The sequence below is a fragment of the Bacillus sp. 105MF genome, assembly GCF_000374885.1.
In the GTDB taxonomy this organism is placed as follows: Bacteria; Bacillota; Bacilli; order Bacillales; family Bacillaceae_G; genus Bacillus_A; species Bacillus_A pseudomycoides.
This window is the reverse complement of the sequence record NZ_KB895566.1, coordinates 346028-403698: the sequence shown is the minus strand read 5'-3', so window position 1 is coordinate 403698 and position 57671 is coordinate 346028. Positions and strand designations below refer to the sequence as shown.

Here is a 57671-nt window from a genome sequence, read left to right as displayed (position 1 = left end):
GGCTGTTCTGATGAAAAATGGTACCCAGATGATTACAGTAATTCACGCCTTATCTTATATTGGGGCAGTAGCTGTACTTCTAAATACACGTCTTTCAAGAGAAGAGCTACTTTGGCAAATGGATGATGCTGAAGTTGTTTGCTTAGTAACGGACCAAGAATTTGAAACAGAACAGGTACTAGTATATGCATTTGAAGAGGTAGTGAACGGACCGAAGAAAACTGCAGTCGTTCAAGAGGAGTTTTCCTTAGAAGAATCGATGACAATTATTTATACGTCAGGAACAACAGGAAAACCGAAAGGGGTTATCTTAACATACGGTAATCACTGGGCGAGTGCTGTTGGATCATCACTTAACTTAGGGCTTCGCGATGATGATTGTTGGTTAGCGTGCATGCCAATGTTTCATGTAGGCGGATTATCTCTGTTAATGAAAAATATTATGTACGGTATGAGGATTTTACTCGTTCCGAAATATGATCCTGATTTCATTCATGAGGCAATAAAAACTCGGGGAATAACAATCATATCTGTCGTTTCTAAGATGTTAATGGACTTATTAGAAAGACTTGGGAAGGAAACATATCCGAGCTCTTTACGTTGCATGTTATTAGGCGGAGGACCAGCACCAAAGCCACTTTTAGAAACATGTGTAACAAAAGGAATCCCTGTGTACCAAACATATGGTATGACAGAAACATCCTCGCAAATTTGCACACTTTCAGCTGATTACATGTTAACGAAAGTTGGTTCAGCAGGAAAACCGCTTTTCTCATGCCAGCTTCGAATTGAGAAGGATGGAGAAGTAGTGCCACCGAATGTTGAAGGAGAGATTGTTGTAAAAGGACCGAATGTGACACATGGCTATTTTAAACGTGAAGACGCAACGCGTGAAACAATAATAGACGGTTGGCTTCATACTGGAGATCTTGGGTATTTAGATGAAGAAGGATTTTTATATGTATTAGATCGTCGTAGTGATCTCATTATTTCAGGCGGAGAAAATATTTATCCAGCGCAAATTGAAGAAGTACTGCTTGCAAATCCTAAAGTGGCGGAAGCTGGAGTTGTTGGGAAAGCAGACGAACAGTGGGGACAAGTGCCTGCTGCGTTTATTGTTAAGGCTGCCGATATAACAGAAGAAGAACTGATTAAATTTTGTGAAGAAAAATTAGCGCGATATAAAGTACCGAGAGAAGTGCATTTCTTACTTGAATTACCACGTAATGCTTCGAAAAAATTGTTAAGACGGGAACTAAGGCACCTGCTGGAGGAGATGTAAATGAGAATTAAAAAGGCGACGCTTTATGTAACAGAAATGCCTCTTGTGATTCCTTTTGCAGCAAGTTACGGAACGTATGAAACGCGGGAAAGTATTGTCATTGAACTTGAGGATACGGACGGATATATCGGGTTTGGGGAAGTTGTTGCGTTCTCAGAACCATGGTATACAGAAGAAACTGCAACAACGGCACTTCATATGCTTCAAGATTTTTTAATACCAGATGTATTGAAAGCTGAAATTACACATCCAAATGAAATTCCGAGTCTCTTTCAGCATATAAAGCGTAACCGTATGGCAAAAGCGGGAATAGAAGGCGCTGTATGGGATTTGTATGCGAAACACGAAAACAGGTCATTAGCGATTTTACTTGGAGGAACACAGTCAGAAATTGAAGTCGGTGTTGTGATTGGGTTAGATACGATTTCTAATATGTTAAAACGAATTGAAATGTATGCAGAAGAAGGATATCAACGTTTTAAGGTGAAAATCAAACCAGAATTTGATTATGAGCTAATAAAGGAAATACGAAGAGTCTTTCCAAAGGTTCCATTAATGGTCGATGCAAATTCAGCGTATACGTTAGGGGATATTGAGCGATTAAAACGATTGGATGAATTTCAGTTAATGATGATTGAACAGCCTTTAGCGGATAACGATTTTCTCGATCACGCTAAGCTCCAAAAACAAATAGAGACACCTATTTGTTTGGACGAGAGTATTCATAGCTTAGAAGATGCAAGAGTAGCGATTACACTTGGAAGCTGCCGCATTATAAATATTAAACCGGGACGAGTTGGCGGTTTAACAGAATCAATCCAAATTCATGATTATTGCAAGGAACATGGTATTCCTGTTTGGTGCGGCGGTATGGTTGAAATGGGGATTTCACGTGCGCAAAATATTGCGTTAGCATCACTCCCAAACTTTACGATTCCGGGTGATATTTCAGCTTCAAGTAGACACTGGGAGCGAGATATTATTTCACCAGAAGTAACATTGCAAGGCGGGAAAGTAATTGTTCCAAAAGAGCTTGGGTTTGGATATGGCGTAAACCGGGAAAGATTAGAAGAGATTACGAGAAAACGGATTGTATGTGAGAGGTGAATGTATGAGGCAGCAGGAAGATATATTGCGGGTTATACAAGCATATTTGTTAAAGGTGTCATTTGTAAAAGTTGCATATATTTTTGGGCCTCACGTAAGGAAAGAAGTAACAGATCAATGTAGTCATCACATTGCGATTGAAACGAAGAATGCTTCGCACAAACAATTTCAATGGTTATGTTTTGAGTTGACAGAAGAGCTGGAGGGAAGGGTGAAATTTGATGTGGTACATTTAAATACACTCTCTAATCAACAACTACAAAAGCGTATATTGCAAGAAGGAAAGTTGTTTGTACAGCGTATATAAAGTGAAACTTTAATCAGTGGGGAGCTTCATCCCTCACTGATTATTAGCCCTCACCAATCGGGCTTTTACGGGCAGTTCATCACCTGCTTAACTTCTTTGCTTTCACTGAATGAGGTGGGAGTGTTACTGCCCACAAATAGCGGGATAAAGAGCCTACGATGATTCAATTATCGTAGGTTCTTTTGTGATTCGCAGGCATTGCATTCTTTATTGATGGTTTATCAGTAAATCCAAGGTCTCGTTGTATCTTTTCGTAAAACAAGCCTGTTTTTGGGAAAAACAAGCTCCCGATTTCCCATGTAAACATAATATAAATTGAATCCGCTCATTTAGCACATGATAGGATCCCCTTGTTGTTACGAATGATACTAAAGGAGGAATAGAGTAATGAGTGATAAGTGCGATGACAGATGCGATGACAGACATGAACATCACCATAGACACATAAGACACGGCTGTGGAGGCGGTTTTGCGCTTCTAATCGTATTGTTTATTTTATTGATTATCATCGGTGCTAGCTGCTTCGGTGGTGGCTACGGTGGCGGTTGTGGATATGGCGGCGGCTATGGTGGCTTTGGTGGTGGTTACGGATACTGCTAACAAAAACTATTGAGAATAGCCTTGTGCGCATGCACAAGGCTATTTTATTCACAATTTAAGGCGTTGTGATAATTTATTCATGTAAAGGGAACGGATTAAAAAGAAGAAAATAATCTCGATCATCCCAAATAGGACTAATACGAATAATAATTCTTTTAATAATGAAAATGAGTATATAAATTGTAAAAATTTAATAGCGAATATCGTATGGATAACAGCAACAATATAAGGTACGAAGAATAGGATTGCCAGTTGAATTGTTGCCGAACGAGCCATTTCGTTTTCTGTTAATCCAATTTTCGTAATGGTAATATACTTCTGTTCTTCTCTTGTTAGGTCGTTATACATTCGAAAGTATAAAACGCTAGCTGCACCCATAAAGAAGATGACGCCGAGAAATGCACCGATAAAGAAACCAGAAACATTATTTTGTTTACTATATTGCAACTCATCACTAGCTGTAACTATTTGGAATGGAGCGACCTTTTCGATGCCATTTTTTTGTTCTTCTGGTTTAATAATATTGTCTCTATCCTCGTTCGTTACTTTTAAAATATTTGTTGTTGGTAAAAGGGCCTGTTCCCAGTTTTCTACTATATAATTATAAATTGTCATCGTTTCGATATGAGGAATCATAGTTTCCACTACATAATCTTGCATAACAATAATATAGGGAAGAGCAAACCTTGGCTCAATTGCTTGTTCAGAAAAGCCCTTTATACGAAATGTTTTTTTATTAGATTCGATCGTAATATTTTCTCGCTTTCCAAAAGGATGCATGATTAAACTTCCTGTAGCTTTTGAATACTCCGAAACAATATAGGTTTCGGATTCATTCAGCTGAATCGTGGATCTGTTTAATAGTGTAGAAAGCTGGTTATAATCACTTTCTTTCATAATGACAATATCAATATCCAAAACCTGATCCTTTAACACGGTGAATTTGTGTTTTTTATACTGAAATTCGTGATTTGTTAACTCTCTTTCGATTGTATCCGTATGCTTTTTTTCAAAAGAATTTTTATCATCAGATATATACGTGAAAGGAAACGGATAATCTGCTAGAATTACTGCTTTTGTGTAATTATTCATTGCAAAAAGTGATGTGATAATCGTGAATGTAAGCGCAGATAGCATAGTAACGATAAAAAGCATATTAATATTACCACGTGTACGTGTTGCTAAATCCGAGATCCAAAGCATATTAATTTTTTTCATATAAAAACGGCGTCTCTTTTTTAACAACCAAATGAAAAGAAAAAGTGTTTGTGAAAACAGTAAATAGGTTCCAATTGTTACAAGTGGAATGATAGATAATGGTGGAACAATGGCAAATCCGCTTCGAACCGTTTTCTCTGATACATAACTTTCTGGAACACCAGCGATATAATAGCACCCTATTAAACAAGCCACTCCAAAAAGAGAAATAAGAATAGAAGGGCGTCTCTCTTTTTTTTGTGGACCGTCATCTTTTATTAAACGCATTGTTTTGCGCGTGCGAATTAATATAGGTGTGAAAGTAGAAACAATCAAAAATAAAATGATAAATGTTATGGTCGTTATGATAATCGCTTTTGTTGGCCAATATAAATAAAGCCCTTTTACACCCGTTAATTTAGAAGTAACTAGTAGAAAAAAGTTAGAAAACACAAGGCCAACTTGAATACCGGAAAAAATTGCTAATATTCCAATCATCATATTTTCCATAAATACAAGCCGCTTTAATTGTTTCTTTGAAATGCCAAGAATGGTCAAAATACCGAATTGCTTTTTACGTACTTTTAAAAATGCTCCTATAGAATAAAGGAGAAAAAAGAACGAAAACATGATGATGACAAATTGGGCCATCCCAATTAAATTCATCAGTGGTCCTCGCTCTTGTAAGTCTTGTAAACGTGGGTGATACGAATACACAGTAAATGAAAAGAAAACCATAATTGAAAATACACTGCTTACAAAATAGGCAAAGTATGCTTTTGAATTACGAGAGACATTTTTAAATGCAAACTGCCAAAATGTCATCCGCGTCGTCCGCCTAGTAACGCTAATACATCTAATATTTCTTGATAGAACTTCTCTCTATAAAGCCCTCGGTGTAATTCGTTGTAAAGTTCACCGTCTTTAATAAAAATTACACGGTTGCAGTAACTAGCAGCGAATGGATCATGTGTCACCATTAAAATCGTTGCTTGTTCTTCTTTATTTAACTTTGTAAAAAGTTCCATTACGTCGATTGCTGCTTTTGAATCTAAATTTCCTGTAGGCTCATCAGCAAGCAAGAGTGATGGATTATGAATAACAGCGCGAGCTACTGCAGTGCGCTGAGCTTGTCCACCAGAAACTTCAAAAATCCGCTTGTCTAAAATGTGGTCAATCCCAAGTTTCTTTGAAACAATATCTAATCTCTTATCCATTTCTTTTAGCGGAACATTGTCTAACGTTAATGGTAATACGATATTTTCACCAATTGTTAACGTATCTAATAAGTTAAAGTTTTGAAAAACAAACCCTAGTTCTTGGCGGCGGAAAACAGCTAGTTTTTCCCTGCGGAATGTGTGCGGCTGTTTCCCATTAATAAAAACTTCGCCTGCAGTAGGAGAATCGATTGTTGAAATTACATTTAAGAAAGTAGATTTACCGCTTCCTGAAGGCCCCATAATTGCGACAAATTCTCCTTTATCTACATGTAAATTAATATTTTTTAAAGCGGTATAAGGGACTTTGCCCTCATACACTTTAGAGACATTTTTAATGTGTAAGACTTCTTCCATAAAGAATCACCTTTCTATTTTTTAAAGACTAATATGCCGAGATAGTTTTTGCATATATAAGGAACGAATTAACAAGAAAAAGATAATTTCAACCGTTCCAAATATCGTAAGAACAACTGTAATTTCAGCAAATAATGATAGATTTATGACTTCTTGTAGCATTTTTGTAGCAAACATTGTATGAATGGAAGCCATGATGTACGGAACGAAGAATAAGATCGCTAGCTGAATGGTAGCGGAACGCTTCATTTCAGATTCTGTTAACCCGATTTTTGTAATCGTAATATATTTTTCTTGTTCACTTGTTAAGTCCGTATACATACGGAAGTAAAGGACACTCCCGGCACCAATGAAGAAAATGACGCCAAGGAAAGTACCAATAAAGAAGAATGAAGCGGCGCCTAGTTTAATTTGGTATAGCGTATCACTCGCTTCCCACATGATATATAAAGGTTCTTTAGATGCGATACTTTTTCGATCTTTTTCCAATTTATTAATATATTCTTCAGCGATTATATATGTCTTTTCCCAGTCTTGTACTTGAAAGTTATACAGTGTCATATGTCTCATGTTATTCGATAAAGCATGTACTGTATCATCAGATAAAATTAGTAATTGTGGTGTCAGACCAGCTGGTGTTACGCTAAAATTCTCATAATCTTTTACATGTAATGTAAGTGAATTTTGCGAAAGTGTAATGTTTTTTTGTTTGAAATCTTCTTGCAGTGGACTCAATATGTTTTGATATCCATATCCAGGTAGGATATATGTTTCATTCTCTTTTACGAAAAGGTGCTTGAGGTGTAAAGCAGTCGCAAGTTTATTATAGTCACTTTCTTTTAATACATATGCTTCTCTTTCATAAGGAGTGGTTTTGTCCTTTTGTAATGAAACTGCATATAAGTCTGTTTTGAACTTTTTATAGGTAAATTGTTCTTCGCTAAGTCGTTTTTCTAACCAGTCCATATGCTGTGAAGCAAGTGGATTGGCATCGTATGAAATATAGGTGAACGGGAATGGATTATTTTTGGCAACATCCAACTTTATGAATTTCCCAAACCCATATATGAATGTAATCATTGTAAATGCGAGAGTAGATAGCATAGCTACAATAAAAAGCATATTAATATTTGTTCGAATACGGCTTGCCAAATCTGAAATCCACAGCATATTAATTCGCTTCATGTAAAATTTTCGTCTTTTTTTCAAAATCCGAATGAGCAGGAAGCAAATTTGTGAAAAGAAAAAGTATGTTCCAATTGCCACAAGTGACGGAATGACGAAAATGCTAGAAAACATGTAAATCGATCCTATCTTTGGATCTAAAGATAGAAAGAACATTGGATTTCCGGCTAGTATATATCCCGACAGCAAACATAGAGCACCAAATAAAGAAATAAGGATAGAAGGTTTTTGCTCTTTTTGCTTTACTTTTCCTTCTTTTAAAAGGCGTACTGCTTTTCTTGTTCGGATGAGCATAGGAGTAAAAGCAGAAACAACGATAAAGAGTCCAAGGAAGATTGTTGCAGTTAAAAGGATGGCCCCTGAAGGCCAATATAAATACAATCCTGGGACGTGTGTGATTTTTCCTGTTACTAACAAGAAAAATTGTGAGAATACGAGTCCAAGTTGAATGCCAACAAAGATGGACAATATCCCAATCAACATATTTTCCATAAAAACAAGACGTTTTAATTGCCTTCTCGATATTCCTAAAACGGTTAAAACTCCAAATTGTTTTTTACGAACTTTTAAGAAAGTACCGATGGAATAAAGCAGAAAGAAAAAGGAAAAGCACACAATGACCACTTCTGAAAATATCATTAACCCTGTAATTCCATCAACTGTACTAAAATTTTGTAGCCGAGGATGAAATAAATACACCGCAAATGAGAAGAAAATCGCAATGGAAAACGCACTGCTTAAAAAATAGGCAAAATAAGCACGGGAATTTCGCGTTACGTTTTTAAATGCAAACTGCCAAAAAGTCATGCTGTATACCTCCAAATCGAAGATATAGATGTAGTCATGTTGCAAAAAATGTATGAGAGTGAGTTCTCATACATTTCGCTGAAATTGTGTATGTTCATTCTTCAATCACCTTCCCCGAGCCGTCTGCTTGATGATTTAAAGCATTATGGAAGATGATCTTAATGCTAGTCCCTTTACCTACTTCAGAGTCTAACTTCACGGAATGACCTAAATAAGAGCAAATTTTACTGACAATATAAAGCCCCATACCAGTTGATTCTCCGAAAGTACGTCCATTTTTCCCTGTATAAAATGGTTCAAATACTCTTCGGACATCTTCCTGCGGGATACCAACCCCTTCATCACGAATTTCCAAAATAATATCTTTCCCATTTCGATAGCCAGATAAGAAGACTTTTTTGCCTCGCTCGCCAGAATAGCGAACCGCATTCGTCATTAACTGATAAATAATGAATTTCAGCCACTTTGCATCAGAAGCAACCATAAGATCAGAATGAACTTCTAGAACAGGGAATACACCGTTACGAATAAAGAGTTCTTTTAAGCCGTTAATATTTTTTGTTACGGCATCCTTTAGTGAAATCGTTTCTACATGGAAGTCTTCGTGGAAGTTATTGAGTCTCGCCATATATAACGCCATATCAAGTCCTTGATTTAATCTTTCTAGTTCTTTCTTAAACTTGGGAATGAGATGTTCATCTTCCATTTCTAGTACCATCAGCTGCATAATAGAAACTGGCGTTTTCATTTGATGTACCCAGTGATTAATAAACAATTGGTGTTCTTGTTGTTTGACTTCATATGATTGCAGTTCTTTTTGGAATAGACGATATTGAGTCCGAACAAGCTCATTTACGCCGTGTGGCATAGGTGCGGTCGCTCTTTCAATAAACGCATCTTCCATTTTTTCCGGTGGCTCACTTAATCTGTGATACATTCTGCGGTTGCGAACATAACGATAAGCAAGGAAGCAAATAAATAAATATAAACTTAATACGATGAAATAAAATTTATTGTTTTGAAATCCATCAACTGCATCATAGAGAATAAAAATGATACCGAAATTTAATGCATATAATAGAAAAAATACAAAATGATCACGCAAAAATAACTTCATGCTTATTCACTCCAAGTTGCGTTAAAACGATACCCTAATCCGCGTACTGTTTCAATTGCGTTTTCAATACCAAGCTCATTAAATTTCTTACGAAGACGTGTAATGTTTACGTTTAACGTGTTTTCTTCAACGAAGCTTTCATCATCCCAAAGCGCAGCTAATAGATCTTCGCGGTTTGCTGTACGAGGGTGTTTCGATAATAACATTTCAGCTAAGATAGCTTCTTTCTTTGTAAGAAGAACTTGCTCACTTCCAAAATGGATTTCTGGTCGTTCAGGGAATAATTTTAAACCTTCCACTTCAACAATACGCTCCGAAATATTTGGTGCATAGTCACCATAAATGCGACGTAATTGTCCTTTAATTTTCGCCATAACAACATCGTAGTGGAATGGTTTTGTAATATAATCATCTGCACCGCTTTCAATTGCCATAATTTGTTCCATCTCACCAGCGCGTGCAGAAATAAAAATAATCGGACAAGTAGATTCGTGACGAATTTGACGGCACCAGTAGAAACCATCGAATTTTGGTAAGTTTACATCAAGCAATACAAGATGTGGTTTCACTCTATTAAAAGAATCCATAATATCATCAAAGTTATCAGCAACAACAGCTTCATAACCGTATTTTTGAATGTGAGACTGAAGTAAAGATGAGATATTTGGATCGTCTTCAACGATTAAAATTTTATACATAGTTATTCCTCCTAAAAAACAATTGTAGCTATAGTGTACCATGTGTTTCTTGTCTTTTCATTATGTTGAAACGAGCGCTAGTAAACAGTATAGGGCAAAAGTGGAAAAAGCAAAAAGAAATGTGGATATAATTGACAATTTATAGTTTTTATTTTAACATTTAGATAAATATCTAAATGTCTAATTATTGAAAGGAAGAAAGGCATTGAACCAAGCATTTAAAGCATTAGCAGATCCAACAAGACGAAAAATATTAGATTTATTAAAAGAAGGCGATTTAACAGCTGGAGAAATCGCCGAGCACTTCAATATGACAAAGCCGAGTATTTCGCATCATTTAAATGCACTTAAAAACGCGGAACTCATTCAAGATGAAAAAAGAGGGCAATTTGTTGTGTATTCCTTAAACACAACCGTTTTTCAAGATTTATTAACTTGGGTGTTTACGTTTACGAATAAAGGGGGAGAGGGGAAATGAAAAAGCATCTTTTTGCAATTATATTAATTCTTACAACTTGCTTAATATGGGCAATTTCTTGGCCATACTTGCCAGATACAATCGCAACCCATTGGAGCGGCGGGACTGCTGATGGATTTTCATCGAAATTAACTGGAATGATGTCTATGGTTGGTATCATGATTGGTTGTTATGTATTTCTAAATGTTTTACAAAAAATTGATCCAAAGAAAGAAAACTATGAAAAGTTTTCTAAAGCTTTGATGATGATAAATAATAGCCTGCTAGTTGTCTTATTTATCGGAAACATAGATATCATTACAAATGGCTTAGGTTATAAATTATTTATTAATCGGGTCCCCGAATTACTTGTTGGAATTTTATTTTTAATTATTGGTAATTATTTACCGCAGTGTAAACCGAATTTCTTTGTGGGTATGCGTAACCCATGGACGTTAAGCAATGAAGAAGTATGGCGCAAAACACATCGCTTTAGCGGAAAAGTATTTGTAGCTTTAGGACTTATGATGATGGTAAGTATTGTTGTGCCAGCTGAATGGAGATCTTATATGATGCTTACAATGATATTAATTGCTGTGGTGTTGACGAATGGATATTCTTATATTTTATATAAAAAGGAACAATTATAAATAGTAGATACGATTCTGTAAGGACGTTTGCAAGTAATGATATGTGGTAAGGATGAAGTCTTATTGCGTATCATTTTAGTTATTTAGGTCTGAATATTCAGTCTTGGTATACGCGAGTTTAAATCGTTTGGGGGAGAGGGCATGTTAGAAATCATAAATTTTAGCAAAACCTACAAAGGTGGCAAAAAAGCAGTAGATGATTTGAGTTTAACTGTTCAAGCGGGAGATATTTTTGGATTTATAGGACATAACGGCGCTGGGAAAAGTACGACGATTAAGTCGCTAGTAGGTGTTATAGACTTTGAGGAGGGCGAAATTTTTGTTGATGGACATTCAGTAAAAAAGGACCCGATTACGTGTAAGAAGGTCATGGCATACATTCCTGATAATCCAGATTTATATGAACAACTAACAGGGATTCAATATTTGAACTTTGTGGCGGATGTTTTTGGGGTGTCTGTAAAGGACAGAGAAGAACGGATACAAACATATGGAGATGCTTTTGAGATTACACCATATTTGGGGGATTTAATATCCTCCTACTCACACGGTATGAAACAAAAAGTAGCGATTATATCAGCAGTTGTGCATCATCCCAAATTATTAGTTTTAGATGAGCCTTTTGTTGGTCTCGATCCAAAGGCGGCTCTTGTACTTAAGGGGATGATGAAGGAACTTTGTGAATCAGGCAGTGCGATTTTCTTTTCTACTCATGTATTAGATGTAGCAGAGAAGTTATGCAATAAGATAGCGATGATTCATAAAGGGAAACTAGCAATCTCGGGGGAAGTAAAGTCTTTAATCAAGGGGAATTCATTAGAAGAGCTCTTTATGAAGGTGCTTGCTAATGAAGAATAATACGCTAGCGCTTTTAAAAATCCGTCTGATAACGCAGCTTGGTCTAAATACTTTCAAGTATGAAAAAGATAAGAAAAAGAAGCAGAGTAAAATTTTAATTTCAGTATCAATCGCCTTGGTTGCTGCTCTTTTGATGCTATATTGTGGAGGCGCGGCATATGGATTAATCAAACTGGGGATAGGGGAAATCATTCCAGTTTATGCATTCGTTATTAGCAGTATATTAGTTTTGTTTTTCACTATGTTTAAGGCGAATGGTGAAATTTTTGCCTTTAAGGATTATGATTTTGTCATGTCTTTACCGATTCGTGTAGATACGATTATCGCTAGTAGATTTTTGTATTTGTACGTATTAAATACTGTCTTTTCAATGATCATCATGCTGCCGATGGGGATTATTTATTGTATATATGAGAATCCATCAATATCTTTCTATGTAATGTGGATCATAACTCTGTTTACAGTATCTTTAATTCCAACAACAATTGCGGCTGTTTTTGGTGCATGCATTACGGCGATAGCATCTAAGTTTAGACATGCGAATCGAGTCACTACTGTTTTAAGTTTTATGGCAATTATTATATTTGGCTACTTTATGTTCAAGCAGGGAAATGCGAAATATAGTTTTACTGACTTAGAAGGGATTGGAGCAATCGTTTCAGAGCAATTGACTAAAGTGTATCCGCTAGCTAACATTTTTCAAAAAGCAATTGTCGATGCGAATATAGGAGCTTTTATTCTTTTTGTCAGCATATCAGTTATTTGGTATTATCTTTTTGTAAAAATACTCTCTTTCAAATATAAGCAAATCAATACAGGAGTTTCTACGTACCATACGCGTTCCGATTACAAGATTGATCATATGAAGAAAGAAAAAGTGTTGATTGCATTATATAAAAAAGAACGGAAGCGTTTCTTTTCTTCTACAGTATATGTGATTAATATCGGTATGGGAGTTGTCATGGCAGTCATATTCTCACTTGCAGTCGTTATAGTAGGGCCAAGTCAATTTATTGGATATCCTGGAATCGAAACGCTTTTACAAAAGGTTGCTCCATTTGTTATTTCAGCAATGATTGCAATGACGTGTACAACGTGTGTGTCATTATCGCTCGAGGGGAAAAACGTATGGATTATCAAGTCATTGCCTCTTACACCGAAAATGATCTATGACAGTAAGATTCTCATGAATCTTTCACTCAGCATACCTACATCAATTATTAGCGCTATCCTTATGATTATAGGTTTAAAGCCAGGTATTTGGACTTCAATTTTAATCGTAATTACCCCAATCACATATTCTTTTTTTTCAGCAGTATGGGGTGTTTTTATTAATAACCGATTTGCTTATTATGATTGGGTATCAGAAACCCAAGTAGTGAAACAGAGTATGGGAGCTGTTCTTGGTATGCTTGGAGGCATGATTCTGGCAGTCATTCCTGCCTTTCTTATAGGTACTGCTGTGATATCAAACTATAGAATGTTTACTTTTGTAGTTGTTGTAATGATTTCGATTATGACTGCAGTGTTGTATAGCAATGAGTCTAAAAGAAGGATAAAGTGAAGCATTAGTCTAAAAAAGCTGTCTCCAAAAGGGTGTTAAAAATGACCTTTTGGGACAGCTTCTTTACTTTAATAATCAACTAGGAATATATTACCTTTTCACAACTGGTATCCATATTTCACTTTTAAAAGTAGATGAAGTCACATCTTTATTTTCATTCCATAGGATTTCCGGTCCTTCCATTTGTTCATAATTCGAAGATGGAAACCACTCGGAATAAATACGTCCCCATATATTTTGCAATGCATTAGGAAATGGCCCAATTGCTTCAAATATAGCCCATGTTGAGACAGGAACTTCAAGTTGCTTGAACTGCTCTGGACAAGTTTTCGTTGTTGCGACGCCAATATAGTGATCAAGTTCTCCTTTTTCCTCCATTCTCCCTTCAGAAAAATTGGTAGAAGCACTGATGAGTCCTGTAGGATCCACATTCGAAAGGGTCTTTAATGTGTGAATCGATTGACTGTCTAAGCTTTTCCACATAGAAGCAATTTCTTGATTTACACCACTAAAAATAATCGGTACTCGTTTCTTTATACCAACGATGCGAAACGTCTCTTTTTTTTCGATTCGATAGTTCATTTCATTTCCTCCTTTAATGGATAACTGGAAGGTCATTCGTGAGTAAGCCTTAAGGGTATGGCTGCTATTTCTAGCCTCTGACGGTGTTATCCCATGCAGATTTTGAAATGCACGTGAAAAGGAATCTGGCGAGTTGTATCCATATTTTATAGCGATATCAATGACTTTTACATTGCTAGCATTTAGCTCAAATGCTGCAAGAGTAAGGCGTCTACAACGAATATATTCTGAAAGCGACGTGCCTGAAAGGAAGGAAAACATTCTTTTAAAATGGTATTCCGAGCAGAAAGCTAGCCTAGCCACTTCTTTAAAGTCAATGTCATTCGTAAGATTGTCTTCAATATACTGTATTGCTGCATTCATATTTTTAAGCGAATCCATCATATGACCTCCTTTGTTAATAGAATAGCAGGAATGAAATAACCTCATCCGACATTTCGTGCACAATTATATAGGGTACCTTACAGAAATGTAATGTTTCTGTAAGGAGAATGAATGGATGGCTATTTATCCCAATGCTATAGTAGCAAAGTAGTTATTTCATGAAGTTAAATGTCCATGTCTTCTGCTAAGTAGCCTTACATAACTGTCATGTTTGTGTAAGAAACATCGATAGTGGCAAGAGTAGGAGTTAGATATAGTGAAAATAGAGAATAGAAGAAGTGAGGGATATAGAGATGAAAACAGTGTTAGAAGCGAAAAATATTAAAAAAGTATATGATACAGGTGGAAATAAATTTGAAGCGTTAAAAGGTATTAACTTACAAGTGCAAGAAGGTGAATTCGTTGGAATTATGGGACCTTCTGGATCTGGTAAAACGACTCTTTTAAATGTTCTTTCTACAATTGATAATGCAACGAGCGGTGAGATTTTAATTGATGGGAAAGACATTGTGAAAATGAATGATGATAAATTAGCATTGTTCCGCCGTGATCATTTAGGATTCATTTTCCAAGATTATAACTTATTAGATACGCTAACGGTGAAAGAGAACATTGCATTGCCACTTGCGTTATCAAAAGTGAAAGCGAATGAAATTGATCGCCGCGTTCTTGAGATTGCGAAGAAGTTCGGCATCGATCATATTTTAAGTCAATTTCCATACCAAGTATCTGGTGGACAGAAGCAGCGCTGCGCAGCATCACGTGCAATCGTTACAAATCCAAGTATGATTTTTGGGGATGAGCCAACAGGAGCACTTGATTCCAAATCAGCAACAGACTTATTAGAAAGTATGAAGTCATTAAATGAATATGATAATTCAACAATTTTAATGGTAACGCATGATGCGTTTGCGGCAAGTTATTGTAAACGTGTTATCTTCATTAAAGACGGTGAGTTATATAAAGAATTGCACCGCGGGGAATTAACTCGTAAACAATTCTTCCAACAAGTAGTAGACGTAATGTCCGCAATTTCCGGAGGTGCCATGGATGACGTTATCTAGCATTGCCCTCCGCAATATACAGCGGAACTTTAAGGATTATTTTTTATATTTTGCATCTATGATCTTTAGCATCGTCATTTATTTTACATTTAAAGCGCTGCAATATAATTCACAAATGGAAAAAGCAGCGGAAGGATCTAAGAAAATTAGCGGAGCATTCCAAGTTTCCAGTGTGATGCTGATTATTTTCGTAGCGGTATTTATTATATACTCTAACGGGTTCTTTACACGGAAACGTAAAAAAGAAGTTGGATTATATTCACTGCTTGGTATTCGAAAAAGACAAATCGGTAAAATGTTATTTTATGAAAATATGTTGATGGGCTTAATGTCATTAGTAATCGGGATTGCGATTGGTAGTGTACTGTCGAAGTTGTTCCTTGAATTGTTAGTAAGTATGATGGGACTGAATTTAAATGTTCATTTTGAAGTACCAATGTCTGCAATTATTGATACGGCAATTATCTTTTTTGTGATTATCCTTTATACATCACTTCAAGGATATCGTTTAATCTATCGCTTTAAATTAATTGAACTTTTCCGTGCAGAACGTGAAGGAGAAACGATGCCAAAAGGATCAATGAGTATGGCATTGATTTCAGTGTTCTTAATCGGTTCTGGCTATTTCTTATCACTGATGTATATTAAAGCAATTAAATATATAGACTTTATGACAGTTGCGCTTTATATTTTACTTGCAACAGTACTTGGTACGTACTTACTATTCATGTTCTTTACAGTATTTGTATTAAAACGAGCAAGACATAAGAAATCATCTTTCTATAACGGTATGAACATGGTAACGACGTCACAGTTACTGTACCGCATTAAAGGAAATGCAAAATCTCTAGCAACTATTGCAATATTAAGTGCGGTAACATTAACGGCAGTTGGTACGTCTGTTACGATGTATTACAACACGTTTAAACAAACGAAAGATTATGCGCCGCACAGTTATTCTTACGAGAAAAAGGATGCGGCACTTGATAATAAAGTAAATGCGATTTTGGGTGAAGAGAAACAGAAGCATCCTGTAACGAACCAATTCGAAATAGAAATGGTTCCTGTTAAAGGAAAGTTTGAAGGCGAAAAAGCAGATATGGGTATGAATACAAATTATTTAGTTACCGAGAAATATCAGCTTGTATCGCAATCAGCATTTAATAACATAGCAAAGAATATGGATATAGAGGCTGTAAGTTTGGCGGCTAACGAGGCATTCGTATTTGATGGTATGTATATTGAAGGGCATGAGTTCAGCACTGTATATAAAGGGAATAAAGCGGTATTCCCGATTGGTAATGAAGCGAAAACATTAACGATTAAAGGTGCTGAAGGACGTAATATAACGAACTTAGGAGAACTATTCGTTGTTGTACCAGATGAAGTATATAAGAGTGCGAAGGCAGTAGCTGACACACGTATCGTTAAAAATATCGATGTAAAAGATGAGAGGAATAGTAAAGTGCTAACAGAGAAATTAAAGAAAGTGATGCCAGCTGGAGAATCAGAAGTTGCGCGACCTTTCAATGATTTCTACACGGGTTTCCATGGTATGCTGGAAGCAACAGGATTAATGATGTTTATCGGTCTATTCTTAGGACTTGTCTTCTTACTAGCAACAGGCTCTATCATTTACTTCAAACAGCTAACAGAAGCAAGTGCAGACCGCGATCGTTACGTTGTACTACGTAAAGTCGGGGTTACAAAACAAGAAATGAAAAAGGCAATTGCGAAACAAGTAAGCTTTATCTTTGCAATTCCATTAGTAGTAGGGATTTGCCACAGCTTATTTGCATTAAAAGGATTATCAACGTTAATGCCATATGAAATTTTGATTCCGTTATTAATGAGTATTGGTGTGTATAGCGTCATTTATATTGGATATTACTTCTTAACAGTTCGTTCTTATTACAAGATCGTGAGCTCGAAGTAATGAAAGGAGCAGCTATCGCTAGAAGCGATAGCTGCTTTATTACATCTTCATAAAATCTTAAGAAATTCCCATGCTATTTTTTAAAAAATGATAGTTATACTGGGAGCTATATTAGACGATATTGAATGAACGGGAGAGGTTAGAGATGCAACTTATTACATTCTTAACCGAATTTGTGAAACATCCAAAGAATACTGGAGCAATTGCACCTAGTTCTAACATATTAGCCAAAAAGATGGTAGGCGCGATTAATTTCGAAGAAGCAAAGTATATTCTAGAATTGGGACCTGGAACAGGATCATTCACGAGAGAGATTATAAAGAGAAAAAAAGAACATACAATATTTATCTTGATTGAAATTAATGAAGTTTTTTTCAAAAAGTTACAGAAGCAGTTTAAGGACGATCCAAACGTTTTGGTTATACATGGATCAGCTGAGAACATAAAGAAATATATAAAGGAGTTACAAATAGAGAAGGTTGATTATGTATTATCAGGGTTACCTTTTACATCCTTACCAACGGAAGTATCATCTCGTATTTTATCCAGTGTAATGGAGTCATTAAGTGAGGATGGCGAGTTTATTACGTTTCAATATTCGCTTGCAAGGAAAGCATTTATCCAAACCTTTTTTCAGGAAATTTCACTAAAAAAGGTTTGGTTGAATCTTCCTCCATCACATGTTCTTAGTTGTAGAAAAAGGCAGCTATTTTAAGTAATAGCTGTCTTTTTCAATCATTTATTTCAAATTTATAATTAGGAAGTAAACTTGCACTGTAGATAAGGAGAAAGAGGATCTTCTCTTTATTTGATTTCTTAATTGGGGAATGTAGGGGAAATGGAACCAAATCTTTACAATTTTTGTAGTAGTCGTGTTCCGCTCTCCATATCTCCTTTACATAAGGGACATTTTGGTTCTTCTTCTAAAGAAAAGTTTTTACGCATCCATCCTAAACAGTCTTCTGCTTGGCATTCCCATACAGCGATTTCTTCTGGATCTTCGACAGGCTTATTATTTCTTTTCCAGTACATACAATCACTCCTCTAAAGTGAAAAATTTTTCTAAAAAATAAAAAGGTTGTTAACGTTTTTTGTTAACAACCTTTTATACTTTTAATTATAATGTTTATTTTATAAAAATGCGAACTTTACTATTTACCAAAGTATAACAAAGAATCTATTATACTAGTGCTGGATTATAAATCATCGTAAGATGACCTGACAATAATTCGATATGACACGGTGTATGAAGGGAACTTTCTCCATCTGTATCCACTTCGTTTGCAAACTCCCTGCAATACTTTGTTGCATCGCCTTGTTTTTTGTATGGAGAATACGTAAATCAGAAAAAGCTGCAGCTAGCGGTGGAACGATCTTGGATAGATTAGTATGTAAATCGCCGTGTCCTGCTTTTGGGTTTACGATGAGAAGAACTTTTTCGAAAGTTTTTTTGCCATTCTAATCTCTCCCTTTTCTTTTTACTAGTAGAACTTTATATAAATAAACTTCCATCAGAAAGCGATGGAAGTTATATACGATTTTATTTCTCTGTTACTACTGAAGCGATAAATGGTAAGTTACGATATTTTTCTGCACAGTCAATGCCATAGCCGACGATAAATTCATCTGGAATTTGGAAGCCTACATACTCGGCTGTCAAATCAACTTTACGACGCTCTGGTTTATCAAGTAATGTACAGAACTTTAATGCTTTTGGTTTATGCATAAAGAAGTGGTCTTTTAAGAAGTGAAGTGTTAAGCCAGAATCGATAATGTCTTCTACAACAATTACATTTTTGCCTGTAATGTTAACATCGATATCTTTTAACAATTTAACTTTTCCTGTTGTTTCCGTTTGGTTGCCGTAACTAGATGCAGAGATAAAGTCGATTGTTACTTCATTTTTAATGTGACGAATTAAATCAGCAGCAAAGACGAAAGAACCTTTTAGTACTGCGATCACAACGATTTCTTCTCCTTCAAAATCGCGTTCAATTTGCAGTGCTAGTTCTTTTACCTTTGTTTGTAATGCTTCTTCAGAGATTAAAGTATCTTTTATTTCAATTTTCATTAGGATCCTCCTGCGTTGTAAAACTTGTGAACATTTTGACTGTAAAGGATTGAAGGGGAAAAGTCAAAAAAGAGAAATACATATTGGCTAAAGGTTTATATTAGAAAAGCCAGAATAAAATAAAATGAAAGTTCGATTTGAAGTTTTCATGATCCGTTCATGCTAGAGAAATTGAGAGGAGAATGGAATGTTTAAAAAAATAATCTCAATAATTCTTCAACTATTTATTATGATTATGCTATTTGTAGTGATTGTAAGTCTTCCGATGTTATTTATAAATGGGAAGAAAGTTGGAATACATGTAGAGCATTTTTTTACACAATGTATACATGTTATCTCTGCACTTATACATCCAGAAGAGTTAAAGCTGAAAATGGCTACACAAGTAGCGACTGTTTCAAACAATGTACAAATATTTAAGATACAAGAAAGGGAATTTCCCTTATTTCCACTTATATTTAAGCCATATACATATTCACTCGTGCTTATACTTGGAGCGCTTATAGTTTCTATCTGTTCGTCTTTTTTATGTAGTATCATTGCGGCGGTTTCACCGAGGCGTGTACAGAGAGTGATAGAAGAAGCTGTATTTTTTCTTAAAACAATTCCAGATGTCTTCCTAATTTTTTTTCTTCAACTTTTCATGGTAAGTATATATAGGTATACCGGATTTTTACCATTACATCCATTTTCTACGATGCAAAATACATCTATTGTATTACCACTTCTCATTTTAGCTATTATACCTACCATCTCTTTATTCCAATTTCAAATGCTACTTATAAATGAGGAGCAGAAGCAAGATTATGTTATGTTTGCGAGAGCGAAAGGGTTTGGTAACATGTGTATTTTGTGCAGGCATATTTTTCGCAATATGGTTGTTTCAGTTGTGAATCATATTGAATCAATATTACTAGCCTTGATAACGAGTTTATTCGTTTTTGAGTATATGTGTAACATAAGAGGTTTATTTTCGATTTTGATTAGCGGTCAAGATCCGGTGATTATCGTTTATTTGCTGCTGTTATTTATAGTGCCTATGTATGGAGTAATAGTAGGATTGAATTGGTTAAGGAGGAAGTTGTATGCATAGCCAGCGTTATAAGTACTTCTTATTCCCGATTATTTTATTATTAATAATAAGTATTACACTCCCATATTTTCAAGAGGAGTCTAAGGTAGTGGAATATCGATACAATGAAAAAGGAGAAATTGTTGAAGCGGCTCCTTTTTCAATTTCCCGTGCACATTGGTTTGGAACGGATCGAGAAGGAGAAGATTTATTTTATAAAGTAATAGATGGGGCTAAGTACACAATTTTAATTTCATTTTTTGTGGCAGTTGCTAGAGTAATCATTTCTTTATTGATGAGCCTGTTCATTCATAATGATAAGTGGGGACTTTCTTTCTTACAACGTGTTACTGTTAGTTTGCAATTTTTTCCGCAAACGTTATTTTGTATCTTATTTCTTACACCATTTATCATTTATGAGCTACGAACGAAACCTATTGTCACAAATATAGAAGTACTATGTATACAATTTCTTGTATTCGTTTTTGTAGCAGTGCCAGGAATGACACGATTTTTTCATAAAGAAGTTCAGCAACTTTGGAACAAGGAATATGTAAAGAGTTCTTTCTTATTAGGAGGAAGCAGATGGCATGTGTTTCGAACTCATATTATGAAAGTATTGCAACCACAAATTATATTTCAAATTGGAGAGCAAATGGTGCAAGTATTATTAATTATGTTACATCTTGCCCTGTTTAAATTATTTTTAGGGGGAACGAAAATTGTTTCCGGGCAAGCTCATGATCAATTTAGTATATATTTTCCATACCTAAATGACTGGGCAAATTTAATTAGTTATTACTATGGAGAATTAATGCTAGAGCCAAGAATTATTATAATCCCAGTTATGTTTTATATGATTCTTTTATATTGTATGACGAAAGTAGTGAACGGATATAAACATAATAGAATAGAGTAAGCAGAAGATTTATATAGAGTATTATTTTTCGTCCAACGTGGTTAGAGAGTAGAGGTGAGGAAATAAAAAAGAATTGGATTTATCTTAGAGGAATTCCTTTATTTGTATAATAGCATTCTTTTTACAAAAATCCCCACAAAATAATCTGATGATATGATATATTGACCATATTGAGAAAACGCTTCCGTGAAGGGTGATAACCATGAAAAAGAAACAGTACACAAGTGTTACATTTATAAAAGCATCACTTTTAACAATTGTTCTTGGTATGTTGGCTTACTTAATTGATGTTCCTGCTATTCGCATTTCACTCATTGGGATGACTTTAGTTCTTGGAGCAATTTCTCATGGAATGATGTTGCAACTGTATGAAGCTGGATTAGATGATATGAAAAAATATATAGATGAAAAATGATTAAAAACCCTCCATTCGTTTAGATGAAGGGTTTTTTCATTTCTTACAAAAATGTAAGGTGATTTGTAAGAAAAATCGATAGTTGAGTAGTCGTCTTTTGGATAAACTTATAGATGTAAGGTAAAAGGCAAGCACATTTTAGGTAAAATAAGCTTTAGGCACTATATGTGAAAAGGAGTAGGAGGGAATGGAGAAACGTTGGACGACCCTTGCTTTGTTATCAACTAGTAATAAGATGGTACTAGATGAAGAGATGTGCCTTTTGCACTTGTTTGATCGGGAAAACGATCATTCTTCTTCACAGTTTACAATGAAGTGGTGTAAATGGAGCGAAAGTTGTAAGTTTGAAGAAGAGACCCCTAATGAAGAGCAAAGGATCATTCTCACAAACCCGATAGAGGCATGGGCCTTCCAACGTCGTAAGTGTAACGTCAAAAATCACTTAAAGAAAACTGAGCCGAGACAATTAGTTATCACTCCAGCCCCTTTTATTCTAAATTCACGCGAAAGTAACAATTAGACACTGAGACACAGAAAAAGCATTGTAGATTCCCTCTACAATGCTTTTTTATCCCGCATGAATTTCCATTCATGCGGGATAAAAAGGAATTTAGTGAAAGAGAAATATCTATACTAATTGTAAGAATGTAACGGTAAATTGTTACTATAAAAATATAAAAGTAACAAAAGTGATAAAAATATTACAATTATATTACAAAAGTGTTGTTTACACCTATAATTAGTAATATAATTTACTTGTAGGGTATAGAAACTAAAAAATAATTTATTATTTGGGAGACTGGGAAAAATGAAAAAATTATTTTGCTAGTTTTAATGTCTGTAATGTTTTTAGTACCTGCCGTTTCTCATGCAGAAACAAGTGGAAATGTGAATCAGGCTGTCCCGAAAGAAGAACAAGCTATACAAAAAATGAGATGGGTAAAAGCTGGAGATTCATGGTATTACTTTGATAAAGATGGAAAAGCTCATGAAGGATGGTTAAGTTATAACGGAAATTGGTATTACTTTATAGATGGAATCATGGTGCAAAAAGATTATGTTAGGGTAAATGGAAGAGATTATTATTTAGGTAATGATGGTGTTATGCAGACTGGTTGGATACATGATGGTGGAAATCGCTGGTTATATGCAAACCAAGATGGATCATTCAAAACAGGTTGGGTAAAAGAAGGGAATAAGTGGTATTATATTCATCGTGGATTAATGGCAACTGGATGGGTAAGAAATGATACAGGTTGGTATTATATGAATCCGAATGGTACGATGAAAACAGGTTGGTTGCAAGAATCTGGGAACTGGTATTATTTAAAATCTGACGGTGCAATGGCAACAGGCAAACACTTAATTAATGGTACTTGGTATTCATTTAAAGATAACGGTGTTATGCTCTAGATATTTAAAAAAAGAGGCTGTCGAAAGTAGTTGAATTAGCTACTTTCGGCAGCCTCTTTTTATTCCGTAAATAGAGAGGTGTGCATAGGGAATTTTGTTTTCTTGAAGGTAATTGAATCTTTAAGAAAAATCCATTTCATCTGCATCTCATATTTACATAACAGATATATTCTATAAATACATCCGATGCGATGTGAAAAAAGTATACTAAGGAGAGATATAAAATGAAAAAGAAACTTTTACCAATCTGTGCGATGGCACTTTTATCAGTAGGATATTCTTCGGTAGCAAGTGCGTCTACTGGGACAATGACAAAGGAAGAAGTAGCACAAGTACAGCAAGATACAACGAAAAAAGAAGCAGCAATGCAGGAACAACAAAAACAAGATAAGATGAAAAAAGAAGCGGTAGTGCAAGAGCAACAAAAACAAGATAAGATGAAAAAAGAAGCGGCAGTGCAAGAGCAACAAAAACAAGATCAAATGAAAAAAGAAGCGGTAGTGCAAGAGCAACAAAAACAAGATAAGATGAAAAAAGAAGCAGCAGTGCAAGCTACAAAAGGTGAAAAACTACCAAATACAGCATCAAATAGCATAACAATGATGACGTTAAGCGCGTGCCTTGTAGCATTAGGATCATTGTTTGGATTTACGCGCCGTAAAATTAAAGCGTAAAACAAAATATAAATTAGTCTATAAAGAATGGGATAATTTCATATATTAAAAATGGTAGGATATCCCTACCATTTTTTGCATGGAGGGATTAAAGTGAGACTTATAAATCGTATTGGACTTGCTTTCATGATAGTCGGTATTCTTATGGGGACGTATTATTTTTTTGAATGGTATAAAGGAAAAAGTTCCGCACAAGATTTAACGACAGAAGAGATAAAGCATTTTGAAAAAATAGAATTAAAAGGGCATTCCACTGAAACATCTGTGAATTCTCAAGTACCTTCTTCTCAAATGCAATATAAAGAAGGAGAGAAAGTAGCGATGTTAAATATCCCAAAAATAAAGAAGAAGTTCTCTATATATTGGGGGGCAAGTGATACCACATTGAAAAAAGGGGTAGGTATGTTTGTTAGTGATATGACAACAGCTCCATCTGAAGGAGGACACACTGTACTGAGTGGACATCGCGATACTGTATTTACAGAGCTAGGAGAGCTTAAAGAAAAAGATAACCTCATTGTGGAATACGATAATAAGATTTATACTTATGAAATTCAAAAAATGTGGATTACACATGCGGATGATCGCACAGTCATAGTAAAGAAAGAAGAACCAACATTAACGCTGACGACGTGCTATCCATTTGATTATATAGGTGATGCACCAGATCGATATATTATTGAAGCGAAATTGATTGCTACTGATTCAAAATGAGAGTATAGTACTCTGTCTTTAGCTATTTAGAATGAGAGAAGGGGGAAGGGAATATGACAAAAACAATTTTAATTGTTGAGGATGAAGATATTTTACGCGAAATATTGAAAGATTATTTTCTAAATGAACAATATAAAGTACTTGAGGCAAGAGATGGGAAAGAAGCTTTATCCTTGTTTGAAGAAGAAGAGGTTCATTTAGTTATTCTTGATATCATGTTACCGGAATTGGATGGTTGGTCTGTTTGCCGAAGAATCCGTAAAACGTCTCAAGTGCCGATTATTATGCTCACGGCACGTGTGGATGAAGATGATACGTTACTTGGATTTGAGTTAGGAGCGGATGATTATGTAACGAAGCCATATAGTCCGCCTATTTTACTAGCGAGGGCAAAGCGATTACTTGAAAGTCGAATACTTACAAGTAAATCTCCAAGTAATGAAGATGATACGCTATCTATTCATGGAATTTGTGTTCATTTCCCATCACGTATCGTTACGATAGAGGGAGTGGACATTAATTTAACACATACAGAGTTTGAGATATTGACCTATTTTATGCAGAATCAAGGGATTGTTTTGACAAGAGAGCAATTGATTTCAAGAATTTGGGGATATGAATTTGCTGGTGATGACCGGACAGTGAATAGTCATATCCGTAATTTACGAAATAAATTAGGAGATAAAGCAAAGTACATTACGACTGTTGTTCGGATGGGGTATAAATTTGAGGGGAATGTATGAGCAAAGGGATTGTACTCAAATTATTTATTCTTACAACAGCACTATGCATGTTGATTTTAGCGACGATTTTTATTGGACAAACGATATTTTTTAAACAATATTATGCCAACAGAAAAGTTAGTGATATTCAAACAAATATAAGCTCCTTTGAGAGAGAGTATTTGAATAGTGATGGTAACACAGAAGCAATTCAGAAACTGGAACAAGATTTTTATAGAGAAAATAATACATGGATTACAGCATTAGATAGTGATGGGAATTTAAAACATGCGACTGATTTTTATTTAGAAGTAAAGCTGGATCGGCTATCGCAGAAGGAACTTGGAAAAACAAACCTTACAATCCCTCTCTATTATCTTATGGGGATAGAAGAGGTTGAAAATGAAAAAATGCCGTATTTTTCAGGGGTGCAAATTTCAGTTTATGGAATGGTTAGAGATTCTACATTTGTTCCTGCTGTATTAAATTTAAGTAAGGGTAGTATAAATTGGTCCAACAAGCCATTAGATAAGAAAATAAATGAAATAGCTCCTAAGGTGAAAGAGGAAAAGAAAAGTGCTGCTCAAGTTCCTAGTACTGGTTTTGGGGGAACCGTTACAAAAGTGCAACTACCTGATAGTAAAGGGATAGTGAATCCACTTTATAAAAACACTTTGTTCTTGGAGAGTATAAAAGAATTTCAAGCGGACTTACTGTTAAATGAAAATAAAGATAACAATGATGCCTTAAGAATAATTGACTATGAAAAAAATGATATAAAATATAAATTATTAATCAAACCGATAAAAGAAAAGGATGGCTCTTTAACATATATATTCGCGATGGCGTCCTTGCAGCCTGTAGATGAAGCAGTACAAATGGTAAAGGATTATTATGTATATATTATTGCATTTGTGCTAGTACTTACCTTGTTGGCATCTTTTTATTACTCAAAACAAATTGCAAAACCGCTATTACGAATTAATGATACAACGAAAAAAATTGCACATTTAGATTTTTCGGAAAGAATCCCAATTACTTCAAAAGATGAGATTGGCGATTTATCTAACAACATTAATATATTATCAAATACATTGCACACACATATTGAACAATTAGAACAAGATATTGAAAAAGAAAGAAAGCTAGAAAATACGAGAAAAGAATTTATTTCAGGTGTCTCACATGAATTAAAAACACCGCTAAGTATTATGAAAAGCTGTATTTCGATTCTAAAAGATGGGGTAGCCGAACATAAGAAAGAATATTATTTTCAGGCAATGGAAAAAGAAGTGGATAAGATGGATATGTTAATTTTGGACATGTTGGAGTTAGCTAAATTTGAATCTGGCACGTATAAAATGCAGATGGATACTTTTCATATTGATGAGGTCATTGAGCATATATGTGGACAACTATCATTAGAAATAGAGAAGAAACAATTTCATATTCACAAACACATATCTCCAGCTCAAGTTGTTGCAAATCAACATCGCATTGAGCAAGTAATTGTCAATTTCATTACGAATGCAATCCGTTATACACCTGAAAAAGAGGATATTATTATTTCTACAATAGATGAGCTAAATCAAATAAAGATTTGTATAGAAAATAAAGGCACTCATATTGAAGAAGAACAATTAGATAAAATATGGGACCGTTTTTACCGTATAGATACAGCTCGTCAACGTTCAAACGGTGGAACGGGACTCGGACTTGCTATTTCCAAAAATATTTTGGAACTTCATGGCGTAGAGTATGGTGTAAATAATACAGCAGATGGTGTGTTGTTTTACTTCTATTTAAATAAAAAAGTGTAGTAGGGTTTGTCTAAATACACAGAATGAAAAAGGTCTTTCTCAGTAGAGAAAGGCCTTTTGGTTTTTATCCCGTATTAACGGGCAGTAAGACCCCCACCTTCACTTCGTTTAGAGGAGGGGGTCTTCTCGGTTAAAATGATAAAAAATAAGACTGCCATTTAGGCACTCTTATTTTTAAAATTCATATTATGCGCACCAATACTTTTAAATAAGCGTGGTGAAGTTGAAAACAGGAGTAGTAGTAATACTGTGCATAATGCAAATGAACCAAGCATTGTACTACCATTCACGATCAATGAATAAAGAACAGCTGACTGTCCTGGTGGTGCGTACTTCCCAAAGAAGATAACACCAGCAATAAAGTGACAGAAATAACGGGCAAAGCTACCAACAAATGTAGCAAGGATAATATAAAAAAGCGCCTTTTTCCCTTGCCCGCTTTTTGATGAGGGTTTATCTTTGCGGCTACCAATGTCGGATTGTACGTTAGATGTATGTTGGTTGTTCGCAAGTGCCTTTTGAATTGGACGATAGAATAAACCAGCAAAACCGATAAAAGCAAATGCAACGAAGTACTCAATAAACGCTTGAACTGGCGTTAAAATGTAAGCATCGCCGACTACAATTTGTAGTAGACCCCAAATGAGTCCTCCTAAGAAAGCAGTTTTAAAGCCCCAGCGGTAAGCGATAATAAAAATAGGAATCATTGCAAATGAAACAGAACCGCCTGTTGGAAGTTTAATTGATAGTGGTAAAATGTCGATAATCAAGGCGAAGGCTGCAAGGATTGCAGATTCAATCATCGCTTGTAAATTGGTGTTACGCATGTTGTTAATCCCCCTAAATCCAAGTTGCACAAAAAAGAATACTTATCATAGGGAGATATGAAATACGTAAGTAGAAAAAGAATGAGGTATTTCAAGTTCAACGTTTGCACAATTCCTACGTTAGCATTAACTAACAGGTTCTAAGGGTCGGAACGAAGTGTTCCCTCTCAGCAGCAAAGCTCCCCCTGTGATAACGAGATTCTTTATTTGTTAGGTTTATTGTAATTGAAATGGATGAGAATGGCAAATGAATATATAAATACAAATTGAAACGGCATAAAAACCTTCTTTCTAGGTGGAAGAGAGGATTCGGCCATGGATAGAAGCGGTCAGACTCTCTTCCTGCTCCACGCCAAGTGAAAGCAAAAGGAGAAAACGAGTGGAGATCTCCTTTTATTTTCATAGCAGCGACTTATATGCCAGCAAATCAACATGGATATATATAATTCTCCCGAAATGTTAATAAATAGGAAGAAAAAATATATAGTACTTGATTCATAGAATGTGATATAATTTCCTTGAAAATAATTATCATTCTCTTTCGAGGGGGAAGATTATGAGCTTAGTTGATATTAAAATAGGTGAAAAAGTATTAGTTAAAAATTTACAAACGTTAGATAAATTATTAAAGCGGAGATTAGCTGCTTTTGGTCTTTCAGAAGGAAGTGAACTTCGTATGAAACAAAAAGCGATGTTTAAAGGGCCATGTACATTAGAGTGCCGTGGACAATTAATTAGTATTCGTCATTGTGACGCGAAAATGATAAAGGTGGAATTAGCGTGAATAAGGTGGCATTGCTAGGGAACCCGAATACAGGGAAAACATCATTATTTAATGCGCTGACGGGTTCTTATGAATATGTAGGAAACTGGAGCGGAGTAACAGTAGAAAAGAAGGTTGGTAAGTTAAAGGGGAAGCAAGGGACATTAATTGATTTACCAGGTATATATGATTTAAATCCTGTTTCTCGTGATGAAGGTGTCGTTACAAAGTTTCTACTAACAGAAGAATTTCATCATATGCTAAATATTGTTGACTCTTCTCAATTTGAGCGCAATATGCATTTAACATTGCAACTACTAGAGTTTGGTAAACCAGTTTCTATCGGTTTAAATATGATTGATGTTGCGAAGCAACGCGGAATTGTTATTAATGCGAACAGATTGTCAGAAATATTAGGAGTAACGGTCGTTCCTGTTGTTGCGAGAAGTGGTAAAGGCTGTGAAGAATTACTGGCTACTCTTCATGAGAACGAGAAGAAAGAGAAAAAGTCTTTCATTCTTTCTTATGGTAAAGAAGTAGATGCAGGTATTGAAGAAATCATGGATCTTTTAACTCAAGCAAATTATGAACATCCTAGATGGCTTACACTTCAATTTTTAAGTAATAACGAAGTAGTAGAACAAGAAGTTAAAAGATTGCCTGTTTATGAAAAGCTTGTAGCAACTCGTTCTAAATTAGAAGCGAAACTTGATAGTACGCTAGAACAGCATATTTACCGGACACGTGCAGCGTATATTGAAAAGTTAAAAACAAATGTCATTCAGCATGAAAAGGAAGGAAAGATTCCCTTTTCAGAAAAAATTGATAAGTTAATTACACATAAAATTTTAGGACTTCCAATCTTTTTAGCAGTTATGTTTTTTATTTTTCAGGTTACGTTTACGTGGATCGGTACGCCTTTATCAGATATGCTTGATGAATTTCTTGGTGGGCAGTTTACGGATTGGGTAACGGCAGGTTTAACAAACATTGGTGCCTCTGAGTTTATTCAAGCGCTCGTTACAGAGGGGATTATTGCCGGCGTTGGTGCGGTATTAGTATTCGTTCCACAAATTTTTGCATTGTTCTTCTTTATTTCGTTATTAGAAGACTCAGGGTATATGGCTCGCATTGCAGTTGTAATGGACCGTATTATGGAATTCTTTGGTTTAAACGGAAAAGCATTTATTCCTATGATTATCGGTTTTGGTTGTAACGTTCCTGGGATTATGGCAGCGAGAACGATTGAGCAGGAAAAAGAAAGATTACTTACCGTTTTAGTAACACCATTTATGTCTTGTTCAGCGCGTTTACCTGTATATGCATTATTTGCGGGAGTCTTTTTCCCGAATAGTCAAGCGACTGTTGTGTTCTCTTTATACATTGCAGGTATTGTACTTGCTTTACTCGTTACAAAAGTAATGTCTCTTACTGTTTTAAAAGAAGAAAAATCTATTTTCGTTATTGAGCTTCCGCCTTATCGTGTACCACAAGCAAAAACATTGTGGCTTAGTACGTGGGAAAAAGGAAAGGGTTTCGTACGTAAAGCTGGTACATTTATCTTTGGTGGATCTGTTGTTATCTGGTTACTCAACTATGCTGGTCCATCTGGATTTGGCGTAGATATGGGAGATAGTTTCTTAGCAATGATTGGTGGGTTCGTGGCACCAATTTTAGTACCGCTCGGTTTTGGAACGTGGCAAGCAGCGGCATCATTATTAACAGGATTTTTAGCAAAAGAAGTTGTTGTTTCTACAATGGCCATTATTTATGCGGTGAAAGAAGATGTATTAGGAAATGTAATGGGAGCGCACTATACTGCATTATCAGCATATGCGTTTATGTTCTTCATTTTATTATATGTTCCATGTTTGGCGACAGTAGCTGTTATTCGTCGTGAAACAGGATCTGTCAAGTGGACAATTTTCTCTGTTGTTTATCCACTTATAGTGGCTTACGTATTAACGTTCGTTATATACCAAGTCGGATCCTTACTCGGATTCTAGAAGGAGATGTATCATAATGATGGTCAATATTGTAATTGGAGCTATCATTTTTGGTTATGCAGGATATACATTATTCAATTTTGTGAAGAGAAGTAAAAAAGGGAAATGCGCAGCATGTTCCTTAAATAAATCATGTCAGTCAAATAGTTGTAGTCCTGATATGGAGCAAGTCGTTAATAAGTAGAAAAAAGCTTTGCGGATTTCGCAAAGCTTTTTTTATCCCGCATTAACGGACAGTAACACTTCCACCTCAAAATTCAGCGAAAGCAAAGAAGTTAGATGGGAGATGAACTGTCCGTAAAAGCCCGATTGGTAAGGGCTAATAATCAGTGGGGGATGGAGAAAACCCCCACTGATTAAAGTTTCACTTTATGACTTGCTATTTAATTTTCACAAGTTGTGATGCGTCTAACTCATTTTTTTTAGGTAATTCTTTGCTTGGGTCCTTATCAAATTTTAGTACACCTACAGATTTTTCTTCGCCCTTCACAGTACCATATGCGGCATCATCAACGATTGCAAACATATCCACATATCGACGACCATCACCGATAATTGTGTTACCTTCGTATTTTAATTTAGCTCCATCAATTGTAGCATTCCCTACTTTTTCTTTCGCAAATAATATACCTTGGTCAGCTGTTACAGCTGGTAATTTATTGATTGCTTTTGTATCTTCGTTTTCTACTTTCTTGAGTAGCTCTTTTTTCACTAGTTCTTCACCAGTTTTCTTATCCATTACAAGCACTTTCTTACCTTCTAATGTTGCAAGCTTCATTTTATATACATCTTTTTCTTTTACCTCTGTTTTGTTCTTATCTGCTATTTGTTGAACTTGTTGTTCTGTTCCGTATAATACTAAGCCATTTGCTTTTTCTCCAAGTAAAGAACAACCTGATAATGCTCCGAATGAAATGGCCGCTGCTAACCCGATTCCTACTAATTTTTTCATTTTTCCTGTCTCCTTTTTATATACGTAATAGTAAATACAAATGTATTGTTTTTAAAATTTAGAGAAGCAAAAGTGTTTTTTGTCTTAACCTCGACTTCTGACTTCATTTTATAAGAATAACGCCCTTCTACCTATCGAGTTAGCTTACAGTAACATTACAATGATGTAATTTAGTGAAAAGAGTTAAAAATGTGAGAAATGGCAGCTAAAAACAGCACATAACCTTTTTTGATTAGATGTAATTTGTATTACGAACGTTTTATTTAATAAACTCCGAAATTCCTTTTAACAGGAAAAGAATACTTACTACCCAAGTGATTCCTGATAAGGCTAATTGAAGTGAATTTTCTTCTGATGCCATATTGTAGTTAGAAAAGTTAGGTCCAATTAGGAGGGTTATCAGGAGGAATAAACTTAAAGAAAGGGTTAAGAAGTGTGCAATAAACCAGATGATATTTTTTTCTTTGTACTTAATGAACCAATATATTAGAAGTATTAAAGAAACAATAACTACAAGATAGGAACCTGTAACTAAATACTCTCTAACCTCTTGTTCCATCGGCATATACATATCACTCATTTCATCTAAGCATCTATATCTATTTTTAGTATGAGTCATTATTATTTTGGATAGTCCTCAGGGTGCTGGGAATTGCTTCGAATTGATTGTATATCAATCAGATGTGCCTTTTTGTTCTGACTTCTTTATTTATAGTGGTTTGAATAATTGATTTTGAGGATATCAAAGGATTTGACATGAGGTCAATGTTGAGAAGGGAATGTCATATTATAGTTTGCATATTCAAGAAATAACATGTAAGGACATCTTAGTTTTGATATAATGTACACATAGGCTTTAAAAATGAATATTCTTACTGTAGAGGAAGAATTTTTAGTTTTCCAGGTATTGAATTTGAAATATGAAGCAGTTTATAGGAGGAGTTTAAATGTCTGTTTTTAAACGATTAAGAGATTTAACGATGTCAAATGTGTATGCATTAATTGAAAAGGCAGAAGATCCAGTTAAGATGACGGATCAATATTTACGCGATATGCAAGAGGATGTACAAGAAGCTGAGAAGAGTGTAGCAGCTCAAATTGCGCTTGAGAAAAAGTTTAAATTATTGTTTGAAGAACAAGAAGCACTTGTAAAGAAACGTGAAGAACAAGCACATATGGCTGTTCAAGCAAATAATATTGATCTTGCGCGCCGTGCTTTAGAAGAAAAACAAAATGCAGAGCAAAAGATGAATGAATACAAAGCGAGCTATGAGCAAAATAAAGCAGCAGCTGATAATCTTCGTGCGAAATTGGAAGAAATGCGCAAACAATTAACTGAACTGAGAAATAAACGTGAAACACTTGTGGCGCGTGTGAACGCAGCGAAAGCACAAAAGAGTATTAATCAAGCAATGTCTGGATTTGATGCAAATACAGCAAAAGCTGGTTTAAGCCGTATGGAAGAAAAAGCTCTTCAATTAGAGGCTGAAGCAGAAGCAAGCGGTGAAATTTATAAAAAAGAAAAGTCGTTAGATGATGAATTTGCGGCTTTAAATAAAAACTCAGCTGTGGATGATGAACTAGCACGTATTATGAAACAGTATGAGAAATAATATAAAAATGAAAAACTTTTCTTTTTAGGTTGGAGAGAGGATCCGCCCGTGCATAGCCGCGGTTTATGTGTTGGAAAATCAAAATGGATATATAGAAGATAAAGGAACCGACATGTCATGAAAATCAATCATGTCGGTTTTCTATTATTCTCTAGAGGAGGTTTCACCATGACATGGATGAATGTGTTAGCCATGCTTGTATGGACAGGAGCAAGCGCTGTTCTTTTATTTGTACTTATGTGGGTTGATTCTATCTTTACAAAATATAATGATTTGGCAGAAATTAAAAAAGGGAATATTGCTGTGACAACGCGCTTTATTATGAAGTTATTTGCGCAAGGATATATTTTGTCACAGTCGATTACGAAAGCAAATGATTTATGGCAAGCGCTGCTTGCATCGGCAGTTTCATTCGTTATTTTGTTAGTTGTAGAAATGTTTATCGAACTCATTTTGAAAAAAGTGGCTGGTTTAGATTTAGAAGGGGGAACGAAACAAGGGAATGTTGCACACGCTTTATTAGCTGGTTCGTTACATGTTGTCGGGGCCCTCATTTTAGCAGCTTGTCTATAACGAGAAAAGGAGGGGATAGATTATGAGTTTATTCAAACGAATTAAAAATATAATGAAAAGTCCGGAGCCCGTTAAGCCAGAAAAAAGCCTATTAACGTTAACGCCTGGTGATATGATCGAAGTTTCATTAGTGATGTACGAAATGATTGGAAAAACAAGTATGCATTCTCGGAATGAAATTATTTTAACATTGCAGGACGGGAAGACCATTCGCTATTTAAAAATTGAAAATCGTGAAAGCACCTATTATAAACTATATGCACCAATTGATGGTCGTTTAGATTCTATAAATGAGATTCCAACAACGATTGAAATGGATGATATCGAGTATCATATGGAAGAGCAATATAACGGACGTGCCGTTGTGATGGGGAAAACGCCATTTGCAATATCTGATGAACAACACGTATGGGAGTTCCAATCTGACAACCGGAAGCTACTTCGCATTGAGTGGCAAGATGGCCGTACAATGATGTATGAGGGAGAATCGATTCTTTCTGCTGATGTACAAATTATAAGGGCAACGTAAGGGGGAGGTAATCATGTCAAACCGATTGTTTACCATGATTAAATCATTCATAATCCCTATCTTTGCCATTGTTACATTACTTGTAATTGCTGGTTTTGCTTTATCGGGGTGTCAAAATGAAAAATCGATTCAAGATCGTTACCCATTAGAATCAGTTGCAAAAGACGGCAAGCAAGAATCATATGTGTATAGGGCCGCCAATCGATCAGTTCCAGAGGTGGCAAAGGAGCTGATTGATGAAAAGGAACCAAAACAAGCGTCTAAAGAAGATGAAAATCAGATGTTCCTTGTGTATTCTGATAAAATATACAACATTCAGAAAGACAAAGAGAAACCATCGGATACATTAATTGAGATAAGTAACAAAGAGTTTGTCCGTCAAAATTATCAGCCATCTTTCTTACAAGGTTATATTTTAGCAAGTATATTAGACGATATATTTGATTCGCGTAAATCGTATCATGGCGATTACCGTGGATATACAGATCGGAAAAATCATAAACCGGTTATTCCAGAAAGACCGCCTACAAAAGAAGAGAAGAAGACACCACCGCCTATTACAAAGCAAGGTAAGGGTTCTATTATTAAGAGAAGTGATAAAGTAGATCCAAAGACATCCGTAGGCGATAAAGGAAGTATTACAGAAAAAGAGACGAAAACTGTACCACCGTCTACTGAGAATAAAGGAAAGATTATTAAATCACCGGGCGGTTCTAGTGGTTCAGATGTGAAGCCGAAATCTTCGATTAAAAGCCCGCCGAAGAATACGTCTCCCCCTAAAACAAGGGTTGGCGGATCTGGGAAGATTACGAAGAGAAGATAAACATAAAAAAGCTCAAGAAGTGAAGGAAATGCTTCTTGGGCTTTTTTTCGAGCACTATGATACAAATATAATTATTTATCCCGCTATTCGCAGGCAGTAATACTCCCACCTAGCGTCGGGCTATCGCCCTACACACACTTGAGGAAGGAGAATTCTTTCGGATAGAGGCTTATTGTTTTAAATAATGATTTAGTGAGATTTACGTACTTTTACAATTTTTTTATCGATAAAAAGGATTTGTCCTCCTATGGCTAAAAGTAATATACTGGCTATTATATAAGGCAAAGTGATAGGTTCTATTCCTTTTTCTAAAAATATTCCGTTTGTCATTGTCCCAATGGAACCGGAAAAATAATTAATAGAGCTAAGTAAGGCAATTGAAATGGTAGCGTGATCTGGACTAATTTCTAAGAGTGTTTTTTGCAGGGTGGCCAGTGCCGCCCACCCTGTACTTCCCCAAAGAATTAAACAGATGGCTAACAATAACGCAGTTTCGTGGAAAACTCCCATACATATAAATGAGAAAAACATGATTCCCATTAAGTACAGTAATATGATCTTTGGCTTTTTATAAAAATCCATTATAAACCCGATTATAAAACTTCCGGCAATTCCGCCGATTCCCCACATCCAAATAAATAGGATAGATTTTTGGAATCCGTATGCAATAATGATGGAATCTAAGTATGTATACAAGCCCAAACTACAAAAGCTTAATATCATTGTAATAAGCATGACAAGAGAGATTTTTTTGTTTTTGAACATACTTAGCCGTTCTTTTAATGTTGGCAAAGGACTAGATTCTATCATAGGGAATTTAGTAAAGAGAGCAAATATCCCGATTGCCCCAATTGTGACGATAAACCACATCGCCATGCGCCATTCATAAATGGAAGCGATATATATACCAAATGGAACGCCAATTACGGTTCCAGCACTCATTCCGAGTAAAACAGTGCTTAAAGCTCTCCCCCTTCTTTTTTCAGAAACTAATGTAACAGCAGCAGATGACGCCAATGGTGAATAAAGACCAGCACCTATGCCAGCTAGGCCTCTAGAAATTAATAGAATAATAAAATGATGAGTCACAGCAGTCAGGAAGTTAGAGACTGTGAAAAGGAATAATGCTGCTAATAATGTATGTTTTGTATTCGTCTTTCTCATACATGTAGCAAATAAAGGTGCCGCAATGGCATAACAGATTGTGAAGATACTTACGGTTTGCCCAGCAGTCCCGATTGAAACATGAAAATCATCGGCGATTTGAGGCAAGATTCCTGCCATTATATAAGCATCTACTCCTAGTGCGAACATCCCAAATGTTAATAAAAAAATCTTATTCAATGTGAGTCCTCCTTTTGATGAAGTGTTCTATTTTTATCGTAACGAGTATAATGAAATTAGTGAAATTCATATTTTACATAGGAGGTATGAACAAAACTCATGACGATAGCTAGATATGAAATTTTTCAAAAGGTAGTAGAGTTAGGAAATTTTACTAGAGCGGCAGAGCAATTAAACATGACACAATCAGCTGTGAGTCATGCTATTGCTAGTTTAGAAAAAGAGTTTGGTCATCCTTTATTACACAGAAATAAGCAGGCTGAAATAAGAAGAACTGAGTTTGCAAATCGTATTTTTCCGCATATTCAAAATGTGCTAAAGAGCGAAGCGGCGATTAAACAAGAAGTGTCTATACAAAATAAGAGATTGGAAGGTACGCTCAAAATCGGGGCATTTACGAGTGCGGCGGCACAAATACTACCGTCTATGTTATTGCAGCTTAAAAAGAGTTACTCAGGTGTTAAAGTTTTATTATTTGAAGGTACATATGGAGAAGTAGCAGAATGGATTGAGAATGGTACAGTGGATATTGGATTTGTATTAGAATCAAATACAAAGAATCAAATAAAATCAATCCCAGTTAGCAAAGATGAAATTGTATTAGGGTTACCGAAAAATCATTCGTTGATGAATCAAAAAGTAGTGGATGTTCAGCAAATTGATGGAATGGATTTTATTATGCCAAAAGGTCCGTATCAGCCATTAGTGATAAAAAATTTAGCTGATTATCAAGTAAGTCCAAACATTATATTAGAAGTACTAAATTGCGAAACGATTGTGAATATGGTCTCGCAAAATATTGGAATTACAATGGGGCCTGAGCTGTTTTTTAAATCACATAAAAACATTGAAATGAAAAAATTAAAACAGAAACAATATCGTCATATTCATTTAGCATGTAAAGAAAGTTCACCGATAATTGATGCTTTTTTAGCATGTAATCAATTATCGATCAGTTCCTAGGACTGTATGGAAATTAAAAAGGCTAGAAGAGGAAACGAAATGAAAGTATAACATGTCCACATATCGGCGATTTTTAAGATATATCGATGGAAACGATTCATATATCGGCGATTTTTACAATATATTGACCATTCGACACAGTGTAATAAAAATATCAGTTTCAAAAAAGCCATCCTTTCATAAGGATGGCTTTTCCAACATAAATTAACTAAATAAAAAGCTAAGGGCTGATAAGAAAACAGAGAATCCTAAAATAACTCCTACGACCTTAGTATGACGCTTACGACTCATAACGACGATCGCAATGTACTCCCGAATCATCGCATTTGGCCAGTAATAGAAAGCAGTTTTTGAGCCGATTCCTTGGCTGTTTAATCCAGCTTGCTTTGCATATAGTCCAGCACGGAAAAGATGAAAATTGTTCGTTGTAAAGATGCTCTTATACCTATCTTTTAAAGAATCCATAATTTGTTTTGAGAAAAGCATGTTTTGATACGTATTGACGGAACGATTTTCTTGCACTGTATGTTCGATAGGAATGCCTTTTTCAATAGCGTATTTTTGCATAGCCTCAGCTTCAGGAAGATTTTCATCTGGACCTTGTCCACCAGAAAAAATGATTGTAGGCGGAGAAGCGACCGCTGCTTGCTTATGGTAAAAATCAATCGCCTTATTAATTCGGCTTGCTAAAAGTGGTGGCACTTTATCATTGATTAACCCACTGCCAAGAACAATAATGAAATCTTGATTACGTCTTGGTCTATTAAATTGATACAGGAAATAAGCGGTTAAGAAAGTCGATATATGGAAAAAGAAATAGACCATAATGAAAAATATTCCTGTAAAAATGGGCTGGAAGTGAGGAGAGAAAAATCGAGTTGGATCAACTATTAAGGACAGCATAATAAGCAACATACCCATTCCAGCAATTAAAGTTAAGCAGTTAGATAAACGACGTCCTTCTTTTCTCATTAAAATTCTCGCATTGAGAAATAGTCCAATCATTAAAGCAAATACGCCAAAGGTTAGCATTAAGAAAATGATTATAAATGGTATAATTGCAATAAATCTAAATATCGCATAATTCGAGCTGAAACCTAAATAGAGGAAAAGGATAAGGGATGAACAAAAGAATAAATTAAATAGAAATCCGATTAATAAACTTCGAGGATCTCTTAAATAAAAGAATAGAAAAATAACGAGTAAAATAAGCGTAATACTTCCAAAAAACATCAATTTTGTAAACACCTCAATTTTTTTATATGAATAATTTTCTCATTTATTATATATTACATTTCATAAATAACGTAGTTGAAAAATAATTCATTATAAACATTGTTGTAGAATATCTTTTTCTTTTTTACTGTAAACATGCTATTTTTTTAGGCTCTTTTCATAAACTGAAAATAACATAATGAAGGTGAGTGATACGATGCCTGCTGTTATTGATGGTGTAGTTATTGAAAACTGTAATGGTTCAATTAATTTAGGTGATAAATATAATGTACATCCAATCGAACAAACGAAAGCATATAACGGTTCTGGATCGTCTAATGTAGGATTTAGTGTGAGAGCTTTTAATGGAATTAGTGCTACAGATGTGTATGATAACGATGTGAATGATCAAGGGATACAATTTACGCTATAAGCCTTAAATGAAAAAAGACGCTTCTAAGCGAGCGTCTTTTTTCATTCTAGTGATATCCTTTTGCAGAGTCTTTATGAATTTTTTCTTTGAAAATCGTGTAGCTCCATAATTGATATCCGATAACGATTGGTACCATTACCATTGCGACGAAGAACATGATTTTTAAGTTTAGTTCACTGCCTGCTGCTTGGTATAGTGTTGTACTATATGCATCGTTAATACGTGATGGTAACATTCTTGGGAACATACCTGCAAAGCCGGTTGTCATAAACATAGCAATTGTTAAGCATACAAATGTAAATGCAAAACCAATTTTATGTTTGTAAACCATAATGATTGCTAAGACACTCATTAACATTGCTAGTAGCGGAAGAATGAACAGTACAGGATATTCCGTAAAGTTTTGGAATAAGTTTGTACGGTTTGCAGTAGCTACATAGAAAATCGCAAGAATAATCGCAGCTGCCATTGAAAATGGTTTTGCAATTTTATAAGCACGATCTGATACTTCACCAGTTGTTTTAATCATAACCCAAAGTGCACCGGATACGACAAAGATTGCGGTGAAGAAGAGCCCGCCTAAAATACCGTAATGGTTTAATAAGCTGAGTAATGTTCCTTCGTAGCCGTCTTTCCCGATTTGCAGACCGTAGTAAAGGTTAGCAAATGTAACACCGAATAAGAAGGCGATAAGGAAGCTACCAATTGCAAACGCCCATTTACAAATGCTTTGCCAAATTGGTGAGTCATCTTTATGCATAAATTCAAGCCCTGCTGCACGAGCAAAAAGAGCAAGTAATACTAAAAATAGTGGTGTATATAAGTAGCTAAACATATTCGCATATGTGATCGGGAAGGCGGCGAAGGTTGCACCGCCCGCTGTAATTAACCATACTTCGTTACCACCCCAGAACGGGCCAATTGCTTCTTGCATTTGATTTCGTTCCTTCCGGTCCTTGGTAACGAACGGGAAAATCATTCCGTTACCAAGTGCATAACCATCAAGAATAAAGTAAACTGTCCAAATTACGCCCCATAAACCGAACCAAATGACTGCAAGCATATCATGAGACATGAGTTGCACCTCCCTGAGTAGGCTCTTCTAATGCTGCAGGTCCTTTTTTTGCGAACTTCAGCATGAGATATACATCCGCAATTAAAAGCAATGTGTAGAACAATACTAAACTAATTAACGAGAACCAAATTTGTGGAACGGAAATTGGTGAGACAGATTCAGCTGTGCGCATCAATTTATATACTGTCCATGGCTGACGACCTGCTTCAGCAACAATCCATCCAGCGTTAATCGCAACATATGGAAGTAATACAGACCACATTGTAATTTTTAAGAAACGTTTTGAGTTTTCTAGTTTTCCTTTTCGGTTTAAATAGAAACCAAACCAAGTTAATGCCATGAAGAATACGCCAAGTGCAACCATTAAACGGAAGCTATAGTAAACAAGGTTTACGTTCGGACGATCTTCTTTCTGGATATCTTTCAAACCGACAATTTCTCCATCAAATGAGTTTGTATAGAAGAAGCTGCCGAGTTTTGGAATTGTTAATAATTCAAAGTTCTTCTCATTCTTCACATCGGGAATTTGGATGATTGAGAAGCCTTGACCTTTACCAGTTTCCCAAACTGCTTCCATTGCAGCCCCTTTTGCAGGTTGCATTTTTGCAGCGAAAGCACCGGATTGGTGACCGATGAAAGGTGTTGCAGTTGCCGCAAATAATCCTAAAACTAAACCAAATTTAAATGATTTTTTAAAGAACTCCACATCGTTTTTACGTAATAAATGATAGGCACTGATTGCCATAACGAAGAAAGAACCAACAATATAACAGCCAATAACTGTATGGAAGAACATATGCCATGCATATGGATTTGTAACAAGTGCCCAGAAATCATTTAACTCAGCGCGGCCATTACGCACCACGTAGCCAACAGGGTTTTGCATAAAGCCGTTTGCTGTAATAATCCAAAGCGCGGAAATATTTGTTCCAAGTGCAACCATCCACATACAAAAAGCACGGAATTTTGGTGAGATTTTATCTTTACCGAATAACCAAATTCCCATGAAAGTAGATTCTAAGAAGAAAGCCACAAGTGCTTCGATTGCGAGTGGTGATCCGAAAATATCCCCCATATATTTTGAGTACTCAGACCAGTTTGTCCCAAATTGGAACTCCATCGTAATACCGGTTATAATCCCCATTACGAAGTTAATCGTAAATAGCTTACCCCAGAAATTCGCCATTTTTCGATAAGTGGGATTTAATGTACGTGCATATTGTGTTTCCATACACGCTACTAAAATAACAAGTCCGATTGTCAAAGGTACAAACAAAAAGTGATAAAAAATAGTAATTGCAAATTGAAAACGACTCAGTAACAGAACGTCGGACATAATAAAGATTCACTCCTTTTTAACATTATCTACATTTAGTTTATAGTGGAAACGTGAGTAAAGTATGGGAGAGTTGTTACAGAGCTGTGTGTATATTATGAAGAAATTATGTCGGTTATCTGAAAAATTATATATTTGCAATAAAGTAATATCCTTTTGGTATTTTTTTGATTTTGGTACACTTAGTACGTAGTTTAAATGAAAGAAAAGAGGGGCTATTTACTATGAAGTCATTAGAAGAGATTTTGCAGTATAATGAAAAATTCGTTGAAGAGAAAAAATATGAAGAGTATGAGGCAGGAAAATTCCCGAATAAAAAAATGGTAATCATTTCTTGTATGGATACACGTCTCGTTGAATTATTACCAAAAGCAATGAATATGCGTAATGGTGATGTGAAAATTATTAAAGTAGCGGGCGCTGTTATTTCCCATCCATTTGGAAGTATTATGCGTAGTATTTTAGTTGCTGTATATGAGCTTGGCGCAGATGAAGTATGTGTTGTTGGTCACCATGATTGTGGTATGGCAAAAATACAGGCGAGCAGCACAATTGAAAAAATGAGAGAGCGCGGCGTGACAGAAGAGAAATTAGATACACTTCGTTATTCTGGAATCGATTTAGAGAGATTCTTACAAGGATTCTCTAGCGTAGAAGAAAGTGTAGAACATAGCGTTTCTGTACTTCGTAACCATCCATTACTTCCAGCAGAAGTGCCTGTCCACGGTCTTGTTATTCATCCTGATACAGGAAAATTAGATCTTGTTGTGAATGGCTACGAAGCTTAATTTCTTTTTTCTTTTTTGTCCGGGACGGGGTCAAATCCTCCTGGATGAAAAGGGTGACATTTTAAAATACGTTTTAGTGTGAGCCAAAAACCTTTGAAAGCACCGTGTTTTTGAAACGCCTCTAATCCATAATGGGAGCATGTTGGATAAAAGCGGCATGTAGGTGGTGTCATCGGAGAAATAAATTTTTGATAAAAGCGTATGATTCCGATAAAAATCTGTTTCATAACGGTCTCCTTTCCAGCATATTCTTCTAGTATTATAGCACGGGCTATACATAATACTTTACTAATTTGAATTTCCGTTATATCATATTGGATATAATGGAATTAAAATTAAAGCGGGAGAGATGTTTTATGCCATCAGTAGAAAGCTTTGAATTAGATCATACGATTGTAAAGGCACCTTATGTAAGACATTGTGGTGTTCATAAAGTAGGTAGTGACGGTATTGTTAATAAATTCGATATTCGTTTTTGCCAACCGAATAAACAAGCGATGAAGCCAGATGTTATTCATACGTTAGAACATTTATTAGCGTTTAATTTACGTAAATATATTGATCGTTATCCGCATTTTGACATTATCGATATTTCACCAATGGGTTGCCAAACAGGATATTATCTTGTTGTAAGCGGGACACCAACTGTTCGTGAAGTCATTGATTTATTAGAACTTACATTAAAAGATGCGGTTCAAATTACAGAAATTCCAGCTGCAAACGAAACGCAGTGTGGTCAAGCGAAGCTTCATGATTTAGAAGGAGCAAAACGCTTAATGAATTTCTGGTTAAGCCAAGATAAAGATGATCTTGAGAAAGTATTTGGTTAATAGATGAAAAAGCTGCCTGTGAAAAGGCAGCTTTTTATAGTTTAAAGAACATCTTAGAGGAGTTAATAAATAAAAATTTAGAGGGTTTTCTGCGCGATTAAACCAATTATGAGAGCTTGAATCATCATATTTAACTTTTACTGTCAAATCAAATTAAGAAAATATACTTTGTTTTTACTTTAATCGAATAAAAATAAGCCTCTTTAATCACTCCAGCATCATTAATAAAATTAGATAATGGATTAGCAGTTAAATGATCGTTTTTCTGAAAAACAGAGAGCATGGTTTTTAGTTAGATTTTCTTTCGTGGTCTCCTATGTATATTTTTCAGTCTAGTTTAAAATATGAAGTAAAAAGGTGTAGTATTTTTTACTAAAATATATAGCGATATGACAATGTTTTTTACTAAAAATATTTTGACTTTTTTGAATTTTTTTAGTAAAAAGATAATATGACTTTGTTTTTTAGTGGAATGAACTCGAAGTTAGGAAGGAAAACAACTCGTGCGAAGATGGGAGATAGTGGGCATTATAGATTTCATAGTTTAATGGGCAGTAAACCAGATTTAGAAGCCGAGTTGTGTATGGGATAAAGGAAATTCAGTATAAAGTGAAACTTTAATCATTGGGGGGATTCTTCATCCCCCAATGATTATTAGCCCTCACCAATCGGGCTTTTACGGGCAGTTGATTCCCGACTTAACTTCTTTGCTCTTGCTGAAATTTGAGGTGGGGGTCTTACTGCCCGTTAATGCGGGATAAATAGCATGAGGAGGATCTTAGATGATACATAACCAGTTAATGGAGAGTTTTAAGAAAATATTTCACCAAGAGGAGTATCGTACTTTCTTTGCACCTGGTCGGATTAATTTGATTGGAGAACATACTGATTATAACGGAGGAAATGTGTTTCCATGTGCCATTACGTTTGGCACTTATGCGTTAGCAAGTAAACGAGATGATGCGTTAATATGTGCCTATTCACTGAACTTCCCCGAAAAGGGTGTTATTTCATTTTCTTTACACGAATTAGATTATAAGCAAGAACATGATTGGGCGAATTATCCAAAAGGTATGATTCGTTATCTCATAGAAGCTGGATATAGCATTGATTCAGGAATTAACATTATGTTTTATGGAAATATTTCAAACGGTGCGGGATTGTCATCATCTGCCTCTATTGAGCTTGTAACAGGAGTAACGATGGAAGGATTATTCCAATTTGAATTAGATCGTATAGAATTAGTTAAAATTGGTAAAAAGGTAGAGAATTATTTTATCGGTGTAAATAGTGGCATTATGGATCAATTTGCTATTGGGATGGGAAAAGCAAGATATGGGATGTTGTTGAATTGTCAAACACTGAATTTTACGTATGCGCCACTGCTGTTGGATAACTACAATATCATTATTATGAATACGAACAAGCGTCGAGAGCTTACTGCTTCTAAATATAATGAGAGAAGAATGGAATGTGAACAGGCGCTTGCAAATTTGCAAGAGGTAATTGATGTAGGTTCCTTAGGAGAACTAACTGAAAAAATGTTTGAACAATATAAGCATGTAATTAAGGAAGAGAGCTTAAGAAAACGGGCTAAACATGTTGTGTATGAAAACTGTCGAACATTGCAATCTGTAAAAGAGTTAAAAGAAAATAATATAAAAGAATTTGGAAGATTGATGAATGAATCTCATTGTTCTTTACGTGATGATTATGAAGTGACAGGACGAGAACTAGATACATTGGTTGAATCAGCTTGGAAACAAGAAGGGATTATAGGAGCACGTATGACGGGTGCGGGATTTGGTGGTTGTGCGATTGCGATCGTTGGGGAAGAGTATACGGATCAATTTATTTGTAACGTGGGGCAAAAATATAGAGAAATCATCGGTTACGAAGCGACATTTTATGTTGCAGATATTGGAGATGGGGCAAGAGAGTTACAGAAAGAGGCCATGCAATAAATGGCATATTACATTAGTTCCTGTGCTTGTATAGCAATTAATAGAGCAAACTTCAATGTAGTAGTTACAGCTAATGTATAACGATTTTATTTCTCTTTATAGATGTTTAGGATAGGTATGAAAATAATCCGAATGGATATAACGATTCAGCGGAGGGAAAGTATCATGAATGTTTATCAAGTCATTGAGCAACTTATAAAACGGGCATGTTCACTTCGGTTTATCGAAAGAGAAGATGGAATTTATATAAGAAATCAAATTCTTCACCTTCTTCATTTAGAGCGTTTTGAAATGCAAGAAAGCAAAGCGGAAGAAAAAGAAATAACAGATTTACTAGAAGATTTAGTTCAGTATGCGAGTGAACAAGGAATTATTGATGGTCATTCTCACAATAGAGAAATATTAGCGAATCAAATTATGAACTGCTTCATGTCAAAACCATCGACTATTAATCAATGTTTCTATCGACATTATGAGTGCCATCCAGAATATGCAACTAATTATTTTTATGAATTAAGTCAAATAAGCAACTATATTCAAACGAAGCGTGTTCAAAAAAATATTACTTATAAAGCTAATACAGAGTATGGAGAATTGGACATTACGATCAATTTATCTAAACCCGAAAAAGATCCAAGGGAAATTGTAAACGAAAACGTAATACAAAATACGGATTATCCGAAATGTTTGCTTTGTATTGAAAATGAAGGATATGTGGGCAGAATTGGCCATCCGGCACGTTCTAACCATAGAATGATTCGAATGGAATTATTAGGAGAGCGATGGTACTTACAATATTCTCCTTATGTGTACTATAACGAACATTGCATTGTGCTAGCAGAAACGCATCGGAATATGGAAATAAATTGCCAATCTTTCGGAAGATTACTTTCTTTTGTGAAACGGTTCCCTCATTATTTTATTGGCTCCAATGCTGATTTACCTATTGTAGGTGGGTCTATTTTATCACATGATCATTATCAAGGTGGGAAATATGAATTTGCGATGGCAAAAGCAGCAGATGATTATGCATTTAAATTGGATAGATTTCCGGGGGTTCAATGTTCGGTAGTGAAATGGCCCATGTCGGTTATTCGCCTAAAAGGTAAGGATTCTAATTTATTAGTAAATGTGGCTGATTACATTTTGGAAAAATGGAAGCAATATAGCGATTCATCTGTTCATATTTACGCACATACAGACGGTGTGCCACATAATACGATTACGCCTATTGCTCGCAAGCGAAATGAACAGTATGAGTTGGACCTCGTATTACGAAATAATCGTACAAGTGAGAAGTATCCCTTTGGTATCTTTCATCCGCATCAGGATGTACAACATATTAAGAAGGAAAACGTCGGTTTAATTGAAGTGATGGGATTAGCTGTACTTCCAGCAAGGCTGAAATTAGAACTACAAGAGGTAGAACGATATATATTGTATAAAGACAATTGTGTAGCGGAATATCACAAACGATGGGCAGAACAAATGAGAGAGCGGTATAAAAAGGAAGCGAATGAAGAGGATATTCACCATATTGTTCAAAAAGAGTTAGCGGCTAAATTTTTAAGGGCATTAGAAGATGCTGGGGTTTTCAAACGAAACGATGAAGGAATAGCTGCATTTAAACGTTTTATACAAAGTTTAGAGGAGCGGAAGATAGGGATATGAAAGTCTTTCAAAATGTATTTGGTAAAGTAAATGGAGAAGATGTGTACGCTTATATATTAAAAAATGATAATGATATAGAAGTTACGTGTTTAAATTACGGTTGTGTGATTACAAAAATCATTACTCCTGATAGGAAAGGAAATTATGAAAATATCGTTTTAGGTTTTGAAGAATTAGAAAACTATGAGAGATATTCTCCATACTTTGGAGCAGTTGTAGGAAGAGTGGCTGGTAGAATCAAAGGTGCTCAATTTGAGTTGGATGGCAACACATATACGCTAGTAAAAAACGATCAAGACAATCATCTTCATGGTGGTTTAAAAGGATTTAGTTATATCGTTTGGGATGCTAAAATAATAGGAAATGAGAAGGAAACTGGAATTGAATTTACTTATACTAGCCCTAACGGAGAAGAAGGATATCCAGGAACTGTACATGTAAAAGTGATCTATACATTAAATAACGCGAATGAATTTTTGATTCGTTATGAAGCGCAGTCAGATAAAACGACCATATTAAACGTAACAAATCATACGTATTTTAACTTAAGTGGTAATTTAAAACGGGATGTCTTACAGCATACTTTAAAAATGAATAGTGATGAATTTCTAGAATTAAACGAGCAATTATTACCAACGGGTGAAATATTGGATGTAATAGATACGCCCTTCGATTTCCGAGCAGGAAGGCAAATAAAAGAGGGAGTATATTCTCGCTATTATCAAAATGAATTAGTAGGAAAAGGATATGATCATCCTTTTCTTTTGAATAGCAACTACGATCAGGAAATCATATTATGGGATGAAGAAAGTGGTCGCAAATTAGTTGTGGAAACAGATGAAGTTGGGGTAGTTTTGTACACAGGAAACCAATTACCAGGTGATTTTGAAATATGTGGGGTACAATCCAAAAAGTATTTAGGGCTTTGTCTAGAAACGCAAGGATTACCTGATGCCATTCATCATCCGAATTTCCCTTCTTATATTTTAAATAAAAATCAATTATTCTCCTCCTCAACGAAATATACGTTTAGGATTGAATAATTGAGAAGAGTAGGTGAATCAGGTATGGCAACGATTAAAGATATAGCAGAGAAGGCAGGCGTATCCATCGCTACTGTTTCTCGGGTGTTAAATAATGATCCATTGCTTTCTGTCAGTGATGGAACGAAGAAGAGGATATTTGAGGCAGCAGAGGAGTTTTCTTATAAGAAGCGTACAAAGCGTAAAAAAGAATTGCCGAAAATTACTTTGGTTCATTGGTATACAGAAGAAGAAGAGCTTAACGATTTATATTATATGTCCATTCGTTTAGGAATAGAAAAAAGATGTGAACAGAAAGGTTTGAAAATTGTAAAACTTTTTCATAGCCAAATGGAAGAGTTGATGCAAGAAAACATTCAAGGCATGATTGCAATAGGGAAGTTTAGTGAACGAGAAATAAGTTTATTTGAAACGATAACAAAAAACATTGTATTTGTAGATTATTCTCCAAATGAAGATATTTTTGATGCGGTTGTGGTAGATTTTGAAAAGGTAACCATGAAGGTGATTGATCATTTAATAGAAAAGGAACATCAAAAGATTGGATACATAGGAGGACGGGAAACATTTAAAGATCAGACTTCCGAAATTGAAGATTCAAGGGAACGTGCCTTTATAAAATATATAAAGGAAAAAGAATTATTTTATGAAAATTATATATACACGGGTCAGTTTTCAGTAAACGATGGTTATTTATTAATGAAGCAGGCGATAGAAGAGCAGCAGGATCAGTTACCGACGGCTTTTTTTGTTGGAAATGATGCTATGGCAATCGGATGTTTGCGGGCATTACATGAATGTGAGATTCCTGTTCCAGAAAGAGTAAATATAATTGGTGTAAATGATCTCAGTATTTCTCAGTATCTTTCTCCTGCGCTCAGTACAGTGAAAGTATATACGGGGCTTATGGGAGAAACGGCAGTGGATTTATTAATGGAAAGATTTTTAGGACGGAATGTAGCTAAAAAGGTAATTTTGTCAACGAAATTAAACATTAGGAAAAGTAGTTTTTAGTAAATGAACAGATAAAAAGAAACTCCTGCTTATTAAAACAGGAGTTTCTTTTTATGGGGGTATATTAATGGGTTAGTGTGTGGTGTAATATGGGTTTAAAAGGATTATATTCAAGATTATAGGGGGTGATTGAGTGAACGATGCAAAAATTCAAATCAAAAAGACAAAGAGAAAAGTAGCATTGGTATTATTTATTGCGCTAGTAATGATCATTGGCTTCGGATATTGGAAGTTTTTTAGTTTGCAAGGCGTTCCGAAAGGAGAATTGATTCGAACTGTGAAATCTCCAGATGGAAAACATGCTATAAAAACTTATTTTCATAACGCCGGATCATTAAGTGCAGATGCTGTTAGAGGAGAATTAGTTAACCTTAGTTCCAATTCTACCAAAAATGTATATTGGAACTATCCAGATACAGATCCACACATTGAATGGATAGATAAAGATAGAGTTAGAATTGGAGATCAAGCGTTAGATATTTCAAAGAAAGAAACTTATGATTGGCGTGACGATGATAAGCATATAAAAGAATATCCAAAACAGTTTGTTCAATAAATGGGATAGAACTACTTTGATCAAATAAAGCACAAGAGTAACGAAAAGGGCTATCTTTTCTACATTAAGTGGGAAGATGGCTTTTAGCTTTTCATCGTAAAAGTATAGAAATTACAATGAAGAAGATAAAACCAGAAACCAAAAAAGAAGCAATCCCTAATGTTTTTCTCCGCGCTTTCATTTCAGAAATGCCCATGATAATGAACATACATGCGAGTGAGAGCTGCATGTAAGGGAGTACATCAGTTTTGGTAAAATGGTAATAGCCTAAAAGAACAAGTGTCAGTAGTAGGAAGAAAATACGTAATCCAGTCAGCATTTCATTCTCTCCTTTGAAAATTTATATTAGCGGAGCAATTCTGATATAGCGATGAATAAAACGATAGCTCCAACTAGAAAACACATTGTTCCGCTTACTTTCTTTTGTTCACGTAATTCCTCGATGCTCATAGTGAAAGACATTAAACCTAAAGCAATGAACATATACAGTATAATGCCTCTGTTATCTGTGATAAAACTATAGATAGACAAAGCGAGTGCAATGAGTGCAAATGTAATTCGAGCGATTTTTAGCATATTAATCCCTCCGTAAGAAAATAGTCGTTACATAATATACTTTACTGCGAGAACAGCCCACACGAAAATTCCTGCTACCATACAGGTCAAACCTGTGCTTGGGTCTTTCTTTTGTATTTGTTCAATCGCGATTATAAACATTAAGGCTCCTAAGAAAAATTGTGAAAGAGTAAGAAATGAATCATTATGTGTAAATAGACTGTACAAGGATACGATAATGACAATGAAAGCAGTTAAGAGGCGGAGTATACGAAGCATATTATTGATCCTCCTTTTTATTTGGCAGATAAGGATTGTCCTCTGGTTTATCAACTGAATGTTTATATGAATAGCCCTTATTAATCGTTAACACAGAGAGTACCAATACGAGAATGACAATAATGACGCCGATGATTAATATTTTTAACATCCAGTTCCCCTCCTTTTCTTAATTTTACCATTAAATGAAACTTCGTTTTACATAATTTTGTAATTGTTGAAAACAATAGAAAGTAAAAGGGTGAAAGAAGGGTGTTATATGGATAATAAGAAAACTTACTATATATCAGTAGGAAATGGTCAGATTTCGCAGGTGAAAACGGCAGATACATATAGCTTTGAAATCCAGGCGAATGATGAGGAAATTACCCAGCTTCGGGAATACTTCGATCAAGCGTATCGTGAAGATCTTGGCTCTTTTGTACGTTCGCACGTTCCGTATGTTGAGTATCATCATGATTCGAATAATGACCGGTATGATGAACAACTGCAGAAAGCCTATAAGATGATTTATGATTTAGGGAATCATGAAACGAAAGAATTAGTCGCGCAAATGGGAATAATCAATGGATTGTAGTTGGATAACATTATGCATATGAATGAGAATTGTGCTACAATTTGTGGTAGGAAAAACTTGTAACCATCTATAGGGGAGTAATGGCATGTACAAATTTAAAGATTATTACCACAACACTGTACAATTATCGTTTGAACGTTACCCATTTTCTCCTGAGCCAAAGCATGTTTGGGTTGTATGCCGGTACGGGGATCAATGGTTATTAACGCATCATTTGCGCCGCGGTCTTGAATTTCCAGGTGGCAAGGTAGAGCTGGGGGAAACACCGGAAGAAGCGGCAGTTCGAGAGGTTCATGAAGAAACCGGTGGTATTGTTTCTGATTTAACTTACTTAGGACAATACAAAGTATCTGGAAAAGACAAAATAATCATTAAAAACATTTATTTCGCAACAATTAGTGCAGTAGAAGAACATACGCACTATGAAGAGACAAAAGGGTCTGTTCTATTAAAAGAAATCCCGGATAACATTAAAACTGATAGGAAATTTAGCTTTATTATGCGTGACGATGTATTAGCGCGTACGATGAAACATATAGAAGAACTCGGCTGTTTTACGAAGTAAAGGGGCCGGGTTCTTTTTGTTATTAAAATTATATTTGTTCCTTCGGTATATATTCCGGCAGAGTGCTTGTAATGTAGTGCTACCGATATATATTCATGGAAAAACTTATATGGAGTGTTAAAAAAGATAGAAACGAACTCACGATATGTATCATAGAGTAAATTTATATAAGAGGAAGACAAAATAGCTATTTCATAAAAATAAATTAATTTTTTTCTGGCTCCCCTGTAAAATGCTTCACTCGTTCGAATCCTATAATAAAAAAATGATTTAAGGAACATTAACATAAAAAGAAGGTTTGTGCGTATGAGTATACACCGTACATATATGCAATAAAAACACACAGAGTTATAACTAATACTATTACATGCAATCAAAAACTCACTGGATTAACTGAATAATATATTGTCTTAATATTATTCAGTTAACAAAAACTTAAAAAGGAAAATTTATCTTTTTAATTGCATTTAGAATGTTGATATTATAACATTAGAATTAAATTGAATTATGAAAACTAGTGTATAGTAACACCTAATCCTAGTGGATTTTGAGAACTTGACTTATGGCAATCTCCAAACTAAAAGGCCCTATGTAGTCATATCGCGCTACATAGGGCCTTGAAACGTTTGGGGGCTGCTTTTTTTTGATTTAATATGTTTATAGAAATCAAATGTTGAGTTTTTAATTATCTTGCTAGAATTAGATTTTTATATTTTTAAATCAAGTGGATAAGGAAAGGTGAACTACACATGTTGAAGAAAACTGTAGTAGCTGTTTTAACATTAGGCTATGTGATTAGCCCAATGCAAACTTTGGCTGAAACAGAGAATGAACAGCTACCTTTGGAACAAAAAATTAGTACTGAGCAACAAAAACAATCTAAACAGGGTAATCAATTACTACCCGAGCAAAAGAAGCAAGAACAAGAAATTAGTACTGAGCAACAAGAACAATCTAAACAGGGCAATCAATTACTACCCGAGCAAAAGAAGCAAGAACAAGAAATTAGTACTGAGCAACAAGAACAATCTAAACAGCAAGATCAGTTATTACCTGAGCAAAAACAGCAAGAACAAAAGGCAATACAGCAAGATATAACAAAGCAGCCTGGAACAGCAGGTGTAAAAAGTGAGCAACCACTAGGTACTAGTGAAATAGAAACGAATCAAACTACTGTTAAAGCAGTACAGGCAGCACCTAAAACACAAGTAGGTTGGGTGAATAGAGATAATAAGTGGTATTATATTCAGCCAGATGGAAAACAGAAAACGGGTTGGCTGCAAGAAGGGACTACTTGGTACTATTTGCAACAAGATGGAGCAATGAAAACAGGCTGGTTGAAAGAAGGGACAGCCTGGTATTACTTGCAAAGCAATGGAGCAATGAAAACGGGCTGGTTACAGGAAGGGACAACCTGGTATTACCTGCAAAGTAGTGGAGCAATGAAAACGGGCTGGTTGCAGGAAGGAACAACTTGGTACTATCTGCAAGGTGGCGGAGCGATGAAAACGGGCTGGTTGCAAGAAGGAACAGCTTGGTATTACCTGCAAAGTAGTGGAGCGATGAAAACGGGCTGGTTGCAGGAAGGAACAACCTGGTATTACCTGCAAGGTGGCGGAGCGATGAAAACAGGCTGGTTGCAGCTTGGGGATAAAAAATATTACTTCGAAAGCAATGGAGCAATGAAAACAGGCTGGTTGCAAGAAGGAACAACTTGGTATTATTTAGAAAGCAATGGAGCAGCGAAAACAGGTTGGCTGCAGCTTGGAGATAAAAAATATTACTTCGAAAGCAATGGAGCAATGAAAACAGGTTGGCTGCAGCTTGGGGATAAAAAATATTACTTCGAAAGTAATGGAGTAATGAAGACAGGCTGGCTACAGCTTGGGGATAAAAAATATTATTTAGAAAGCGATGGAGCAGCGAAAACGGGCTGGCTACAAGAAGGAACAACTTGGTACTACTTCCAAAGTACTGGTGAGATGAAAACGGGCTGGTTGCAAGAAGGGACAAACTGGTATTACCTACAAAGCAATGGAGCAATGAAAACGGGCTGGTTGCAGGAAGGAACAACTTGGTACTATCTGCAAAGCAACGGAGCGATGAAAACAGGTTGGCTACAGGAAGGAACAACTTGGTACTATCTGCAAGGTGGCGGAGCGATGAAAACAGGTTGGCTACAGGAAGGAACAACTTGGTACTACCTGCAAGGCAATGGGGCAATGAAAATAGGATGGTTAGAAGAGAATGGTAAAGTATACTATTTTGATACAAATGGTTTTTGGATTGAAAATCCAATCATATTTGGTAAAACGATTATAGTTGATCCAGGACATGGTGGATATGATTCAGGGACATTATATGAAAATATATATGAAAAAACGATTGCCCTGCAAGTAGGTTTGAAGTTAAAGAGTTTATTAGCTCAGAGTGGTTCAAATGTTGTGATGACACGAGCAACAGATATCTTTATTCCATTAGGAGATCGTGTTCGTATTTCAAATGAAAACAAAGCAGATATTTTTGTTAGTGTGCATGTAAATTCAGCTGATGCGACTGCAGCAGAAGGAATTGAAACGTTATATAATTCTGAACACCCAAAAAGTAAACAAGCACTTACTTTAGCAAATGCTGTACAGAATGCTTTAATTAAAAATACAGGTGCTAAAAATAGATTTGTAAAAGATCGACCAGAACTTCGTGTGTTAAAGGCAGATAATAGTGCACCACCTATATTAGTAGAAACAGGATTTTTATCAAATCCTAATGAAAGAGTAAAATTGACTTCTGACAAATATCAAAATGTACTTGCACAATCCGTGTTTGAAGGAGTTCTAAAATATTTTTCTAATTAGAGGTAGCGTAACATTGCTAGTAAGCTAGGAAAAAGAAATACACTCTTAAAATGAAAAAACGCCATTCTTTCTCTAGAATTATAGGAAAGGATGGCGTTTTTGTATCTGATGAATTACAACTCTAGCTTTATACTAACGTGAAAAGTGAATTCTTTAAGGGTGACGACTTATTTATCCAAGTTTTACGAATGAAAGTACCTCAAGTAAATTTTCAACTACACGAGAATGTTCAAACTCTCCCCAAAATGAATCTTTCTTCCAAACTGCAGGAATCCCGGCGTTTTCAGCACCGGTTACATCGTTTTCCGGATGATCTCCAACATAGATACATTCTTCTGATTGGACGTTTAATTGTTTGAGGGCACGCTCAAAGATAGCTGGATGTGGCTTCTTAATACCTTCTGCTTCCGAAATGAGAATGGTATTTGTATAAGTATGTAAGTTCAAAGCGCGAATATTGTTCATTTGAAATTCGGTTATGCCGTTTGTAATAATCCCCACTTTAATATTCTTGTTTTGTAATTGCTGAAGTAATTCATGCATATTTGGAAAAGGAATGCAGTGGTTTGCGAATTCTGTTACGTAATCATGCAAGAGTTGTTCGGCTGTCACACTTGTAATTGCATATTCTTTAAGCAGGGTAGCGTATACTTTATCTTTCCAAGTATAGCCGTTATTGTCTAGCTGAATGAAACGAGAACAGTATTCTGATTTAATAATGCTGGTAAAATGATGAGCATAACGATCATATTGTTCATGAATAAAATGTTCTAAAGATTGATGCCGATCTAACAATGTTCCATCTAAATCAAATAGCACAGCACGAATCATAATAATCCCCCTTAAAATGAAAAAACTTCCTAGAAATAATTATCGCATATTTCTAAAAAAATGCATGGCATAAAACTTTTTGACGTGGAAGAAGGGAACAGAATTTCCAAATAGAATAGGTATAAAAGAGATATTGTCACAAAATTAAAACAATTATAACGTGCATGTTGAAGATGCAATGAATTCATTCTCAAGGAGGTAGAGCGTATGAAAACCATTCTTGCTATTGCTGGTCTCATCTGGATAATGTCTCATGGTGTTCCGATTTTCGAAGGAGAACAAATCCGTAATGCATTAAATCAACATTTTGATGAGTATCATATTGTGGATCGGAAAGATAATATCGTAACAGTGCGTGTGAAGGATTGTTTTCATACGGTCATGATTCAAGGAAACACTGTAATGAACGATACAAAAGTATGTGATCAGAAATAAAAAAGCTATGATTTCTTAAAAATAATGGTATAAAAAAGAAAGAGCTGACCCAAGTATTTTGTTTTGAGTCAGCTTCTTTTTTTCTTACCTATTAATAGTTTCTCGAATCCTTCAACAAACACATACATAAGAGTAGCAAGTGCACATGTCAGTAATACACTCAGCAGTACAAGCGTAAAGTTAAATACTTGGAATCCGTAGCTAATTAAATAACCGAGTCCTTGTTTGGAAACAAGAAGTTCACCGAAAATAACACCAACCCATGATAATCCAACGTTTACTTTTAAAGTTGAAATGATAGCTGGAAAGGAAGACGGTAAAATAACTTGTTTATAGCATTGCCATTTATTTGCGCCGAATGTATCCATTACTTTTATATAATTAAAATCAACTTCTTGAAATGCACTGTAAATAACAAGAATGGTGATAATGATGGAAATAATAACTCCCATTGCGATCGAAGAGGAGATGTTTGGGCCGAAAATAACGATAATAATCGGGCCAAGTGCTACTTTTGGCATTGCATTTAACACAACAAGGTATGGGTCTAATACGCGAGCTATAAGCGGTATCCACCAAAGAACGGTTGCGATAATTGTTCCGAGAACTGTACCGAGAATAAAACCAATACCTGTCTCAAGCAGTGTCGTCCATATGTGAATCCAAAGTGATCCGTCTCCCCATTTACTTACAAATAACTCCCAAATACTTGAAGGTGAGCTAAAGAGTAAAGGATCGATCCACTCCTGTTTACTGGAGATTTCCCATAATGTAAAGAAGAGAATGAGAAGTGAAAATTGTAAAGAGGCAGCTGTCCAAGTACGCTGACGCTCTTTTTTTCGAAACTGTTTGTGTAATTGTTTTATATTATCCAAGGCGCTCCAGCTCCTTCCATATGTCTTGAAAGAGGGCTGGAAAATCAGGGTGGTACCTTGCTTGTAACGGTGGTAGGGAGCGAATGTTTTTTGGTACTGAAAATATTTTTGCGATTTTCCCAGGGTTTGCTTGAAGCAAGTAAATACGATCACTCATTGCGATTGCTTCTTCAATGTCATGCGTGACGAGAAGAGACGTTTTCTTATATTTGTGTAATAAAGAAAATACGAGCTCCTCTAATTTTAATTTCGTTTGATAATCAAGAGCTGAAAATGGTTCATCAAGCAACAGGATTTTTGGATTTGTTGCAAGTGTACGAACGAGTGCTGCCCGTTGGCGCATACCACCGGATAGTTCCCGAGGGGATTGCTTTTCTACGCCTTGCAAGCCGACTTGCTTTAAAAGTTGTAAGGTATGTTCTTTCGTTTCCTCTCCATATGTTTTTGTAATGTGCAGCCCAAGCATTATATTTTCTTCAATTGTTTTCCAGGGAAACAAGTAATCTTGTTGGAGCATATATCCCATTGAAGAAGTTGATTTTGTCACTGGCTCATCTTCTACAAAGACAATACCTTCAATTGGTTTTAATAGTCCTGCAATAATAGAAAGAAGCGTTGTTTTTCCACAGCCGCTTGGGCCAAGAAAGGAAATAAATTCCCCTTCTTCTACGTGTAAGTTAATATCTTCGAGGACGAGCCGGGCATTTTCTTTTGCAAAAAAGCAGTGGGAAACATTAGATATTTGTAAGAAACTCATTGTATTCGCCTCTATTTCTTAATAACGCTTTCGGCAATTTTTGTATCGACGAGCGCCTCATGTGGAACTTCTTTTTGTAATTCTCCAGCTTCTTTCATAATTTTTTGTAGTTGTTTCCATTCTTCCACGTCTAATAATGGATTTGTCGCATACGAATGTTGCTTTTTGTAGCGCTCGATTACTTTTACCGTAATATCTTTTGAAGTATCTTTAAAAAGTGGTGTAACAGCCTCGGCAATTTCTTCTGGACTATGCGTATCAACCCATTGCTGTGCTTTATATAATGCACGTGTGAATTTCTCCGCTGCTGCTTTGTCTTTCTTTAAAAAGCTTTCTTTTGCCATAAATGTTGTGTATGGAACAGTTCCAGATTCAGTACCAAAAGAAGCGACGATATAGCCCTTTCCTTCTTTTTCAAAAATACTCGCTGTTGGT

Annotated in this window: 64 protein-coding genes, 1 pseudogene and 1 riboswitch (2 of these 66 running past the window's edge); of the genes and pseudogenes, 40 read left to right on the top strand and 25 right to left on the bottom strand. The window is 35.5% G+C overall.

Annotated features, from left to right (window positions below; translation table 11 throughout):
- From C564_RS0105075 to C564_RS0105060, 4 genes are all read left to right on the top strand, one after another.
- Positions 1–1282, top strand: partial view of an o-succinylbenzoate--CoA ligase gene (locus C564_RS0105075; protein WP_018764641.1) — the 3' portion only. The gene continues 164 nt to the left of window position 1, outside the view; the window shows 1282 of its 1446 coding nt (coding positions 165–1446); its start codon lies beyond the left edge, outside the window; it ends in the stop codon at positions 1280–1282.
- Entirely contained in the window at positions 1283–2389 is a 1107-nt protein-coding gene (menC, locus tag C564_RS0105070) for an o-succinylbenzoate synthase (protein ID WP_018764640.1), read from the top strand.
- Positions 2390–2393: 4 nt separating this feature from the next.
- Entirely contained in the window at positions 2394–2696 is a 303-nt protein-coding gene (locus C564_RS0105065; RefSeq protein ID WP_018764639.1) for a hypothetical protein, read from the top strand.
- A gap of 387 nt (positions 2697–3083) precedes the next feature.
- Positions 3084–3296 (top strand): YjcZ family sporulation protein, encoded by a 213-nt coding sequence (locus tag C564_RS0105060; protein ID WP_018764638.1) that lies wholly within the window; start codon positions 3084–3086, stop codon positions 3294–3296.
- Between the two features lie 48 nt (positions 3297–3344).
- Here C564_RS0105060 and C564_RS0105055 read toward each other — a convergent pair whose 3' ends face one another.
- From C564_RS0105055 to C564_RS0105035, 5 genes are all read right to left on the bottom strand, one after another.
- The gene (locus tag C564_RS0105055) at positions 3345–5318 is read right to left on the bottom strand and encodes an FtsX-like permease family protein (RefSeq protein WP_018764637.1); all 1974 of its coding nucleotides are present in this window, start codon (positions 5316–5318) and stop codon (positions 3345–3347) included.
- Entirely contained in the window at positions 5315–6067 is a 753-nt protein-coding gene (locus C564_RS0105050; RefSeq protein ID WP_003208840.1) for an ABC transporter ATP-binding protein, read from the bottom strand. The genes C564_RS0105055 and C564_RS0105050 overlap by 4 nt, the downstream gene beginning before the upstream one ends.
- Before the next feature lie 21 nt (positions 6068–6088).
- The gene (locus C564_RS0105045) at positions 6089–8059 is read right to left on the bottom strand and encodes an FtsX-like permease family protein (RefSeq protein WP_018764636.1); all 1971 of its coding nucleotides are present in this window, start codon (positions 8057–8059) and stop codon (positions 6089–6091) included.
- 94 nt (positions 8060–8153) lie between these two features.
- A complete protein-coding gene (locus tag C564_RS0105040) occupies positions 8154–9176 on the bottom strand; it encodes a sensor histidine kinase (RefSeq protein WP_018764635.1) in 1023 nt (340 codons plus the stop codon).
- A gap of 2 nt (positions 9177–9178) precedes the next feature.
- Entirely contained in the window at positions 9179–9874 is a 696-nt protein-coding gene (locus tag C564_RS0105035; protein ID WP_003201435.1) for a response regulator transcription factor, read from the bottom strand.
- A gap of 205 nt (positions 9875–10079) precedes the next feature.
- Between C564_RS0105035 and C564_RS0105030 the strand changes: the two genes are divergently transcribed.
- The 4 genes from C564_RS0105030 to C564_RS0105015 all read left to right on the top strand — a co-directional run bounded on the left by C564_RS0105030 (position 10080) and on the right by C564_RS0105015 (position 13403).
- Positions 10080–10352, top strand: a complete 273-nt coding sequence (locus C564_RS0105030; protein WP_018764634.1) for an autorepressor SdpR family transcription factor — start codon at positions 10080–10082, stop codon at positions 10350–10352.
- Positions 10349–10981 carry an SdpI family protein gene (locus tag C564_RS0105025; protein WP_018764633.1) on the top strand — a complete coding sequence of 211 codons (633 nt, stop codon included), beginning with the start codon at positions 10349–10351 and terminating at the stop codon, positions 10979–10981. The genes C564_RS0105030 and C564_RS0105025 overlap by 4 nt, the downstream gene beginning before the upstream one ends.
- Positions 10982–11122: 141 nt before the next feature.
- Positions 11123–11839: an ABC transporter ATP-binding protein gene (locus C564_RS0105020; RefSeq protein WP_018764632.1), complete on the top strand. Its 717-nt coding sequence runs from the start codon at positions 11123–11125 to the stop codon at positions 11837–11839.
- Positions 11829–13403 (top strand): putative ABC transporter permease subunit, encoded by a 1575-nt coding sequence (locus C564_RS0105015; protein WP_018764631.1) that lies wholly within the window; start codon positions 11829–11831, stop codon positions 13401–13403. The genes C564_RS0105020 and C564_RS0105015 overlap by 11 nt, the downstream gene beginning before the upstream one ends.
- A gap of 90 nt (positions 13404–13493) precedes the next feature.
- Here C564_RS0105015 and C564_RS0105010 read toward each other — a convergent pair whose 3' ends face one another.
- On the bottom strand, positions 13494–14366 hold the full coding sequence (locus C564_RS0105010) for an AraC family transcriptional regulator (RefSeq protein ID WP_018764630.1): 873 nt from the start codon (positions 14364–14366) through the stop codon (positions 13494–13496).
- A gap of 296 nt (positions 14367–14662) precedes the next feature.
- Between C564_RS0105010 and C564_RS0105005 the strand changes: the two genes are divergently transcribed.
- The 3 genes from C564_RS0105005 to C564_RS0104995 all read left to right on the top strand — a co-directional run bounded on the left by C564_RS0105005 (position 14663) and on the right by C564_RS0104995 (position 18084).
- On the top strand, positions 14663–15433 hold the full coding sequence (locus tag C564_RS0105005; RefSeq protein ID WP_003201420.1) for an ABC transporter ATP-binding protein: 771 nt from the start codon (positions 14663–14665) through the stop codon (positions 15431–15433).
- Complete coding sequence (locus C564_RS0105000) at positions 15420–17369, top strand: ABC transporter permease (protein WP_018764629.1); 1950 nt, start codon at positions 15420–15422, stop codon at positions 17367–17369. Before C564_RS0105005 ends, C564_RS0105000 begins: the two co-directional genes overlap by 14 nt.
- 145 nt (positions 17370–17514) lie before the next feature.
- On the top strand, positions 17515–18084 hold the full coding sequence (locus C564_RS0104995; RefSeq protein ID WP_018764628.1) for a class I SAM-dependent methyltransferase: 570 nt from the start codon (positions 17515–17517) through the stop codon (positions 18082–18084).
- Between the two features lie 137 nt (positions 18085–18221).
- Here C564_RS0104995 and C564_RS0104990 read toward each other — a convergent pair whose 3' ends face one another.
- The 3 genes and pseudogenes from C564_RS0104990 to hpt all read right to left on the bottom strand — a co-directional run bounded on the left by C564_RS0104990 (position 18222) and on the right by hpt (position 19440).
- Positions 18222–18401, bottom strand: a complete 180-nt coding sequence (locus tag C564_RS0104990) for a cold-shock protein (RefSeq protein ID WP_003201426.1) — start codon at positions 18399–18401, stop codon at positions 18222–18224.
- A 238-nt stretch (positions 18402–18639) separates the two neighbouring features.
- A pseudogene (locus C564_RS36095) lies at positions 18640–18794 on the bottom strand (diacylglycerol kinase family protein); the annotation flags it as partial.
- Between the two features lie 115 nt (positions 18795–18909).
- Positions 18910–19440, bottom strand: a complete 531-nt coding sequence (gene hpt / locus C564_RS0104985; RefSeq protein ID WP_003201413.1) for a hypoxanthine phosphoribosyltransferase — start codon at positions 19438–19440, stop codon at positions 18910–18912.
- Between the two features lie 187 nt (positions 19441–19627).
- Here hpt and C564_RS0104980 point away from each other — a divergent pair, with 187 nt between their 5' ends.
- The 9 genes from C564_RS0104980 (at position 19628) to C564_RS0104940 (ending at position 27189) form a co-directional block, all read left to right on the top strand.
- Positions 19628–20533: an ABC transporter permease subunit gene (locus tag C564_RS0104980; RefSeq protein ID WP_018764627.1), complete on the top strand. Its 906-nt coding sequence runs from the start codon at positions 19628–19630 to the stop codon at positions 20531–20533.
- Positions 20526–21431: an ABC transporter permease subunit gene (locus C564_RS0104975; RefSeq protein WP_018764626.1), complete on the top strand. Its 906-nt coding sequence runs from the start codon at positions 20526–20528 to the stop codon at positions 21429–21431. Before C564_RS0104980 ends, C564_RS0104975 begins: the two co-directional genes overlap by 8 nt.
- 202 nt (positions 21432–21633) lie before the next feature.
- Complete coding sequence (locus C564_RS0104970) at positions 21634–21846, top strand: hypothetical protein (protein WP_003201418.1); 213 nt, start codon at positions 21634–21636, stop codon at positions 21844–21846.
- A gap of 187 nt (positions 21847–22033) precedes the next feature.
- Complete coding sequence (locus C564_RS0104965) at positions 22034–22366, top strand: hypothetical protein (protein WP_018764625.1); 333 nt, start codon at positions 22034–22036, stop codon at positions 22364–22366.
- A 314-nt stretch (positions 22367–22680) separates the two neighbouring features.
- Positions 22681–23259 carry an N-acetylmuramoyl-L-alanine amidase family protein gene (locus tag C564_RS0104960; RefSeq protein WP_018764624.1) on the top strand — a complete coding sequence of 193 codons (579 nt, stop codon included), beginning with the start codon at positions 22681–22683 and terminating at the stop codon, positions 23257–23259.
- Positions 23260–23483: 224 nt separating this feature from the next.
- Positions 23484–23933 (top strand): LPXTG cell wall anchor domain-containing protein, encoded by a 450-nt coding sequence (locus tag C564_RS0104955; protein WP_018764623.1) that lies wholly within the window; start codon positions 23484–23486, stop codon positions 23931–23933.
- 93 nt (positions 23934–24026) lie between these two features.
- Positions 24027–24647, top strand: a complete 621-nt coding sequence (locus tag C564_RS0104950) for a class D sortase (protein ID WP_018764622.1) — start codon at positions 24027–24029, stop codon at positions 24645–24647.
- Positions 24648–24700: 53 nt separating this feature from the next.
- The gene (locus C564_RS0104945; RefSeq protein WP_003201411.1) at positions 24701–25390 is read left to right on the top strand and encodes a response regulator transcription factor; all 690 of its coding nucleotides are present in this window, start codon (positions 24701–24703) and stop codon (positions 25388–25390) included.
- Positions 25387–27189, top strand: a complete 1803-nt coding sequence (locus tag C564_RS0104940) for a sensor histidine kinase (RefSeq protein ID WP_018764621.1) — start codon at positions 25387–25389, stop codon at positions 27187–27189. Before C564_RS0104945 ends, C564_RS0104940 begins: the two co-directional genes overlap by 4 nt.
- 158 nt (positions 27190–27347) lie before the next feature.
- Here C564_RS0104940 and thiT read toward each other — a convergent pair whose 3' ends face one another.
- Positions 27348–28016 carry an energy-coupled thiamine transporter ThiT gene (gene thiT, locus C564_RS0104935; RefSeq protein WP_018764620.1) on the bottom strand — a complete coding sequence of 223 codons (669 nt, stop codon included), beginning with the start codon at positions 28014–28016 and terminating at the stop codon, positions 27348–27350.
- 94 nt (positions 28017–28110) lie between these two features.
- Positions 28111–28212: riboswitch (TPP riboswitch) on the bottom strand.
- Between the two features lie 360 nt (positions 28213–28572).
- On the opposite strand from thiT, the gene C564_RS0104930 reads away from it, so the two are divergent.
- Genes C564_RS0104930 through C564_RS0104920 form a run of 3 tightly spaced genes read left to right on the top strand, consistent with a single transcriptional unit; the run spans position 28573 to position 30969 of the window.
- Complete coding sequence (locus tag C564_RS0104930; RefSeq protein WP_003208854.1) at positions 28573–28800, top strand: FeoA family protein; 228 nt, start codon at positions 28573–28575, stop codon at positions 28798–28800.
- Positions 28797–30785: a ferrous iron transport protein B gene (feoB, locus tag C564_RS0104925; RefSeq protein ID WP_018764619.1), complete on the top strand. Its 1989-nt coding sequence runs from the start codon at positions 28797–28799 to the stop codon at positions 30783–30785. The genes C564_RS0104930 and feoB overlap by 4 nt, the downstream gene beginning before the upstream one ends.
- Positions 30786–30801: 16 nt before the next feature.
- Positions 30802–30969: a FeoB-associated Cys-rich membrane protein gene (locus C564_RS0104920; protein WP_003201403.1), complete on the top strand. Its 168-nt coding sequence runs from the start codon at positions 30802–30804 to the stop codon at positions 30967–30969.
- A gap of 195 nt (positions 30970–31164) precedes the next feature.
- Here C564_RS0104920 and C564_RS0104915 read toward each other — a convergent pair whose 3' ends face one another.
- Positions 31165–31737, bottom strand: a complete 573-nt coding sequence (locus C564_RS0104915) for a lipoprotein BA_5634 family protein (protein WP_018764618.1) — start codon at positions 31735–31737, stop codon at positions 31165–31167.
- 259 nt (positions 31738–31996) lie between these two features.
- Positions 31997–32302: a hypothetical protein gene (locus C564_RS0104910; RefSeq protein WP_018764617.1), complete on the bottom strand. Its 306-nt coding sequence runs from the start codon at positions 32300–32302 to the stop codon at positions 31997–31999.
- A 382-nt stretch (positions 32303–32684) separates the two neighbouring features.
- Here C564_RS0104910 and C564_RS0104905 point away from each other — a divergent pair, with 382 nt between their 5' ends.
- From C564_RS0104905 to C564_RS0104890, 4 genes are all read left to right on the top strand, one after another.
- Entirely contained in the window at positions 32685–33350 is a 666-nt protein-coding gene (locus C564_RS0104905) for a PspA/IM30 family protein (RefSeq protein ID WP_018764616.1), read from the top strand.
- A 168-nt stretch (positions 33351–33518) separates the two neighbouring features.
- The gene (locus C564_RS0104900) at positions 33519–33923 is read left to right on the top strand and encodes a DUF350 domain-containing protein (protein WP_003201367.1); all 405 of its coding nucleotides are present in this window, start codon (positions 33519–33521) and stop codon (positions 33921–33923) included.
- Positions 33924–33945: 22 nt separating this feature from the next.
- On the top strand, positions 33946–34452 hold the full coding sequence (locus C564_RS0104895; protein ID WP_003201369.1) for a DUF4178 domain-containing protein: 507 nt from the start codon (positions 33946–33948) through the stop codon (positions 34450–34452).
- Positions 34453–34465: 13 nt separating this feature from the next.
- Positions 34466–35275, top strand: coding sequence for a DUF4247 domain-containing protein (locus C564_RS0104890; protein ID WP_018764615.1), 810 nt, complete (start codon positions 34466–34468; stop codon positions 35273–35275).
- Between the two features lie 189 nt (positions 35276–35464).
- Here the strand turns inward: C564_RS0104890 and C564_RS0104885 are convergent, their stop codons facing one another.
- Complete coding sequence (locus tag C564_RS0104885; RefSeq protein ID WP_018764614.1) at positions 35465–36619, bottom strand: MFS transporter; 1155 nt, start codon at positions 36617–36619, stop codon at positions 35465–35467.
- Between the two features lie 99 nt (positions 36620–36718).
- Here C564_RS0104885 and C564_RS0104880 point away from each other — a divergent pair, with 99 nt between their 5' ends.
- Positions 36719–37582 carry a LysR family transcriptional regulator gene (locus C564_RS0104880; RefSeq protein ID WP_006096345.1) on the top strand — a complete coding sequence of 288 codons (864 nt, stop codon included), beginning with the start codon at positions 36719–36721 and terminating at the stop codon, positions 37580–37582.
- Positions 37583–37786: 204 nt separating this feature from the next.
- Here C564_RS0104880 and C564_RS0104875 read toward each other — a convergent pair whose 3' ends face one another.
- Positions 37787–38815, bottom strand: a complete 1029-nt coding sequence (locus tag C564_RS0104875) for a YdcF family protein (protein WP_006096346.1) — start codon at positions 38813–38815, stop codon at positions 37787–37789.
- Between the two features lie 181 nt (positions 38816–38996).
- On the opposite strand from C564_RS0104875, the gene C564_RS0104870 reads away from it, so the two are divergent.
- Positions 38997–39230, top strand: coding sequence for a spore germination protein (locus C564_RS0104870; RefSeq protein ID WP_003201384.1), 234 nt, complete (start codon positions 38997–38999; stop codon positions 39228–39230).
- A gap of 46 nt (positions 39231–39276) precedes the next feature.
- Here C564_RS0104870 and cydB read toward each other — a convergent pair whose 3' ends face one another.
- Together cydB and cydA are read right to left on the bottom strand one after the other, a co-directional pair.
- Positions 39277–40305 (bottom strand): cytochrome d ubiquinol oxidase subunit II, encoded by a 1029-nt coding sequence (cydB, locus tag C564_RS0104865; protein WP_018764612.1) that lies wholly within the window; start codon positions 40303–40305, stop codon positions 39277–39279.
- A complete protein-coding gene (gene cydA, locus C564_RS0104860; RefSeq protein WP_018764611.1) occupies positions 40295–41641 on the bottom strand; it encodes a cytochrome ubiquinol oxidase subunit I in 1347 nt (448 codons plus the stop codon). The genes cydB and cydA overlap by 11 nt, the downstream gene beginning before the upstream one ends.
- A 224-nt stretch (positions 41642–41865) precedes the next feature.
- Between cydA and C564_RS0104855 the strand changes: the two genes are divergently transcribed.
- Entirely contained in the window at positions 41866–42429 is a 564-nt protein-coding gene (locus tag C564_RS0104855; RefSeq protein ID WP_003201390.1) for a beta-class carbonic anhydrase, read from the top strand.
- Here C564_RS0104855 and yidD read toward each other — a convergent pair.
- Positions 42426–42656: a membrane protein insertion efficiency factor YidD gene (yidD, locus tag C564_RS0104850; protein ID WP_018764610.1), complete on the bottom strand. Its 231-nt coding sequence runs from the start codon at positions 42654–42656 to the stop codon at positions 42426–42428. The two genes, C564_RS0104855 and yidD, sit on opposite strands and share 4 nt — an antisense overlap.
- Positions 42657–42785: 129 nt before the next feature.
- On the opposite strand from yidD, the gene luxS reads away from it, so the two are divergent.
- The 6 genes from luxS to C564_RS0104815 all read left to right on the top strand — a co-directional run bounded on the left by luxS (position 42786) and on the right by C564_RS0104815 (position 49507).
- The gene (gene luxS / locus C564_RS0104845) at positions 42786–43259 is read left to right on the top strand and encodes an S-ribosylhomocysteine lyase LuxS (RefSeq protein ID WP_003201393.1); all 474 of its coding nucleotides are present in this window, start codon (positions 42786–42788) and stop codon (positions 43257–43259) included.
- 782 nt (positions 43260–44041) lie between these two features.
- Positions 44042–45223 carry a galactokinase gene (locus C564_RS0104835; RefSeq protein ID WP_018764609.1) on the top strand — a complete coding sequence of 394 codons (1182 nt, stop codon included), beginning with the start codon at positions 44042–44044 and terminating at the stop codon, positions 45221–45223.
- Positions 45224–45388: 165 nt separating this feature from the next.
- Positions 45389–46894: a UDP-glucose--hexose-1-phosphate uridylyltransferase gene (gene galT / locus C564_RS0104830; RefSeq protein WP_018764608.1), complete on the top strand. Its 1506-nt coding sequence runs from the start codon at positions 45389–45391 to the stop codon at positions 46892–46894.
- The gene (locus C564_RS0104825; protein ID WP_018764607.1) at positions 46891–47937 is read left to right on the top strand and encodes an aldose epimerase family protein; all 1047 of its coding nucleotides are present in this window, start codon (positions 46891–46893) and stop codon (positions 47935–47937) included. Before galT ends, C564_RS0104825 begins: the two co-directional genes overlap by 4 nt.
- Before the next feature lie 24 nt (positions 47938–47961).
- Positions 47962–48951 carry a LacI family DNA-binding transcriptional regulator gene (locus tag C564_RS0104820; protein WP_018764606.1) on the top strand — a complete coding sequence of 330 codons (990 nt, stop codon included), beginning with the start codon at positions 47962–47964 and terminating at the stop codon, positions 48949–48951.
- A 133-nt stretch (positions 48952–49084) separates the two neighbouring features.
- A complete protein-coding gene (locus tag C564_RS0104815) occupies positions 49085–49507 on the top strand; it encodes a DUF5412 domain-containing protein (RefSeq protein WP_018764605.1) in 423 nt (140 codons plus the stop codon).
- Positions 49508–49598: 91 nt separating this feature from the next.
- On the opposite strand, the gene C564_RS0104810 is transcribed toward C564_RS0104815, so the two are convergent.
- Genes C564_RS0104810 through ytzI form a run of 4 tightly spaced genes read right to left on the bottom strand, consistent with a single transcriptional unit; the run spans position 49599 to position 50492 of the window.
- The gene (locus C564_RS0104810; protein WP_018764604.1) at positions 49599–49826 is read right to left on the bottom strand and encodes a DUF3953 domain-containing protein; all 228 of its coding nucleotides are present in this window, start codon (positions 49824–49826) and stop codon (positions 49599–49601) included.
- A gap of 26 nt (positions 49827–49852) precedes the next feature.
- On the bottom strand, positions 49853–50083 hold the full coding sequence (locus C564_RS0104805; protein ID WP_018764603.1) for a DUF3953 domain-containing protein: 231 nt from the start codon (positions 50081–50083) through the stop codon (positions 49853–49855).
- Between the two features lie 27 nt (positions 50084–50110).
- Positions 50111–50341, bottom strand: a complete 231-nt coding sequence (locus C564_RS0104800; RefSeq protein ID WP_018764602.1) for a DUF3953 domain-containing protein — start codon at positions 50339–50341, stop codon at positions 50111–50113.
- A gap of 1 nt (position 50342) precedes the next feature.
- Positions 50343–50492, bottom strand: coding sequence for a YtzI protein (gene ytzI, locus C564_RS0104795; protein ID WP_018764601.1), 150 nt, complete (start codon positions 50490–50492; stop codon positions 50343–50345).
- A gap of 108 nt (positions 50493–50600) precedes the next feature.
- Here ytzI and C564_RS0104790 point away from each other — a divergent pair, with 108 nt between their 5' ends.
- The 3 genes from C564_RS0104790 (at position 50601) to C564_RS0104780 (ending at position 54338) form a co-directional block, all read left to right on the top strand.
- The gene (locus C564_RS0104790) at positions 50601–50918 is read left to right on the top strand and encodes a hypothetical protein (protein ID WP_018764600.1); all 318 of its coding nucleotides are present in this window, start codon (positions 50601–50603) and stop codon (positions 50916–50918) included.
- An 85-nt stretch (positions 50919–51003) separates the two neighbouring features.
- The gene (gene mutTA, locus C564_RS0104785; RefSeq protein ID WP_003202680.1) at positions 51004–51483 is read left to right on the top strand and encodes an antimutator 8-oxo-(dGTP/GTP)ase; all 480 of its coding nucleotides are present in this window, start codon (positions 51004–51006) and stop codon (positions 51481–51483) included.
- A gap of 749 nt (positions 51484–52232) precedes the next feature.
- Entirely contained in the window at positions 52233–54338 is a 2106-nt protein-coding gene (locus tag C564_RS0104780) for an N-acetylmuramoyl-L-alanine amidase (RefSeq protein WP_018764599.1), read from the top strand.
- A gap of 171 nt (positions 54339–54509) precedes the next feature.
- Here C564_RS0104780 and C564_RS0104775 read toward each other — a convergent pair whose 3' ends face one another.
- Positions 54510–55169, bottom strand: a complete 660-nt coding sequence (locus tag C564_RS0104775) for an HAD family hydrolase (RefSeq protein WP_018764598.1) — start codon at positions 55167–55169, stop codon at positions 54510–54512.
- A 207-nt stretch (positions 55170–55376) separates the two neighbouring features.
- On the opposite strand from C564_RS0104775, the gene C564_RS0104770 reads away from it, so the two are divergent.
- Positions 55377–55604 (top strand): hypothetical protein, encoded by a 228-nt coding sequence (locus C564_RS0104770; RefSeq protein ID WP_018764597.1) that lies wholly within the window; start codon positions 55377–55379, stop codon positions 55602–55604.
- 68 nt (positions 55605–55672) lie between these two features.
- Here the strand turns inward: C564_RS0104770 and C564_RS0104765 are convergent, their stop codons facing one another.
- The 3 genes in view from C564_RS0104765 to C564_RS0104755 are tightly spaced (at most 11 nt apart) and all read right to left on the bottom strand, a layout consistent with a single transcriptional unit that may run on beyond the window.
- Complete coding sequence (locus tag C564_RS0104765; RefSeq protein WP_018764596.1) at positions 55673–56479, bottom strand: ABC transporter permease; 807 nt, start codon at positions 56477–56479, stop codon at positions 55673–55675.
- Positions 56472–57236, bottom strand: coding sequence for an ABC transporter ATP-binding protein (locus C564_RS0104760; protein ID WP_003201276.1), 765 nt, complete (start codon positions 57234–57236; stop codon positions 56472–56474). Before C564_RS0104760 ends, C564_RS0104765 begins: the two co-directional genes overlap by 8 nt.
- An 11-nt stretch (positions 57237–57247) precedes the next feature.
- Positions 57248–57671: the final stretch of an ABC transporter substrate-binding protein gene (locus tag C564_RS0104755; RefSeq protein WP_018764595.1), read on the bottom strand. 581 nt of this gene lie beyond the right edge of the window; only the last 424 of its 1005 coding nucleotides appear in the window; the start codon falls outside the window, past its right edge; its stop codon occupies positions 57248–57250.

Coding starts and splice junctions, on each gene's coding strand:
- menC (WP_018764640.1), top strand. CDS start 1,283: ATGAGAATTAAAAAGGCGACGCTTTATGTAACAGAAATGCCTCTTGTG.
- C564_RS0105065 (WP_018764639.1), top strand. CDS start 2,394: ATGAGGCAGCAGGAAGATATATTGCGGGTTATACAAGCATATTTGTTA.
- C564_RS0105060 (WP_018764638.1), top strand. CDS start 3,084: ATGAGTGATAAGTGCGATGACAGATGCGATGACAGACATGAACATCAC.
- C564_RS0105055 (WP_018764637.1), bottom strand. CDS start 5,318: ATGACATTTTGGCAGTTTGCATTTAAAAATGTCTCTCGTAATTCAAAA.
- C564_RS0105050 (WP_003208840.1), bottom strand. CDS start 6,067: ATGGAAGAAGTCTTACACATTAAAAATGTCTCTAAAGTGTATGAGGGC.
- C564_RS0105045 (WP_018764636.1), bottom strand. CDS start 8,059: ATGACTTTTTGGCAGTTTGCATTTAAAAACGTAACGCGAAATTCCCGT.
- C564_RS0105040 (WP_018764635.1), bottom strand. CDS start 9,176: ATGAAGTTATTTTTGCGTGATCATTTTGTATTTTTTCTATTATATGCA.
- C564_RS0105035 (WP_003201435.1), bottom strand. CDS start 9,874: ATGTATAAAATTTTAATCGTTGAAGACGATCCAAATATCTCATCTTTA.
- C564_RS0105025 (WP_018764633.1), top strand. CDS start 10,349: ATGAAAAAGCATCTTTTTGCAATTATATTAATTCTTACAACTTGCTTA.
- C564_RS0105020 (WP_018764632.1), top strand. CDS start 11,123: ATGTTAGAAATCATAAATTTTAGCAAAACCTACAAAGGTGGCAAAAAA.
- C564_RS0105015 (WP_018764631.1), top strand. CDS start 11,829: ATGAAGAATAATACGCTAGCGCTTTTAAAAATCCGTCTGATAACGCAG.
- C564_RS0105010 (WP_018764630.1), bottom strand. CDS start 14,366: ATGGATTCGCTTAAAAATATGAATGCAGCAATACAGTATATTGAAGAC.
- C564_RS0105005 (WP_003201420.1), top strand. CDS start 14,663: ATGAAAACAGTGTTAGAAGCGAAAAATATTAAAAAAGTATATGATACA.
- C564_RS0105000 (WP_018764629.1), top strand. CDS start 15,420: ATGACGTTATCTAGCATTGCCCTCCGCAATATACAGCGGAACTTTAAG.
- C564_RS0104995 (WP_018764628.1), top strand. CDS start 17,515: ATGCAACTTATTACATTCTTAACCGAATTTGTGAAACATCCAAAGAAT.
- C564_RS0104990 (WP_003201426.1), bottom strand. CDS start 18,401: ATGTACTGGAAAAGAAATAATAAGCCTGTCGAAGATCCAGAAGAAATC.
- hpt (WP_003201413.1), bottom strand. CDS start 19,440: ATGAAAATTGAAATAAAAGATACTTTAATCTCTGAAGAAGCATTACAA.
- C564_RS0104980 (WP_018764627.1), top strand. CDS start 19,628: ATGTTTAAAAAAATAATCTCAATAATTCTTCAACTATTTATTATGATT.
- C564_RS0104975 (WP_018764626.1), top strand. CDS start 20,526: ATGCATAGCCAGCGTTATAAGTACTTCTTATTCCCGATTATTTTATTA.
- C564_RS0104970 (WP_003201418.1), top strand. CDS start 21,634: ATGAAAAAGAAACAGTACACAAGTGTTACATTTATAAAAGCATCACTT.
- C564_RS0104965 (WP_018764625.1), top strand. CDS start 22,034: ATGGAGAAACGTTGGACGACCCTTGCTTTGTTATCAACTAGTAATAAG.
- C564_RS0104960 (WP_018764624.1), top strand. CDS start 22,681: ATGTCTGTAATGTTTTTAGTACCTGCCGTTTCTCATGCAGAAACAAGT.
- C564_RS0104955 (WP_018764623.1), top strand. CDS start 23,484: ATGAAAAAGAAACTTTTACCAATCTGTGCGATGGCACTTTTATCAGTA.
- C564_RS0104945 (WP_003201411.1), top strand. CDS start 24,701: ATGACAAAAACAATTTTAATTGTTGAGGATGAAGATATTTTACGCGAA.
- C564_RS0104940 (WP_018764621.1), top strand. CDS start 25,387: ATGAGCAAAGGGATTGTACTCAAATTATTTATTCTTACAACAGCACTA.
- thiT (WP_018764620.1), bottom strand. CDS start 28,016: ATGCGTAACACCAATTTACAAGCGATGATTGAATCTGCAATCCTTGCA.
- C564_RS0104930 (WP_003208854.1), top strand. CDS start 28,573: ATGAGCTTAGTTGATATTAAAATAGGTGAAAAAGTATTAGTTAAAAAT.
- C564_RS0104920 (WP_003201403.1), top strand. CDS start 30,802: ATGATGGTCAATATTGTAATTGGAGCTATCATTTTTGGTTATGCAGGA.
- C564_RS0104915 (WP_018764618.1), bottom strand. CDS start 31,737: ATGAAAAAATTAGTAGGAATCGGGTTAGCAGCGGCCATTTCATTCGGA.
- C564_RS0104910 (WP_018764617.1), bottom strand. CDS start 32,302: ATGCCGATGGAACAAGAGGTTAGAGAGTATTTAGTTACAGGTTCCTAT.
- C564_RS0104905 (WP_018764616.1), top strand. CDS start 32,685: ATGTCTGTTTTTAAACGATTAAGAGATTTAACGATGTCAAATGTGTAT.
- C564_RS0104900 (WP_003201367.1), top strand. CDS start 33,519: ATGACATGGATGAATGTGTTAGCCATGCTTGTATGGACAGGAGCAAGC.
- C564_RS0104895 (WP_003201369.1), top strand. CDS start 33,946: ATGAGTTTATTCAAACGAATTAAAAATATAATGAAAAGTCCGGAGCCC.
- C564_RS0104890 (WP_018764615.1), top strand. CDS start 34,466: ATGTCAAACCGATTGTTTACCATGATTAAATCATTCATAATCCCTATC.
- C564_RS0104880 (WP_006096345.1), top strand. CDS start 36,719: ATGACGATAGCTAGATATGAAATTTTTCAAAAGGTAGTAGAGTTAGGA.
- C564_RS0104875 (WP_006096346.1), bottom strand. CDS start 38,815: ATGTTTTTTGGAAGTATTACGCTTATTTTACTCGTTATTTTTCTATTC.
- C564_RS0104870 (WP_003201384.1), top strand. CDS start 38,997: ATGAAGGTGAGTGATACGATGCCTGCTGTTATTGATGGTGTAGTTATT.
- cydB (WP_018764612.1), bottom strand. CDS start 40,305: ATGTCTCATGATATGCTTGCAGTCATTTGGTTCGGTTTATGGGGCGTA.
- cydA (WP_018764611.1), bottom strand. CDS start 41,641: ATGTCCGACGTTCTGTTACTGAGTCGTTTTCAATTTGCAATTACTATT.
- C564_RS0104855 (WP_003201390.1), top strand. CDS start 41,866: ATGAAGTCATTAGAAGAGATTTTGCAGTATAATGAAAAATTCGTTGAA.
- yidD (WP_018764610.1), bottom strand. CDS start 42,656: ATGAAACAGATTTTTATCGGAATCATACGCTTTTATCAAAAATTTATT.
- luxS (WP_003201393.1), top strand. CDS start 42,786: ATGCCATCAGTAGAAAGCTTTGAATTAGATCATACGATTGTAAAGGCA.
- C564_RS0104835 (WP_018764609.1), top strand. CDS start 44,042: ATGATACATAACCAGTTAATGGAGAGTTTTAAGAAAATATTTCACCAA.
- galT (WP_018764608.1), top strand. CDS start 45,389: ATGAATGTTTATCAAGTCATTGAGCAACTTATAAAACGGGCATGTTCA.
- C564_RS0104825 (WP_018764607.1), top strand. CDS start 46,891: ATGAAAGTCTTTCAAAATGTATTTGGTAAAGTAAATGGAGAAGATGTG.
- C564_RS0104820 (WP_018764606.1), top strand. CDS start 47,962: ATGGCAACGATTAAAGATATAGCAGAGAAGGCAGGCGTATCCATCGCT.
- C564_RS0104810 (WP_018764604.1), bottom strand. CDS start 49,826: ATGCTGACTGGATTACGTATTTTCTTCCTACTACTGACACTTGTTCTT.
- C564_RS0104805 (WP_018764603.1), bottom strand. CDS start 50,083: ATGCTAAAAATCGCTCGAATTACATTTGCACTCATTGCACTCGCTTTG.
- C564_RS0104800 (WP_018764602.1), bottom strand. CDS start 50,341: ATGCTTCGTATACTCCGCCTCTTAACTGCTTTCATTGTCATTATCGTA.
- ytzI (WP_018764601.1), bottom strand. CDS start 50,492: ATGTTAAAAATATTAATCATCGGCGTCATTATTGTCATTCTCGTATTG.
- C564_RS0104790 (WP_018764600.1), top strand. CDS start 50,601: ATGGATAATAAGAAAACTTACTATATATCAGTAGGAAATGGTCAGATT.
- mutTA (WP_003202680.1), top strand. CDS start 51,004: ATGTACAAATTTAAAGATTATTACCACAACACTGTACAATTATCGTTT.
- C564_RS0104780 (WP_018764599.1), top strand. CDS start 52,233: ATGTTGAAGAAAACTGTAGTAGCTGTTTTAACATTAGGCTATGTGATT.
- C564_RS0104775 (WP_018764598.1), bottom strand. CDS start 55,169: ATGATTCGTGCTGTGCTATTTGATTTAGATGGAACATTGTTAGATCGG.
- C564_RS0104770 (WP_018764597.1), top strand. CDS start 55,377: ATGAAAACCATTCTTGCTATTGCTGGTCTCATCTGGATAATGTCTCAT.
- C564_RS0104760 (WP_003201276.1), bottom strand. CDS start 57,236: ATGAGTTTCTTACAAATATCTAATGTTTCCCACTGCTTTTTTGCAAAA.